Origin of the sequence: Roseicyclus sediminis (assembly GCF_025515305.1) — a bacterium.
GTDB classification, from domain to species: Bacteria; Pseudomonadota; Alphaproteobacteria; order Rhodobacterales; family Rhodobacteraceae; genus Roseibacterium; species Roseibacterium sediminis.
Genome location: NZ_JAOPHT010000004.1, coordinates 224,119 through 279,087, shown reverse-complemented (window position 1 = coordinate 279,087; position 54,969 = coordinate 224,119). Strand labels below are relative to the sequence as shown.

General features: G+C 68.4%; 54 protein-coding genes and 1 tRNA gene (1 of these 55 only partly in view). 31 read left to right on the top strand and 24 right to left on the bottom strand.

What is annotated here, in order from left to right; genetic code table 11:
* The 3 genes from hisA to N8I71_RS08380 all read left to right on the top strand — a co-directional run.
* Positions 1-715, top strand: the 3' portion of a protein-coding gene (gene hisA, locus N8I71_RS08390) for a 1-(5-phosphoribosyl)-5-[(5-phosphoribosylamino)methylideneamino]imidazole-4-carboxamide isomerase (RefSeq protein ID WP_262877506.1). The gene continues 2 nt to the left of window position 1, outside the view; only the last 715 of its 717 coding nucleotides appear in the window; only part of the start codon is in view: it crosses the left edge, with 1 base visible at position 1; its stop codon occupies positions 713-715.
* An 81-nt stretch (positions 716-796) separates the two neighbouring features.
* Positions 797-1,558 (top strand): imidazole glycerol phosphate synthase subunit HisF, encoded by a 762-nt coding sequence (gene hisF / locus N8I71_RS08385; protein ID WP_262877505.1) that lies wholly within the window; start codon positions 797-799, stop codon positions 1,556-1,558.
* Positions 1,555-1,875 (top strand): phosphoribosyl-ATP diphosphatase, encoded by a 321-nt coding sequence (locus tag N8I71_RS08380; protein WP_262877504.1) that lies wholly within the window; start codon positions 1,555-1,557, stop codon positions 1,873-1,875. The genes hisF and N8I71_RS08380 overlap by 4 nt, the downstream gene beginning before the upstream one ends.
* 100 nt (positions 1,876-1,975) lie before the next feature.
* Here the strand turns inward: N8I71_RS08380 and N8I71_RS08375 are convergent, their stop codons facing one another.
* The 4 genes from N8I71_RS08375 to rlmB form a co-directional block, all read right to left on the bottom strand.
* A complete protein-coding gene (locus tag N8I71_RS08375) occupies positions 1,976-2,449 on the bottom strand; it encodes a CoA-binding protein (protein ID WP_262877503.1) in 474 nt (157 codons plus the stop codon).
* A 196-nt stretch (positions 2,450-2,645) separates the two neighbouring features.
* Positions 2,646-3,107 carry a YHS domain-containing (seleno)protein gene (locus tag N8I71_RS08370; protein WP_262877502.1) on the bottom strand — a complete coding sequence of 154 codons (462 nt, stop codon included), beginning with the start codon at positions 3,105-3,107 and terminating at the stop codon, positions 2,646-2,648.
* A 125-nt stretch (positions 3,108-3,232) separates the two neighbouring features.
* Positions 3,233-3,553: a hypothetical protein gene (locus N8I71_RS08365; RefSeq protein WP_262877501.1), complete on the bottom strand. Its 321-nt coding sequence runs from the start codon at positions 3,551-3,553 to the stop codon at positions 3,233-3,235.
* Positions 3,554-3,578: 25 nt separating this feature from the next.
* Complete coding sequence (gene rlmB / locus N8I71_RS08360) at positions 3,579-4,355, bottom strand: 23S rRNA (guanosine(2251)-2'-O)-methyltransferase RlmB (RefSeq protein ID WP_262877500.1); 777 nt, start codon at positions 4,353-4,355, stop codon at positions 3,579-3,581.
* A 133-nt stretch (positions 4,356-4,488) separates the two neighbouring features.
* Here rlmB and N8I71_RS08355 point away from each other — a divergent pair.
* The 4 genes from N8I71_RS08355 (at position 4,489) to N8I71_RS08340 (ending at position 7,977) form a co-directional block, all read left to right on the top strand.
* Positions 4,489-4,572, top strand: a tRNA-Tyr gene (locus N8I71_RS08355).
* Between the two features lie 85 nt (positions 4,573-4,657).
* A complete protein-coding gene (locus tag N8I71_RS08350; RefSeq protein ID WP_262877499.1) occupies positions 4,658-6,196 on the top strand; it encodes a malonate--CoA ligase in 1,539 nt (512 codons plus the stop codon).
* A gap of 49 nt (positions 6,197-6,245) precedes the next feature.
* A complete protein-coding gene (locus N8I71_RS08345; protein WP_262877498.1) occupies positions 6,246-6,893 on the top strand; it encodes a sugar transferase in 648 nt (215 codons plus the stop codon).
* Between the two features lie 67 nt (positions 6,894-6,960).
* Positions 6,961-7,977 (top strand): hypothetical protein, encoded by a 1,017-nt coding sequence (locus N8I71_RS08340; protein WP_262877497.1) that lies wholly within the window; start codon positions 6,961-6,963, stop codon positions 7,975-7,977.
* A 73-nt stretch (positions 7,978-8,050) separates the two neighbouring features.
* On the opposite strand, the gene clpX is transcribed toward N8I71_RS08340, so the two are convergent.
* The gene (clpX, locus tag N8I71_RS08335; protein WP_262877496.1) at positions 8,051-9,316 is read right to left on the bottom strand and encodes an ATP-dependent Clp protease ATP-binding subunit ClpX; all 1,266 of its coding nucleotides are present in this window, start codon (positions 9,314-9,316) and stop codon (positions 8,051-8,053) included.
* A 190-nt stretch (positions 9,317-9,506) separates the two neighbouring features.
* Positions 9,507-10,139 carry an ATP-dependent Clp protease proteolytic subunit gene (locus tag N8I71_RS08330; protein ID WP_262877495.1) on the bottom strand — a complete coding sequence of 211 codons (633 nt, stop codon included), beginning with the start codon at positions 10,137-10,139 and terminating at the stop codon, positions 9,507-9,509.
* A 181-nt stretch (positions 10,140-10,320) separates the two neighbouring features.
* Between N8I71_RS08330 and N8I71_RS08325 the strand changes: the two genes are divergently transcribed.
* Positions 10,321-11,553 carry an FAD-binding domain-containing protein gene (locus N8I71_RS08325; protein WP_262877494.1) on the top strand — a complete coding sequence of 411 codons (1,233 nt, stop codon included), beginning with the start codon at positions 10,321-10,323 and terminating at the stop codon, positions 11,551-11,553.
* 113 nt (positions 11,554-11,666) lie between these two features.
* On the opposite strand, the gene N8I71_RS08320 is transcribed toward N8I71_RS08325, so the two are convergent.
* The 4 genes from N8I71_RS08320 to N8I71_RS08305 are packed head-to-tail and all read right to left on the bottom strand — an operon-like array spanning position 11,667 to position 15,188.
* Entirely contained in the window at positions 11,667-12,464 is a 798-nt protein-coding gene (locus N8I71_RS08320; RefSeq protein WP_262877493.1) for a creatininase family protein, read from the bottom strand.
* A gap of 54 nt (positions 12,465-12,518) precedes the next feature.
* A complete protein-coding gene (locus tag N8I71_RS08315) occupies positions 12,519-12,944 on the bottom strand; it encodes a PaaI family thioesterase (RefSeq protein WP_262877492.1) in 426 nt (141 codons plus the stop codon).
* Positions 12,931-13,950, bottom strand: coding sequence for a phosphotransferase family protein (locus N8I71_RS08310; RefSeq protein WP_262877491.1), 1,020 nt, complete (start codon positions 13,948-13,950; stop codon positions 12,931-12,933). Before N8I71_RS08310 ends, N8I71_RS08315 begins: the two co-directional genes overlap by 14 nt.
* Complete coding sequence (locus N8I71_RS08305) at positions 13,947-15,188, bottom strand: acyl-CoA dehydrogenase family protein (protein ID WP_262877490.1); 1,242 nt, start codon at positions 15,186-15,188, stop codon at positions 13,947-13,949. The genes N8I71_RS08310 and N8I71_RS08305 overlap by 4 nt, the downstream gene beginning before the upstream one ends.
* Positions 15,189-15,305: 117 nt before the next feature.
* On the opposite strand from N8I71_RS08305, the gene N8I71_RS08300 reads away from it, so the two are divergent.
* From N8I71_RS08300 to N8I71_RS08290, 3 genes are read left to right on the top strand one after another with little or no spacing between them, the layout of a single operon-like run.
* Entirely contained in the window at positions 15,306-16,520 is a 1,215-nt protein-coding gene (locus N8I71_RS08300; RefSeq protein WP_262877489.1) for an acyl-CoA dehydrogenase, read from the top strand.
* 16 nt (positions 16,521-16,536) lie between these two features.
* Entirely contained in the window at positions 16,537-17,724 is a 1,188-nt protein-coding gene (locus N8I71_RS08295) for an acyl-CoA dehydrogenase family protein (protein ID WP_262877488.1), read from the top strand.
* 8 nt (positions 17,725-17,732) lie between these two features.
* Positions 17,733-18,794 (top strand): acyl-CoA dehydrogenase family protein, encoded by a 1,062-nt coding sequence (locus tag N8I71_RS08290; protein ID WP_262877487.1) that lies wholly within the window; start codon positions 17,733-17,735, stop codon positions 18,792-18,794.
* Here N8I71_RS08290 and choV read toward each other — a convergent pair.
* From choV to choX, 3 genes are all read right to left on the bottom strand, one after another.
* Entirely contained in the window at positions 18,791-19,897 is a 1,107-nt protein-coding gene (gene choV / locus N8I71_RS08285; RefSeq protein ID WP_262877486.1) for a choline ABC transporter ATP-binding protein, read from the bottom strand. The two genes, N8I71_RS08290 and choV, sit on opposite strands and share 4 nt — an antisense overlap.
* The gene (gene choW / locus N8I71_RS08280; protein WP_406676086.1) at positions 19,894-20,847 is read right to left on the bottom strand and encodes a choline ABC transporter permease subunit; all 954 of its coding nucleotides are present in this window, start codon (positions 20,845-20,847) and stop codon (positions 19,894-19,896) included. The genes choV and choW overlap by 4 nt, the downstream gene beginning before the upstream one ends.
* A gap of 71 nt (positions 20,848-20,918) precedes the next feature.
* Entirely contained in the window at positions 20,919-21,848 is a 930-nt protein-coding gene (choX, locus tag N8I71_RS08275; protein ID WP_262877485.1) for a choline ABC transporter substrate-binding protein, read from the bottom strand.
* Between the two features lie 138 nt (positions 21,849-21,986).
* Here choX and betI point away from each other — a divergent pair, with 138 nt between their 5' ends.
* From betI to betA, 4 genes are all read left to right on the top strand, one after another.
* Positions 21,987-22,559, top strand: coding sequence for a choline-binding transcriptional repressor BetI (gene betI, locus N8I71_RS08270; RefSeq protein ID WP_262877484.1), 573 nt, complete (start codon positions 21,987-21,989; stop codon positions 22,557-22,559).
* 115 nt (positions 22,560-22,674) lie between these two features.
* The gene (gene betC / locus N8I71_RS08265) at positions 22,675-24,183 is read left to right on the top strand and encodes a choline-sulfatase (RefSeq protein WP_262877483.1); all 1,509 of its coding nucleotides are present in this window, start codon (positions 22,675-22,677) and stop codon (positions 24,181-24,183) included.
* Positions 24,184-24,185: 2 nt separating this feature from the next.
* On the top strand, positions 24,186-25,637 hold the full coding sequence (gene betB / locus N8I71_RS08260; RefSeq protein ID WP_262877482.1) for a betaine-aldehyde dehydrogenase: 1,452 nt from the start codon (positions 24,186-24,188) through the stop codon (positions 25,635-25,637).
* A 103-nt stretch (positions 25,638-25,740) separates the two neighbouring features.
* Complete coding sequence (gene betA, locus N8I71_RS08255; protein WP_262877481.1) at positions 25,741-27,420, top strand: choline dehydrogenase; 1,680 nt, start codon at positions 25,741-25,743, stop codon at positions 27,418-27,420.
* Here betA and N8I71_RS08250 read toward each other — a convergent pair.
* The 3 genes from N8I71_RS08250 to N8I71_RS08240 are packed head-to-tail and all read right to left on the bottom strand — an operon-like array spanning position 27,417 to position 30,469.
* Positions 27,417-28,643 (bottom strand): vWA domain-containing protein, encoded by a 1,227-nt coding sequence (locus N8I71_RS08250; protein ID WP_262877480.1) that lies wholly within the window; start codon positions 28,641-28,643, stop codon positions 27,417-27,419. The genes betA and N8I71_RS08250 overlap by 4 nt on opposite strands.
* Before the next feature lie 10 nt (positions 28,644-28,653).
* The gene (locus N8I71_RS08245; protein WP_262877479.1) at positions 28,654-29,757 is read right to left on the bottom strand and encodes an AAA family ATPase; all 1,104 of its coding nucleotides are present in this window, start codon (positions 29,755-29,757) and stop codon (positions 28,654-28,656) included.
* Between the two features lie 4 nt (positions 29,758-29,761).
* A complete protein-coding gene (locus N8I71_RS08240) occupies positions 29,762-30,469 on the bottom strand; it encodes a hypothetical protein (RefSeq protein WP_262877478.1) in 708 nt (235 codons plus the stop codon).
* A gap of 130 nt (positions 30,470-30,599) precedes the next feature.
* Between N8I71_RS08240 and N8I71_RS08235 the strand changes: the two genes are divergently transcribed.
* The 5 genes from N8I71_RS08235 (at position 30,600) to N8I71_RS08215 (ending at position 35,619) form a co-directional block, all read left to right on the top strand.
* Positions 30,600-31,982 carry a phosphohexomutase domain-containing protein gene (locus N8I71_RS08235; protein WP_262877477.1) on the top strand — a complete coding sequence of 461 codons (1,383 nt, stop codon included), beginning with the start codon at positions 30,600-30,602 and terminating at the stop codon, positions 31,980-31,982.
* A gap of 215 nt (positions 31,983-32,197) precedes the next feature.
* On the top strand, positions 32,198-33,613 hold the full coding sequence (hydA, locus tag N8I71_RS08230; RefSeq protein WP_262877476.1) for a dihydropyrimidinase: 1,416 nt from the start codon (positions 32,198-32,200) through the stop codon (positions 33,611-33,613).
* Entirely contained in the window at positions 33,610-34,005 is a 396-nt protein-coding gene (locus tag N8I71_RS08225; RefSeq protein WP_262877475.1) for a VOC family protein, read from the top strand. Before hydA ends, N8I71_RS08225 begins: the two co-directional genes overlap by 4 nt.
* Positions 34,002-34,715 (top strand): aspartate/glutamate racemase family protein, encoded by a 714-nt coding sequence (locus tag N8I71_RS08220; protein WP_262877474.1) that lies wholly within the window; start codon positions 34,002-34,004, stop codon positions 34,713-34,715. Before N8I71_RS08225 ends, N8I71_RS08220 begins: the two co-directional genes overlap by 4 nt.
* Positions 34,705-35,619 (top strand): dihydrodipicolinate synthase family protein, encoded by a 915-nt coding sequence (locus tag N8I71_RS08215; protein WP_262877473.1) that lies wholly within the window; start codon positions 34,705-34,707, stop codon positions 35,617-35,619. Before N8I71_RS08220 ends, N8I71_RS08215 begins: the two co-directional genes overlap by 11 nt.
* A 118-nt stretch (positions 35,620-35,737) precedes the next feature.
* On the opposite strand, the gene N8I71_RS08210 is transcribed toward N8I71_RS08215, so the two are convergent.
* The 6 genes from N8I71_RS08210 to N8I71_RS08185 are packed head-to-tail and all read right to left on the bottom strand — an operon-like array spanning position 35,738 to position 42,173.
* Positions 35,738-36,976, bottom strand: coding sequence for a CoA transferase (locus N8I71_RS08210; RefSeq protein ID WP_406676085.1), 1,239 nt, complete (start codon positions 36,974-36,976; stop codon positions 35,738-35,740).
* Complete coding sequence (locus N8I71_RS08205; RefSeq protein ID WP_262877471.1) at positions 36,976-37,869, bottom strand: FAS1-like dehydratase domain-containing protein; 894 nt, start codon at positions 37,867-37,869, stop codon at positions 36,976-36,978. The genes N8I71_RS08210 and N8I71_RS08205 overlap by 1 nt, the downstream gene beginning before the upstream one ends.
* Positions 37,866-38,762 carry a succinate--CoA ligase subunit alpha gene (sucD, locus tag N8I71_RS08200; RefSeq protein WP_262877470.1) on the bottom strand — a complete coding sequence of 299 codons (897 nt, stop codon included), beginning with the start codon at positions 38,760-38,762 and terminating at the stop codon, positions 37,866-37,868. The genes N8I71_RS08205 and sucD overlap by 4 nt, the downstream gene beginning before the upstream one ends.
* 16 nt (positions 38,763-38,778) lie before the next feature.
* Positions 38,779-39,951: a malate--CoA ligase subunit beta gene (locus N8I71_RS08195; RefSeq protein ID WP_262877469.1), complete on the bottom strand. Its 1,173-nt coding sequence runs from the start codon at positions 39,949-39,951 to the stop codon at positions 38,779-38,781.
* Positions 39,952-40,003: 52 nt separating this feature from the next.
* Complete coding sequence (locus tag N8I71_RS08190; protein ID WP_262877468.1) at positions 40,004-40,945, bottom strand: HpcH/HpaI aldolase/citrate lyase family protein; 942 nt, start codon at positions 40,943-40,945, stop codon at positions 40,004-40,006.
* Between the two features lie 25 nt (positions 40,946-40,970).
* Positions 40,971-42,173, bottom strand: a complete 1,203-nt coding sequence (locus N8I71_RS08185) for a pyridoxal-phosphate-dependent aminotransferase family protein (protein ID WP_262877467.1) — start codon at positions 42,171-42,173, stop codon at positions 40,971-40,973.
* Positions 42,174-42,330: 157 nt separating this feature from the next.
* On the opposite strand from N8I71_RS08185, the gene N8I71_RS08180 reads away from it, so the two are divergent.
* The 4 genes from N8I71_RS08180 (at position 42,331) to N8I71_RS08165 (ending at position 46,684) form a co-directional block, all read left to right on the top strand.
* Positions 42,331-43,737 carry a helix-turn-helix domain-containing protein gene (locus tag N8I71_RS08180; protein WP_262877466.1) on the top strand — a complete coding sequence of 469 codons (1,407 nt, stop codon included), beginning with the start codon at positions 42,331-42,333 and terminating at the stop codon, positions 43,735-43,737.
* 92 nt (positions 43,738-43,829) lie between these two features.
* Positions 43,830-44,648 carry a glycosyltransferase family 2 protein gene (locus N8I71_RS08175; RefSeq protein WP_262877465.1) on the top strand — a complete coding sequence of 273 codons (819 nt, stop codon included), beginning with the start codon at positions 43,830-43,832 and terminating at the stop codon, positions 44,646-44,648.
* Complete coding sequence (locus N8I71_RS08170; RefSeq protein WP_262877464.1) at positions 44,645-45,007, top strand: lipid-A-disaccharide synthase N-terminal domain-containing protein; 363 nt, start codon at positions 44,645-44,647, stop codon at positions 45,005-45,007. Before N8I71_RS08175 ends, N8I71_RS08170 begins: the two co-directional genes overlap by 4 nt.
* Before the next feature lie 15 nt (positions 45,008-45,022).
* Complete coding sequence (locus tag N8I71_RS08165; protein ID WP_262877463.1) at positions 45,023-46,684, top strand: ArnT family glycosyltransferase; 1,662 nt, start codon at positions 45,023-45,025, stop codon at positions 46,682-46,684.
* 3 nt (positions 46,685-46,687) lie between these two features.
* Here N8I71_RS08165 and N8I71_RS08160 read toward each other — a convergent pair whose 3' ends face one another.
* A complete protein-coding gene (locus N8I71_RS08160; RefSeq protein WP_262877462.1) occupies positions 46,688-47,695 on the bottom strand; it encodes a LacI family DNA-binding transcriptional regulator in 1,008 nt (335 codons plus the stop codon).
* A gap of 206 nt (positions 47,696-47,901) precedes the next feature.
* Here N8I71_RS08160 and N8I71_RS08155 point away from each other — a divergent pair, with 206 nt between their 5' ends.
* Genes N8I71_RS08155 through N8I71_RS08140 form a run of 4 tightly spaced genes read left to right on the top strand, consistent with a single transcriptional unit; the run spans position 47,902 to position 50,862 of the window.
* Positions 47,902-48,996 carry a fatty acid desaturase family protein gene (locus N8I71_RS08155; protein ID WP_262877461.1) on the top strand — a complete coding sequence of 365 codons (1,095 nt, stop codon included), beginning with the start codon at positions 47,902-47,904 and terminating at the stop codon, positions 48,994-48,996.
* Between the two features lie 11 nt (positions 48,997-49,007).
* A complete protein-coding gene (locus N8I71_RS08150; RefSeq protein WP_262877460.1) occupies positions 49,008-49,319 on the top strand; it encodes a MocE family 2Fe-2S type ferredoxin in 312 nt (103 codons plus the stop codon).
* Complete coding sequence (locus tag N8I71_RS08145; protein WP_262877459.1) at positions 49,316-50,110, top strand: 3-methyl-2-oxobutanoate hydroxymethyltransferase; 795 nt, start codon at positions 49,316-49,318, stop codon at positions 50,108-50,110. The genes N8I71_RS08150 and N8I71_RS08145 overlap by 4 nt, the downstream gene beginning before the upstream one ends.
* Entirely contained in the window at positions 50,107-50,862 is a 756-nt protein-coding gene (locus N8I71_RS08140; protein ID WP_262877458.1) for an SDR family oxidoreductase, read from the top strand. Before N8I71_RS08145 ends, N8I71_RS08140 begins: the two co-directional genes overlap by 4 nt.
* A 26-nt stretch (positions 50,863-50,888) precedes the next feature.
* Here the strand turns inward: N8I71_RS08140 and N8I71_RS08135 are convergent, their stop codons facing one another.
* On the bottom strand, positions 50,889-51,938 hold the full coding sequence (locus N8I71_RS08135; protein WP_262877457.1) for a LacI family DNA-binding transcriptional regulator: 1,050 nt from the start codon (positions 51,936-51,938) through the stop codon (positions 50,889-50,891).
* A 170-nt stretch (positions 51,939-52,108) separates the two neighbouring features.
* Between N8I71_RS08135 and N8I71_RS08130 the strand changes: the two genes are divergently transcribed.
* Genes N8I71_RS08130 through N8I71_RS08120 form a run of 3 tightly spaced genes read left to right on the top strand, consistent with a single transcriptional unit; the run spans position 52,109 to position 54,925 of the window.
* The gene (locus N8I71_RS08130; protein WP_262877456.1) at positions 52,109-52,834 is read left to right on the top strand and encodes an SDR family NAD(P)-dependent oxidoreductase; all 726 of its coding nucleotides are present in this window, start codon (positions 52,109-52,111) and stop codon (positions 52,832-52,834) included.
* 9 nt (positions 52,835-52,843) lie between these two features.
* Positions 52,844-53,998 (top strand): Gfo/Idh/MocA family protein, encoded by a 1,155-nt coding sequence (locus N8I71_RS08125; protein WP_262877455.1) that lies wholly within the window; start codon positions 52,844-52,846, stop codon positions 53,996-53,998.
* 12 nt (positions 53,999-54,010) lie between these two features.
* A complete protein-coding gene (locus tag N8I71_RS08120) occupies positions 54,011-54,925 on the top strand; it encodes a sugar phosphate isomerase/epimerase family protein (RefSeq protein ID WP_262877454.1) in 915 nt (304 codons plus the stop codon).
* Positions 54,926-54,969: the final 44 nt, after the last annotated feature.

Genomic DNA, 54,969 nt, shown 5'->3' with positions numbered 1-54,969 from the left:
GATCCTCTACCCCGCCATCGACCTCAAGGACGGCCAGGCCGTGCGGCTGCTGCGCGGCGAGATGGACAAGGCCACCGTCTTCAACACCGACCCCGCCGCGCAGGCCCGCGCGTTCGAGGATACGGGATGCCGGTGGCTCCACCTCGTCGATCTCAACGGCGCCTTCGCGGGCCAGCCGGTGAACGGCGCCGCGGTCGAGGCGATCCTCGCGGCGACCTCCGTGCCCGCGCAGCTGGGCGGCGGCATCCGCGACATGGCCACGATCGAGACATGGCTCGGCAAGGGCATCGCCCGCGTGATCCTCGGCACCGTCGCCGTCGAGAACCCCGATCTCGTGCGCGACGCGGCCGCCGCCTTCCCCGGCCAGGTCGCCGTCGGCATCGACGCCCGCAAGGGCCGCGTGGCGACAAAGGGCTGGGCCGAGGAGACCGACGTGATGGTCACCGACCTCGCGCGCCAGTTCGAGGACGCCGGCGTCGCCGCCATCATCTATACCGACATCGACCGCGACGGCGCGATGGGCGGTCCCAACGTCGAGGCCACCGCCGCGCTCGCGCGCGCCACGTCGATTCCGGTCATCGCCTCGGGCGGCGTCTCCTCCCTCGCAGACCTCGTGCGCCTGCGCGACACCGGCGTCATCGCCGGCGCCATCTCGGGTCGCGCGCTCTATGACGGCGCGCTCGACCTGCGCGAGGCGCTTGCAGCCCTCTCCTGACCCCGCCCCTTCATCTTTCCCTAAATACGCAACAGCCACGTCCGCCTTCCCTCGCACCCGCCGATCCGCTAGGCACGCTCCATGCTCAAGACGCGCATCATCCCCTGCCTCGACGTCGCCGACGGGCGCGTGGTCAAGGGCGTGAACTTCGTCGATCTCCGCGACGCGGGCGACCCGGTCGAACAGGCGCAGGCCTATGACGCCGCAGGCGCCGACGAGCTCTGCTTTCTCGACATCCACGCCACGCACGAGAACCGGGGCACGATGTACGACCTCGCCACGCGCACGGCCGAACAGTGCTTCATGCCGCTGACCATCGGCGGCGGGGTTCGCACGGTCGAGGATGTGCGCAACCTCCTGCTCGCCGGGGCCGACAAGGTCAGCTTCAACTCCGCCGCCGTGGCCGACCCCGACGTGGTCGCGCGGGCCGCCGACAGGTTCGGCAGCCAGTGCATCGTCTGCGCCATCGACGCCAAGACGGTCGCACCCGGCAAGTGGGAGATCTTCACCCATGGCGGCCGTCGGCCGACCGGCATCGACGCGGTGGAATTCGCGAGGACGGTGACGGCCAAGGGTGCGGGCGAGATCCTGCTGACCTCGATGGACCGGGACGGGACGAAGCAGGGCTTCAACATCCCCCTGACCCGCACCATCGCCGACGCCGTCGATGTCCCCGTCATCGCCAGCGGCGGCGTCGGCACTCTCGACCATCTCGTCGAGGGTGTGATCGAGGGCCATGCCAGCGCGGTGCTGGCCGCCTCGATCTTCCATTTCGGCGAATACACCATCGCCGAGGCCAAGGCGCACATGGCCGCGGCCGGCATTCCCGTGAGGCTGACATGACCGCGCTCGACCGTCTTGCCCGGACCATCGCCGCCCGGCGCGGCACGGATCCCGCGACCTCCTGGACGGCGAAGCTGCTGGCCAAGGGCCCGGAGAAATGCGCCGAGAAATTCGGGGAAGAGGCCGTGGAGGCCATTGTCGAAGCCGTGAAGGGCGACCGCGAGCGTCTCACCTCCGAGGCGGCGGACGTGCTTTATCACCTCCTCGTCATGCTGGCCGCGCGCGACGTCACGCTCGAAGAGGTCCTGGCCGAGCTCGAGCGGCGCGAGGGGGTCTCGGGCATCGACGAGAAGGCCGCGCGCAAGACCGGGGGCTGAGCGCGAAAGCGACGGCTCGGGGCCAGGGCCCCTCCCCGACGCTTGCCTCCGGCGGGAGTTTTCTTGCCAGGATGAAGCGGGGACGCGGCGCGACAGGCGCTCAGAGCTTGGAGGAGATGATCCCCGTGGCGAAGCCCCCCATGCGCAGCTCGCCGAAAAGCCGCTGGTATTCGATCTTCGGACAGCGGTTCTGGATCACGGTCAGCCCCTCGGCCTCGGCCCGCGCGGCGGCCTCCGCGTGGGTTACGCCGATCTGCATCCAGATGACCTTCGGCCGCGGCGACATCGCCAGCGCTTCCTCGACGATTTCGGGCACCGCCTCGGGACGGCGGAAGATGTCGATGACGTCGACCCCTCCCTCGATCTCCGACAGGTCCGCGCGCACCGTCTCGCCGAAAAGCTCCTTGCCGGCCTGGCCCGGGTTCACCGGGATCACGCGGTAGCCCTTGAGCCTGAGATAGCGCGCCACGTAGTGCGAGGGGCGCACGGGATTGGGGCTTACGCCGACGCAGGCGAAGCTTTTCACCTCGCGCAGGATGCGGCGGAGAAGGTCGTCTGAGGGTGTCTCGGTCATGCCCTCCGGATAGCATGGCAGCACCGGCACGACACAAAAAAAGCGCCCGCGGCAAGTTGCGCGGGCGCAAGTCACGGAACGAGGGACAGTGATGGGCGCGCGGTGTTCCGAACCGCGGCGCCTGGAGGACAAATGGTGTCCCGGGCGCGGATTTGTAGAGGGCGAAACGAAATCGTGATCACGCGCCCCCGAGCGTTCAACCGAGAATCGCGGGCCAGTTGGCCTCGCCGGCCGCGATCACACCCGGCAGTTCGGCCAGCCAGAGTTCGCGCGCGCGCAGGCTCGCGTTGAGGAAGAGCCGCCCCTCATGAAGCGACCATGCCTCGGGGATCGTCGGCGCGAGATAGCCGCGGGAGGCCGCGAAGGCGCAGTAGCCGCCGAAGGCCGGGGCGAAGCGTTCGGGATCGGCGGCGAAGGCGTCGCGATTGGTGGCGGAGGCGAATGTCCAGCGCGCATCCATCCAGTCGAGGGCATGGGCACCGTCGCCGCGCACCGGGCCGTTGCCCTCGAAGTAGGCGACGGGATCGGTCCCGCCGAGGGCGAGGCCACCCTGCTGGAAGATGCGCGGCTCGGCCGCGCGGGCGGAGGTGGCGGTCAGAAGGACGGGAAGCGCGGGCACTGCGGCGGCGAGGCCGACGAGGTTGCGGCGGGTGATCATGGTCGGCGTCTCCGGATGGGCGTTGCCGTGGGCGAGGCTGTGACCTTCACATTGCCCGGCCAGGCCGCCCGCACCATCCCCTCTCCCCGGCATGTGACCGGCGGCGAGCCCCCGTGAGAAATGTTTCAGTCGAAGATGTCCTCGAAGATGTCGAAAGCCTCTTCCAGCGCCTCGCGGAAGAACCCCTTGCGCCGCTTCTTGCGCCGCCGCTCGGGCGGGTCGGAGGCCGGCCCCTCGGACTGCGGCAGGGCGTGGCCATGGGGCGCGGGCCGCCTGGGGCTTCGCTTCACGGTGTCCTCGTCGCGCCCGGCCTTCAGCCACTTCATCTCGTGCAGCGGCGCGCCGCAGGCCCCGCAGGCGAGTTCGTGTCCGTCCCGCGCGGTCAGGCGCAGCGTCTGGCGCCGCCCGCAATAGGAGCATGTGGCGATCTTCATCTGGTGCGGCATTCGCCCTCCGGTCGTCGCTGTCGTTTCAGTCCCGTGTCATGGCATATAGGGACACGGCCGCGGCATTGGAGACGTTGAGCGACCCGAAAACGCCCGAGGCGGGAATGCGTGCCACGACGTCGCAAAGCTCTCGCGTGCGCTCGCGCAGGCCGGGGCCCTCGGCACCGAGGACGACGGCGGCGGGGCGGCCCCTGGCCCCGGCCGCGGCTTCGGCGATGTCGATCTCGCCCTCGCCGTCGAGGCCGACCATCAGGTAGCCCATGTCCTTCAGCCGCTCCATCGCGTTGCCGAGGTTCGGCACCCGCAGGTAGGGTTGCCGCTCGAGCGCGCCGGAGGCGGTCTTGGCCAGCGCCCCGGTTTCCGGCGCCGAATGGCGGGCCGGCGCGATGACGGCGCGGGCGCCGAAGACCTCGGCCGAGCGCAGGATCGCGCCCACGTTATGCGGGTCCGAGACGCGGTCGAGCAGGACGAGGCGCGGCGCGCCCGCGCCCAGCGCCACGTCCTCGAGGCTGCCCCAGTCGAGGGGCCGGACCTCGAGCGCCGCGCCCTGGTGGACGGAGCCCGGGTCGAGCGGCACGGGGAACTTCCGCGGATCGGCGATTTCCGGCTCGATCCCGGCGGCGGCCACGGCCTCGCCCAGGCGGTCGGCGGCATTGCGCGTGACCACGAGGCGCAGCTTCTCGCGCGCGGGGTTCTGGAGCGCGTCGCGCACGGCATGCAGGCCGAAGAGCCACAGCGTCTCGGCCGCCGAGGCGCGGCGCTGACGTTCCTTGTCGATCACCCAGGTGGGTTTCTTCGCCATGGTCCGGCCTCCTGCAATCGCCACCGGGTTACGCCGGGGCGGCCGGAAAGAAAAGCCCGCCCCGGGCGCGCCCGGAAAGCCGGGATTTCCGGTTGACGCCTCAGGGGTCCGCCGCTATCCAGCGCTTCGCGTCGGGCGACGTGCTGCAAGGTGCGGCAGCGGACTGTAACTCCGCCGGGGAGACCCATGCCTGGTTCGATTCCAGGGTCGCCCACCATTCCCCCCTCAGATCACGGGTTGCAGGCCGCGCTGCGGGACGGCATCTGTTGCTCCGCGAAGCGACGTTGCAGGGGGGAAGGACGATGGCGAACCCGCTATATGACCGGTTGTTCGGCGCCCATGCGGGCCGGCAGGATCCGTTCCTCATCCTCGCGGACGGGAGCACGATCTCCTATGCCGCGTTCCTCGCCATGGCCGCGCGGATCGCGCATGTCCTGACGCGCGCGGGCCTGAGCCCCGGCGACCGGCTGGCCGCGCAGGTCGAGAAATCGCCCCAGGCCCTGGCGCTCGTTGCCGCCGCGGCGCAGGCGGGCATCGTGATCCTGCCGCTCAACACCGCCTATACGCCGGGCGAACTGGCCTATTTCGTCGAGAACAGCGGCGCGGCGATGCTGGTCTGCGACCCGGACCGGACCGAGGCGATCGCGCCAATCGCCGCGCAGTGTGGCGCGCGGCTCGAGACACTCGCCGCGGACGGGTCGGGCACCTTGACCGACAAGGCCGGCGACATGGCTGACGACTTCCCGACCGTGGAGCGCGCAACGGACGATCTCGCCGCGTTCCTCTACACCTCGGGCACGACGGGCCGGTCAAAGGGGGCTATGCTGACGCAGGAGAACCTCCTGTCGAACGCCGAGACGCTGGCCGAGTGCTGGCGCTTCACCGAGGAGGACGTCCTTCTTCACGCGCTGCCGATCTTCCACACCCACGGGCTTTTCGTCGCCACCAACGTGACGCTCCTGTCCGGCGGGGCGATGATCTTCCTGCCGAAATTCGACGCCGACGCCGTGATCGGCGCCCTGCCCCGCGCCACCGCGATGATGGGCGTGCCGACATTCTACACGCGCCTGCTCGACGATCCGCGCTTCACGCGCGACCTCGCGTCCCACGTGCGCCTTTTCGTCTCCGGGTCCGCACCGCTTCTGGCCGAGACGCACCTGCGCTTCGAGGAGCGGACCGGCCACCGCATCCTCGAACGCTACGGCATGACCGAGACGAACATGAACACGTCCAACCCCTACGACGGGGAGCGGCGGGCCGGCACGGTCGGCTTTCCCCTGCCCGGCGTGGACCTGAAGATCACCGATCCGGACACCGGCGCGGAGCTGCCGCAAGGGGAAACCGGCATGATCGAGGTGCGCGGCCCCAATGTCTTTAAGGGCTACTGGCAGATGCCCGAGAAGACGGCGGCGGAACTGCGTCAGGACGGGTTCTTCATCACCGGCGATCTCGGGCGCATCGACGAGGACGGCTATGTCCAGATCGTCGGGCGCCAGAAGGACCTCATCATCTCGGGCGGCTACAACATCTACCCCAAGGAGATCGAGCTTCTTCTCGACGAGCAGCCGGGCGTCATGGAAAGCGCCGTGATCGGCGTGCCACATCCCGATTTCGGAGAGACCGTGGTGGCGCTGGTGGTGCCCGAACCCGGCGCCGCCCCCGATACGGAGGCACTGGCCGCGGCGCTCAAGGGCTCGCTTGCGCGGTTCAAGCATCCCCGGGCGATCCGCATCGTCGAAACCTTGCCGCGCAACACGATGGGCAAGGTGCAGAAGAACCTCCTGCGCGAGGAATGGTCGGGCCTTTTCAACTCCGCCAGCGCGGGCGAGAGGATGCCTTAACCTCTGCCCCCTAGTCTCGCCCCCCGAGACTGCCGTGAAGGGGTGTGGGATGACGCTGTCCCCCGATATCGACGATGTCCTGCCCCCGCGCCCGGCGCGGGACGGCGCCGCATGGCCCGATGCCTTGGGCAAGCGCCTGTTCGACATGGGCTTTTCCGCCGCCATCCTCCTGCCCGCCGCGGTGTTCGTCGCGCTGTGCCTCCTCGTCCTGAACCCCGTTCTGAACCCCGGACCCCTGCTCTATCGTCCGCTCCGCATGGGGCGCGACTGCCGTCCGTTCCACGCCTGGAAATTCCGCACGATGCAGACCGGCCTCGCCCTGCGCGGCCCCGACGACCCGGTGGAGACGGAAAGGATCGGCACGCTCGGACGCCTTCTCCGCCGCGCACGGTTCGACGAATTGCCCCAGATCGCGAACGTCTTCCGCGGGGAGATGAGCCTGATCGGCCCCCGGCCCGACGATTTCGCACACGCCCGCGCCTTCGTGTCCGACATCCCGGGATACCGGCAAAGGCACAGCGTCCGCCCCGGCATCTCGGGCCTCGCGCAGGTCGAACTCGGCTATGCCGAGGGGCGCGAGGCGACACGCGCCAAGACCGCGGCGGACCTGCGCTACATCCGGGGGGCGTCGCTCCGGCTCGACCTGTGGATCTTCTGGCGCACGATTTGCACGGTGATCGATCTGCGCGGGGCGTAGCGCGTCCGGTCCGGCCACGCTATAACTCGCCCAAAGCGGGCGAACCCGCGGCAGAGCGCGGGCAGGCATGGCAGGACGCAAGACCAGGAAGAAAACCAAGGTGGCCGCGTTCAACGTGGTCGTCGTGGGCCAGTCGGGCCGCCTGCAATATGAGGCGGCGCTGTTCTGCGCCTCGTTCCGCGCGGCGATGCCGGAATTCCCCGGCCGCCTCTTCGTCGCGGAACCGCAGCCGGGACCGAACTGGCGGGGCGATCCGCGGATGAACGACGCGGGCGTGAGGGACCTGCTGGCCGAGTTCGGCGCCGAGATCCTGCCCTTCAATACCCCGCATTTCGGGGAAAGCTACCCCTACGGCAACAAGATCGAGTGTCTGGCCGCGCTCCCCGAGGGGGAACCTTTCGTCTTCTTCGACACCGACACGCTGATCCTTGGCGACCTCATGGAGGTGCCGTTCGACTTCGACCGCCCGTCCGCCTCGCGCAAGGTGGAGGGGACATGGCCGCAGATAGAGCTCTACGGACCGGGCTATACCGCGATCTGGAAATCGCTCTACGACCGGTTCGCGCTCGATTTCGACAGCTCGATCGACCTCACGCAGCCTGACGAATACTGGCGGCGATATCTCTATTTCAACGCGGGCTTTTTCTACTACCGATGCCCGCGCGTGTTCGGGACACGCTTCACGGAATATGCCGTTTCAATCCGTGACGACCGGCCGGCGGAGCTTGTGTGCCAGTCACTCGATCCCTGGCTCGACCAGGTGGCGCTGCCGCTCGTGATCCAGGGCCTCGGCGGCGGACGCGACGCGCTGCCGGAAGGTTGGCTCGACGGGACCCATTCCTGCCACTACCGGCTTCTGCCGCTTCTCTACGCGCGGGAGGATGACGTCGTGGTGCAGGTACTGGAGACTGTGGCCGCGCCGAACAGGATCAAGAAGGTCCTCAAGGCGCACGAGCCGATGAAGCGGATGATCTACCAGGGCAAGGGCGCGAAGGCCCGCGCCCTCTTCGACCGCGATGCGCTGCCCCGGCGGGAACAGGTGATCCGCAATACGCTGAAACGCGAGAAACTCTGGCTGCGATGAGAGAAGGCCCCGCCTGTCCGGACGGGGCCCTCGTTCCATTCGGGCGATGCATCGGCGAACCCCGCCGGGCGGATCACCCTGCCGTCGCGCTCTCGTCCTTCTTGCGCTCGGCGTAGATCATCAGGGGCTGGCCCTCGGAGGTCACGGATTCCTCGTTCACGACGACTTCCTCGACGCCCTCGGAGCTCGGCAGTTCGAACATCGTGTCGAGGAGGATATCCTCCATGATCGACCGCAGGCCCCGCGCGCCGGTCTTGCGTGCGATGGCGCGCTTGGCGATCGCGCTCAGCGCGTCCTCGGTGAACTTCAGTTTCACGTCCTCGAGTTCGAAGAGGCGCTGATACTGCTTCACAAGCGCGTTCTTCGGCTCGGTCAGGATCTGCACGAGCGCGGGCTCGTCGAGGTCGGTCAGTGTTGCGATGACCGGAAGGCGGCCGACGAATTCCGGGATCAGGCCGAACTTCAGCAGATCCTCCGGCTCAAGCTCCTTGAACATCTCGCCGACGCCGCGGCTGTCGTTGTCCTTGACGTTCGCGCCGAAGCCGATGGCCGAGCCCTTGCCGCGCTGCGCGATGATCTTCTCGAGACCGGCGAAGGCGCCGCCGCAGATGAACAGGATGTTCGTCGTGTCGACCTGCAGGAATTCCTGCTGCGGATGCTTGCGCCCGCCCTGGGGCGGCACGGAGGCGACCGTGCCCTCCATGATCTTCAGAAGCGCCTGCTGCACGCCCTCGCCGCTCACATCGCGGGTGATCGAGGGGTTGTCGGACTTCCGCGTGATCTTGTCGACCTCGTCGATGTAGACGATGCCGCGCTGCGCCCGGTCGACATTGTACTCGGACGCCTGAAGAAGCTTCAGGATGATGTTCTCGACATCCTCGCCGACATAGCCCGCCTCGGTCAGGGTCGTGGCGTCCGCCATGGTGAAGGGCACGTCGAGGATGCGCGCCAGCGTCTGCGCCAGAAGCGTCTTGCCGCAGCCCGTGGGGCCGATCAGCAGGATGTTCGACTTCGCCAGTTCGATGTCGGATTTGCCGGCGTGGTTGAGGCGCTTGTAGTGGTTGTGAACGGCGACCGAGAGCACGCGCTTGGCATGTTCCTGCCCGATCACGTAGTCGTCGAGCACATCGCAGATTTCCTGCGGGGCCGGCACGCCATCGGTGGATTTCAGGCCGGAGGTCTTCGTCTCCTCGCGGATGATGTCCATGCACAGCTCGACGCATTCGTCGCAGATGAACACGGTCGGACCCGCGATCAGCTTGCGCACCTCATGCTGGCTCTTGCCGCAGAAGGAGCAGTAGAGCGTGTTCTTGGAGTCGCTGCCGGATGAACTTGCCATGTCGTCTCCCCTTGCGGGTTCCCTTGCCGGGCGTCGGGGCGAGGCCGCCGGTGACCTCGCGCGCCCCGCTCATGCACTCTAACCAATCAATTACGGGTCAGCCTAAATCAGCCCCCGCCCCACCACAATCGCCAATTTCCCGACATCTCGGGCCTGTGACACATGCCCCGGGGCAGCCCATGCCCGGAGGTTACTTTCCGGCCTCGTCGGTGGCTGCGCGGCTTTCCACGATCTCGTCGATCAGGCCCCAGGCCTTGGCCTGTTCGGGATCCATGAAATTGTCGCGTTCCAGCGCGTCGACCACCGCCTCGAAGGACTGCCCGGTGTGTTTGACATAGATCTGGTTAAGGCGGTCCTTAAGTTTCTGCGTTTCCTGGGCGTGGATCATGATGTCCGTCGCCTGCCCCTGGTAGCCGCCCGAGGGCTGGTGGACCATGATCCGGCTGTTGGGCAGCGAGAAACGCATCCCCTTTTCGCCCGCCGTCAGCAGGAGCGAGCCCATCGAGGCCGCCTGCCCCACAACCAGCGTCGAGACCTTCGGCTTGATGTACTGCATCGTGTCGTAGATCGACAGGCCGCTCGTCACCACGCCGCCGGGCGAGTTGATGTACATCGAGATTTCCTTGGAGGGATTCTCGGCCTCCAGGTGCAGCAGCTGGGCGACGATCAGGCTCGACATGCCGTCGTGGATCGGGCCCGACACGAAGATGATCCGCTCCTTCAGGAGGCGCGAGAAGATGTCGTAGGCCCGTTCGCCGCGGCTTGTCTGCTCGACCACCATCGGGACGAGCGTGTTCATGTAGGTGTCGATTGGATCGTTCATTGTCGCCTGCCTCAGGTGAATGCGCCGCTGTCTCGACCAGAGTCTTAGTTGCGCCCCGGGGGGGCTGCAAGGGCGCGACCGTCCCAAGGACGCGCGGGGCGCGTGCCGAAGGCTGCCGGCGGGACGGCGGAGACGACCCGCGGGACTGGTCGGCCGGTGCCGGGCCGCTAGCTCGCCCGGCATGACGACGACACACGCCCCCACCCGCGCCGAAGCGCTTTCCCGCCTTGCACGGTTCGCGCCGCGGGCCGGGCGCGCCTATGCCGCGGGGCGCAACCACGACCGTCCCGGCGAGGGCCATCCGGCGGTGTCGGGTCTCTCGCCCTACCTGCGCCATCGCCTCATCACCGAAGAGGAAGTTCTGAAAACTGTCCTGGGGCGCCATGGGCCGGCCGCCGCGGAGAAATTCGTGTCCGAGGTCTTTTGGAGGACCTACTGGAAGGGTTGGCTGGAACGGCGCCCTTCGGTCTGGACGGACTACCGCGCCGGCGTCCGGCGGGCGCTCGCAGGGATGGAGGACGAGCCCAGCCTCGCCGCGCGTGTCGCCGCCGCGGAGGCCGGGGAGACCGGGATCGCCTGCTTCGATGCCTGGGCGCACGAGCTTCGCCAGACCGGCTACCTGCACAACCATGCGCGGATGTGGACGGCGTCGATCTGGATCTTCACGCTTCGGCTGCCTTGGGAAATCGGCGCGGACTGGTTCCTGCGGCACCTGCTCGACGGCGATCCGGCCTCCAACACGTTGAGCTGGCGCTGGGTGGCGGGGCTGCAGACGCGCGGCAAGCACTACGTGGCCCGTGCCGAGAACATCGCCCGGTATACCGATGGCCGCTTCGACCGGCGTGGCGAGCTCGACGAGGCGCCACTGCCGCTCGACGGGCCGCCGCACCCGCCCTTGGGTCCGGTGCCCTCGGGCGACACGCCTCGCCCTGGGCTGCGCACGGGGGTTCTGCTCACGGAGGAAGACCTGAGCCCCGGTTTCCTTCTGGCCGCGCCGGGCGGGCTTGCCGATCCGGTGGCGTCTTATGCCACGCTCCTTTCGGTCGCGGATCGCTCGCCACGCGGAGTTTCGGCACAGGTCGACGGGTTCTCGAAGGGGGCGATCGAGGATGCGAGGGACCGCTGGTCCGAGCGGCTGGGCACGCGCGGCCCCGACGCGGAGACCGTCGAGGAGATCGCCGACTGGGCAAGGTCGGTCGGGCTGGAACAACTCGTCACGGCCTATGCGCCGGTAGGCCCGGCGGCCGAAGCGCTCGACCGGCTGAACACCCGGCTGGCCGGTTCAGGGACGCAGCTGGTCCGGGTGATGCGCGTTGCCGACAGAGCGGCCTGGGCCTACGCAACGCACGGGTTCTTCCGTTTCAAGAGCCGGATTCCGGACATGATCGAAGACATGACCCAATCTGGGGATTGATTGCAAATTGGCAATCATTCCTCCAATAAAAGCAGAATTTCGAAGGGGCCGTCAGCGGGTATAAATACCAGAAAATCGAAAGCCCAAGAGGGTCGATCTTATCCACAGGTGGCTCAGATCGACTGCGGAAGCCGATGCCGAACCATGTCCCGCATCAGGGCCACGAAGCCTTCAACCTGCGAGGCGATATCAGCCGCACCCAGGTCTGCCGTGGCCGACGAGGCATCGCCGACGGTGCCCTTTCCATTCAGATCCTGCGACAGCCAGCCGAGATTGGCCTCGGCCATGTGAAACCCGAGTTTCGCCGACCCCTGGCGCAGCGCCGTCTGCGCGCTGGCGAAGTCCTCGGCATGCTCCATCCGCACAAGCTCGGGATAGAGCGCGAGCATCATCGATGTCTCCGAAAGGCCGCCATGGATGTCCACCATCGGCCCCTCGGGATAGGTGTAGACCCGCGCCGCGGCCAGTCGCGTCCAGGACGTCGTGGCGACCGCCATCGCATGGGACTGGCGCAACTCGCGCGCCACGATCTCCATCGGCGCGACGTTTCCGCCGTGGCTCGTGACGATCACCAGTTTCCGCAGGCCGGCCCGCGCCACGCTATGGCCAATGGCCAGCCAGGAGCGGATGGCCGTCTCCCAGTCCAGCGTGAGGGTGCCGGGAAAAGCGATGTGTTCGTTGGACTTGCACACCTGCTGCACCGGCAGGAACGTCACCGGAAGATCATCGGGCATCGCCTCGGCGCAGCGTGCGACCATGGCCTCGGCGATGAGCGCATCGACCCCCACGGGAAGGTGCGGACCATGCTGCTCGATCGCCGCGATCGGAAGCACGGCGATCCACTCGGCCGTCTCTCCTTCGGAAAAGTCGCGCGTCGTCATCTCGCGCCAGTGCCGCCGTGGTCCGCTCATGCCAATGTCCTCCGGAGTTTTGCACCCGCAGAGAACGGCATCGGGGCGCCGGCTTCAAGTACCGGTGACGCCTGTGTCCCGGCGGTAGCGGAACACGCCCGTGGCCGTGGCGATCTGCGCGCCGGTCTCGTCGCGCAGGCTGCCGGAGGCGAAGAACGTCGATCGCCCCCCGCCTGTCCGAACCGCCTCCGCGACAAGGCGCAAGCCACTGACCTGGTTGATGTAATTCACGGTAAGCGAAAGCGTCAGCGCCATGATCCGCTGCTCGGGATCGCCGGTATGGCAGCCACTGTAACCCATCGCGGTGTCGAGAAGCGTGGCGTGGATGCCGCCGTGAACCAGACCCTGTCGATTCGAAAAGTGCGGCCCGACCGGAAGCTCGACCCGCGCCCAGCCTTCTCGCCAGCCCGTCAACGCGAACCCCAGGTGCTTCTGAAGCGCGTAGGCCTCTTCCCGCAAGCGGGGGTCAAGTTCGGACATCGAGCGCCTCCAGTCCCGCCTCGGCATAGAGTGGCACGAACTCTCCCAGGCGCAGGCCCCGCTCGGGGTCCGAGGCATTCCCGTCGAGCGCGCGCTTCTTCACGCCCTGCAGGATCGCCGCCATCCGGAAGAAGCAGAAGGCCACGTAAACGCCGAAATTATCTATGCTTTTCAGTCCCATGAGGTCGCAATAGCGGGCGACGAACTCGGCATCCGTCATCAGGCCCTCGGCCTCACGGTCGACGCCGCGCAGGCCGCGGCCCTGCTCTCCCGGGGGCATCTGCCACTGCATGACGACGCCCGCGAGATCAGCGAAGGGGTGCCCGAGAGTCGACAACTCCCAGTCGAGCACCGCGACGATTTCCGGCCCGTCCGGCGCGAAAAGCAGGTTGTCGATCCGGTAATCCCCGTGGACCAGCGCCACGCGCCCGTCATCCTCGGGACAGGCGGCGTCCAGCGCGGTCATGAGGCGATCCATCGCCGGGATCGCCCCGGTTTCCGTCGCACGGTATTGCCCCGTCCAGCGATCGATCTGGCGGCGGAAGTAGTTGCCGCGGGGCCCGTAGTCGCCAAGACCGGCGGCATCGACATCGAACGTGTGGATCGCCGCAAGAACACGGGCCATCTCGTTGAAGTAAAATGACCTTTCCTGCCTGAGAACCTCCGGAAGGCGGGGGTCGTCGAAGCAGCGTCCCGCGACATGCTCCATCACGTAGAACGGCGATCCGATGACCGTGTCGTCCTCGCAAAGCGCGATCATCCCGGCAACGGGGACGTCGCTCCCGGCCAGCGCCGCCTGAACGCGGTACTCCCGCTCGACCGCATGGGCCGACTTCAGGAGGGTTCCGGGCGGCTTGCGACGCAGGACGAAGGTGTTGTCCTCCGCTTCGAGAAGATATGTCGGATTGGACTGCCCGCCCGAGAATTTCCTTGCGTGCAGAATAGGTTGGGCGCCCGCAACGTGGTCGCGCATCCACGCGGACACGGCCGCGACATCGAGGCTCATGTCGCAGAATTCGTGTACTTGCGCAGCTCGGCCCGCGCCACCTGCCGCCGGTGCACCGCGTCCGGTCCATCGGCGAAACGCAGCGTCCTGAGATCAGCCCAGAGTGCGGCAAGCGGCGTGTCCTGGCTGATGCCGGTCGCGCCATAGATCTGCATCGCCTCGTCCACCACCTTCAGCGCCATGAGCGGAGCCTGAACCTTGATCTTCGAGATCCAGGGCTGCGCGGCACGGACGCCCGCGGTATCCATCATGTACGCCGCCTTGAGGCACAGAAGGCGCGTCATCTCGATCTCGATCCGGGCATTGGCGATGATGTCGTAGTTCGCGCCCAGCTCGGCCAGCGGCTTGCCGAAGGCCGACCGCGACAGCGCCCTTTTGCACATGAGTTCAAGGGCATACTCGGCCCGCCCGATGGCGCGCATGCAATGATGGATACGCCCCGGTCCAAGCCGCCCCTGCGCAACCTCGAAGCCGCGCCCCTCGCCCAGGACCACCGCGTCGGCGGGCACCCGCACATCGGTGAAGCGGATATGCATGTGCCCGTGCGGCGCGTCGTCATGGCCGAAGACCTGCATGGGTCGCAGGATCTCGATCCCTGCGGTGTCTGCCGGCACGAACAGCATCGTGTGCCGCGCGTGTTTCGCGGCGCCCGGATCGGTGCAGGCCATGACGATATAGAGCGAGCAGCGCGGGTCCCCCGCCCCGGTCGCCCAATATTTCTCGCCGTTTAGAACGTAATCCTGACCTTGCCGTTCGCATTTGAGCGAAATCTGAGCGGCGTCGGAGGAGGCGATATCGGGCTCCGTCATCAGGTAGGCCGACCGCGTTTCGCCGGCCATGAGCCCCGGCAGCCAGCGCGCCTTCTGCGCCTCGGTCCCGTAGCGTTCGAGCACTTCCATGTTGCCGGTGTCGGGCGCGTTGCAGTTGAACACCTCGGGCGCGATGGTGACGGCACCCATTTCCTCGGCGAGATAGGCATATTCGACGGTCGTCAGCCCGTAGCCCTTGTCGCTGTCGGTCAGCCAGAAGTTCCAAAGTCCCCGTGCGCGGGCTTTTTCCTTCAGGCTGTTGAGAATATCCAACTGCCTGTCCGTCATGGCGAAGCGGTCGCCCGAGGGATGGCGCCCGACCTCGGCGTGGTATTCGGCGTCGAGCGGCGCGATCTCGTCGCGGACCATGCGTCGCACGGCCTCCACCAGCGGCCGCACGCGGTCCGTCATTCCAAGATCCATCGCCATCCTCCCTCGCCTTTGTCGGAAAGCTAGCCGCCCCCCAAGGGACCCGCAAGCGCAGGCAGGCTTGCAGCGGCCGGGCAATTCATGAGACTTGGGAGGGATTGGAGAGGGAGTTTCATCATGCCTGACGGTCAGACCCGCCACACCGGCCCCTCGCTCGCGCCGTTCGACTGGGCCGACCCGTTTCACCTGACGGACCAGCTCGGCGAGGACGAGCGCATGGTCGCGGAAAGTGCCCGCAGCTTTGCCGAGGATCAGCTTCTGCCGCGCGCGAACGACGCTTATCTCAACGAGAAGGTCGCGCCGGAACTCTTTGGGCTCATGGGGGAAATGGGCCTTCTTGGCACCACGATCCCCGAGGAATACGGCGGCCTGGGCGCGGGCTACGTCACCTATGGCCTCGTCGCGCGCGAGATCGAGCGCGTCGACAGCGGCTACCGCTCGATGATGTCGGTCCAGTCGAGCCTCGTGATGTATCCGATCCACGCCTACGGGTCGGAGGAGCAGCGTCGGAAATACCTGCCGGGGCTGGCCAAGGGTGAGCTCATCGGCTGTTTCGGGCTGACGGAACCCGATGCAGGCAGCGACCCGGCAGGCATGAAAACCGTGGCGAAACAGGTAGATGGCGGATACCGCATCTCGGGCGCGAAGATGTGGATCTCGAATTCGCCCATCGCCGATGTCTTCGTGGTCTGGGCGAAATCCGACGCCCATGGCGGCAAGATCCGGGGCTTCGTCCTCGAGAAGGGGATGAAGGGGCTTTCGGCGCCGAAGATCGGCGGCAAACTCTCGCTCCGCGCCTCGGTCACCGGCGAGATCGTGATGGACGGCGTCGAGGTGGGCGAGGACGCGCTTCTGCCCGGCGTCGAGGGTCTGAAGGGTCCCTTCGGCTGCCTCAACCGCGCGCGCTATGGCATCGCCTGGGGCGTGATGGGCGCGGCCGAGGATTGCTGGCACCGGGCGCGGCAATACGGCCTCGACCGGGTGCAGTTCGGGCGGCCCCTGGCGCAGACGCAGCTGTTCCAGAAGAAACTGGCCGACATGCAGACGGAGATCGCGCTGGGTCTCCAGGCCGCCTTGCGGGCGGGACGGATGCTGGAGGAAGGGACCTGTGCGCCCGAGGTCATCTCGCTGATAAAGCGGAACAATTGCGGCAAGGCGCTGGATATCGCGCGGATGGCGCGCGACATGCATGGCGGCAACGGGATCATGGCGGAATACCACGTGATGCGGCACGCCCAGAACCTCGAGACGGTGAACACCTACGAGGGGACGCATGACGTGCACGCCCTGATCCTCGGCCGCGCGCAAACCGGATTGCAAGCGTTCTTCTGAGCGGAAGGGGACGGCGATGGACCTGAGCTATTCGCCCGAGGAACGCGCCTTCGAGGCGGAGGTGCGGGCGTTTCTCGCCGAGAAGCTTCCGCCCGAAATCGCCGCGACGGTGCAGGCCCGGAAGGAACTGACCAAGGGCGAGCTGGAGCGCTGGCATGCCATCCTGAACGAGAAGGGGTGGCTCGCCGGGCCGTGGCCGAAGGAATTCGGCGGCCAGGGCTGGGGTCCGGTCGAGGCGCATATCTTCGAGGAGGAATGCTGCCGCGCGGGCGCGCCACGGATCGTGCCCTTCGGCGTGCGGATGCTGGCGCCCGTCCTGATGAAGTTCGGCACGGCGGAGCAGCAGGCGGAATTCCTGCCGCGTATCCTCGACGGGCGCGACTGGTGGTGCCAGGGCTATTCCGAACCCGGCGCGGGATCGGACCTCGCCAGCCTCAGGACGAAGGCCGAGCGGGACGGCGACGCCTACGTGGTGAACGGGCAGAAGACCTGGACGACGCTCGGCCAATACGCCAACCGCATCTTCTGCCTCGTGCGCACCAAGGCCGAAGGCAAGCCGCAAGAGGGGATATCCTTCCTGCTGGTCGACCTCGACACGCCCGGCATCGAGATGCGCCCGATCCGCCTGATCGAGGGCGGCTACGAGGTGAACGAGGTCTTCTTCACCGATGTCCGGGTGCCCGTGGCGAACCTTGTCGGCGCGGAGAACGAGGGCTGGACGATCGCCAAGTTCCTGCTTGGCCACGAGCGGACGAACATCGCCGGCGTCGGCTTCTCGCTGCAGGCGCTGGAGCAGGTGAAGGACCTCGCCCACCGCGTCATGCGGAACGGCAAGCCCCTGATCCGGAACACCCTTTTTGCCGCACGGCTGGCGCGGGTGGAGGCGGAACTTGAGGCGATGAAGATCACCAACCTGCGGATGCTGGCACGCGCGGCGGAGGGCGGGCGGCTGACCTCCGAGCCCTCGATGCTGAAGATCACGGGCACCGTGATCCGGCAGGAAATCAACGACCTCGCGCGACGCGCGCTCGGCCCCGCCGCCGCGCCTTTTCCCTCGGAGGAACTGGAAGGCAACCTCGCCATCGCGCCCGAGGGACATGCGCGGGACGCGGCGAGCTACTTCAACAACCGCAAGATCTCGATCTACGGCGGATCGAACGAGATTCAGCGCAACATCCTTGCCAAGGGGTTGATGCAAAAATGAATTTCGAGATGAGCGACGATCGCCGAATGCTGGCCGACACGCTGCGCCGGGCGCTGGCGGAAGGCTACGGGTTCGAACACCGCACGCGGGTCGCCTACGAGCCCCCGTTCCATGACCCCGGCCAATGGGCGGCCCTGTGCGAGCTTGGGCTTCTTTACGCCTTCGCGGGCGAGGATACGGGCGGCATGGGCGGCAGCGGTTTCGACATCGCGGTCGTGTTCGAGGAAATCGGCCGCGCGCTCTGCCCCGAGCCGGTTCTGCCCGCCCTGATGGCGACGAAGCTCATGGAGGCGGCGGGCGCGCCGCTCGACGACATGCTGTCCGGCGCGGTGCGCCACGCCGTCGCCATGGGCGAGACGGATGCGCCCTATGACCTTGCGGGCATCGCGGCACGGGCCACCAAGACGACGGATGGCTGGGCGCTTTCGGGTCGCAAGTCCGTGGTCTACGGCGCGGGGGTGGCCGAAAGGCTGCTTGTCCTCGCGCGGGATGGCGACGGCCTTGCCCTCTTCGACGTCGCCGCCTCCGATGCCCAGATCGTGCCTTACGGCATGATCGACGGCGGCCCGGCAGGCGAGGTCCTGCTCGACGGCACCCCGGCCACGCGCCTCGACCTCGATGCGGAAACGGCGGCGCAGGACGCGCTCGACTGGGCCGCGCTGGCGCTTGCGGCGGAGGCGCTCGGCGCGATGAAGGCCACTTTCGGGCTCCTGACCGACTACCTCGCCACGCGCCGGCAGTTCGGGCAACCGATCGGCGCATTCCAGGCGTTGCAGCACCGTGCGGTCGACCTTTCGATCGAGATCGAGCAGGCGCGCTCCATCGTCATTTCCGGGGCCGCCGCCATGGGCGGACCCGCGCAATCGCACCGCGCCAGCCAGGCAAAGCATCTCGTGGGACGGATTGCCCGGCAGGTGGCGGAAGAGGCGATCCAGATGCATGGCGGCATCGCGATGACCTGGGAATACCCGGTCAGCCACTATGCAAAGCGGCTCGTGATGATCGACCACCAGTTCGGCGATACCGACCACCACCTCGAGCGGCTGATCGAAACGCTGCAGGCGGGCTAGCCGCCCTTCACGATCCCCTCGAAAAAGCCGGTTTCCTCTTCCTCCTCGACGTCGTCGATGGCCTCCTCGTCGGGCGTCTCGTCGAGGCAGAGGCGCGCGACGATGCTGTCGGTGGTGACAGTCCCGATGACGTGCCCCGCCTCCTCCACGACGATGCGACGCGCGCCGCCGGCCAGCACCTCCATCAGGTCGCGCACGGGCGTCTCCGCGCCGTGCCGCGGCCCGAGCGTCTTGGCGTTGCCCACGCCCGCCAGCATCACGTCCCGCGCCGTCAGCACGCCGAGCGGGTTCATGTTGGCCACGAATTCGGCGACGTAGTCGCTGGCCGGGTCCGAGAAGATGTCGCGCGGGGTGCCGCATTGCACGATCCGCCCGCCTTCCATGATGGCGATGCGATTGCCGATCTTGAACGCCTCGTCCAGGTCGTGGCTGACGAAGATGATCGTGCGTTTCAGGTCGCGCTGGAGGTCCAGAAGCTCGTCCTGGAGTTTCGTCCGGATCAGCGGGTCGAGGGCCGAGAAGGGCTCGTCCATCAGCAGGATCGGCGCGTCGGTGGCGAAGGCACGGGCGAGGCCCACACGCTGCTGCATGCCCCCCGACAACTCACCCACCCTCCGGTCGGCCCAGTCAGACAGGCCGACGAGGGCCAGCTGACGCTCGACCCGTTCATTGCGCTCGTCGGCCGCCATTCCTGACAGTTCCAGCCCGAAGCCCACGTTCTCGCGAACGCTGCGCCAGGGCAGAAGCCCGAAGGCCTGGAACACCATCGCGACCCGGGTCTGCCGGATCTCGCGCAGGGTCCTGGCGTCGGCATGGGTGACGTCCACCATCCGCCCTCCGGCGGCCACCTCGACCGAGCCGCGCGCCACGGGGTTCAGGCCGTTGACGGCCCGAAGAAGCGTGGATTTGCCAGACCCCGAAAGCCCCATGAGCACGAGGATCTCGCCCTCCTTCACCTCGAGCGAACAGTCGTGGACGCCCAGAACATGGCTCGTGGCGGACTGGATCTCCTCGCGGCTGGCTCCCGCATCGGCCATCTCGAGCGCCATCTGCGGCGACGGGCCGAACATGATGCAGACATCGTTGAAGCGCACGGCGGTCATTTCGTGGGCACCCTGAGCAGCCGGTCGAGCAGGATCGCCACGACCACGATGATGAGGCCCGCCTCGAAGCCGAGGCCGGTGTTCACCTGGTTGAGCGCCCGCACCACCGGAACGCCGAGGCCGTCGGCCCCCACCAGCGCCGCGATCACCACCATGCTGAGCGACAGCATGATGGTCTGGTTCAGGCCGGCCATGATCTGCGGCGTGGCATAGGGCAGCTCGACCTTCCACAGCTTCTGTCGCGGGGTCGCGCCGAAGGCATCGGCTGCCTCCATCAGCGCCTGGGGCGTCGAGGAGATGCCCAGATGCGTCAGGCGGATCGGCGCGGGCAGGACGAAGATGACGGTGGCGATCAGGCCCGGCACCATGCCGATGCCGAAGAACACGATGGCGGGGATCAGGTAGACGAAGGTCGGAAGCGTCTGCATCAGGTCGAGGACGGGGCGCATCCATGAATAAAGGCGCGGCCGATGCGCCGCCGCGATGCCGATCGGCACGCCGACGCCCATGCAGACCACGCAGGCCGACAGGACCAGCGTCAGGCTTTCGGTCGTCTCGTCCCAGTATCCCTGGTTGATGACGAAGAGGAGGCCCACGACGATCAGCGCGGGCATCTTCCAGTTCCGGTGCATCCACCACGCCACGAGCGCGAAAAGCGCCATGATCAAGAAGGGATGCAGCGCCTCGGGGTAGAGATACGTCACCTCCGAGCGGCGAAGGTCCCAGATCCAGCCGGTGTTTGGCGGCTCCTGCAGCAGCGCGAGGATCGCCTCGATCATGACCTCGAGCGCCGCGGACATGGCGTCGAAAACGCCCGCAAGGTTGTCCTGAAGCCAGTCGAACCCGGCCGAGGCGGCATCGCCCACGCGCAGCTTGCATTCGGACAGAAGGGAAAGCGGCCCCATGCCTTCCGGCAGCCCCTCGTCGCATTCGGTGAGCCAGTTCAGCATCGATCGTCAGCCCCTCAGGCAAACGGGCGGCACGTCATCGCAGCCGCCCGTTCGAGCCACGTGTCAGTGGATCAAAGCCCGAGCGCTTGCGACACGGCCGCCGCGGCGTCGCCGCCATCCACCGTCGTCACGCCGTCGAGCCAGCCCATCACGACATCAGGGTTGGCCGAAAGCCACGCGGTCGCGGCATCTTCCGGATCCTCGCCGTCGTTCAGGATCGCGCCCATGATCTCGTTTTCCATGGCGAGGCTGAACTCGAGGTTGTTGAGGAACGTCCCGAGGTTCGGGCATTCGGCCACGTAACCCGCGCGCGTGTTGGTGTAGACCGTGGCGCCGCCGAGGTCGGGGCCGAACCAGTCGTCGCCACCCGTGAGGTAGGTCAGCTCGAAATTGGCGTTCATCGGGTGGGGCTCCCAGCCGAGGAAGACGATGGGCTCGTTCCGGTCGCTCGCGCGGGCGACCTGCGCCAGCATCCCCTGCTCGGAGCTTTCGACCACGTCGAACTCGGCCGCACCGAGGCCGAAGGCATCCGCCGCGATCATGTCCATGATGAGCCGGTTGCCGTCGTTGCCCGGCTCGATCCCGTAGATGCTGTTGTCGAGGGCATCCGCGGCCGCGGCGATGTCCGAGAAATCGGCGATCCCCATGGCCGCGCCTGCGGCGTTGGTGGCGAGCGTGTATTTCGCGCCTTCGAGGTTGGCACGAACGGTATCGACCGTGCCCGCGTCGCGGTAGGGCGCGATGTCGGCCTCCATCGTCGGCATCCAGTTGCCAAGGAAGATGTCCACGTCGCCCCCGGCCAGCGAGGTGTAGGTCACCGGCACCGACAGCACGAGCGTCTCGGTCTCGTAGCCCAGTGCCTCGAGCACGACAGTCGTCGCGGCCGTCGTCGCGGTGATGTCGGTCCAGCCCACATCCGAGAAAGTCACGGTCTCGCAATCGGCGAAGGCGGCCCCCGCGGCGAGAGCGGAAATGGCGGTAGCGGTCAGAAGGCGGGTCATTCGATATCTCCCTGTCGTTTTTTGCAGTCTTTGTCTGGCGACAGTTTCAACACCCCACCGGCCCCGTGGCAAGCGGTCATGCGGATTGATTGACGAGTCAATCAACAAATGGCAGCAAGGCGGAGCGGAGGATGGCCCATGTCGGGACGCGGAATCGAGACGCTGAGGCGCGAGGAACTGGTCGAGGCGGCGATCTTCGAGATCGGCGCCACGGGCAGCCTCGATGTGACCGTCGGGCAGATCGCGAAGCGCGCGGGCGTCTCGCCCGCCCTCGCCTTTCACTACTTCGGCGGCAAGGACCGGCTGTTCCTGGCGGCGATGCGTGCGATTCTCACGCTTTACGGCGTCGAGACTCGGCGCGAATTGGCCGGTGCGCGCGGCCCTCGGGACCGGCTTTCGGCGCTGGTCCGGGCCAGTTTCGGTGGCCGCAATTTCCAGCCCGAGGTGGTGGCCGCGTGGCTCAACTTCTACGTGGTGGCCCAGACCCAGCCGGAAGCCGCGCGTCTCTTGCGGGTCTACCAGCACCGGCTGGTGTCGAACCTCACCCATGCGCTGCGCCCCTTGACGGAGGAACCCGTCGGGGTGGCGCGCACCGCCGCGGCCCTGATCGACGGGCTCTATATCCGCCATGCGCTGGCCGAGGTTGGGCCGCCCGACGCCACCGCGGCCATCGCAACGGTCGAGGCCTATTTCGACGGGATCCTGCGATGAGCGGCCTGATCGCAGTCCATGCCCGGTCCATCCCGCACCGCACCGGGGTCGGGTCCCCGGGCCATCCTGTCGCGTCCGAATTCCCGCAACGCATGAAGGCGCACCGGTTCTGAACATGGCACAACCCAACATCCTGATCGTGATGGTCGACCAGCTGAACGGGACGCTCTTCCCCGACGGCCCCGCCGACTGGCTCCATGCGCCGACGCTCAAGGCGCTGGCGGCCCGCTCCACGCGTTTCGCCAATGCCTACACGGCTTCGCCCCTCTGCGCGCCCGGGCGGGCGAGCTTCATGTCGGGGCGGCTCCCCTCGCGCACGCGGGTCTACGACAACGCCGCCGAGTTCGCCTCGGACATCCCGACCTTCGCCCACCACCTGCGCCGCGCGGGCTACCGCACCTGCCTGTCGGGCAAGATGCATTTCGTCGGGCCCGACCAGCTCCATGGCTTCGAGGAGCGTCTGACGACCGACATCTACCCCGCCGATTTCGGCTGGACCCCGGATTACCGCAAGCCCGGCGAGCGGATCGACTGGTGGTATCACAACCTCGGCTCGGTTACCGGGGCTGGCGTGGCCGAGATCACCAACCAGATGGAATACGACGACGAGGTCGCCTTTCTGGCCGAGCAGAAGCTTTACGATCTCGCGCGCGGCCACGACGCGCGGCCCTGGTGCCTCACCGTCAGCTTCACGCATCCCCATGACCCCTATGTCGCACGCCGGGAATTCTGGGATCTCTACGGCGATTGCAGGCACCTGCAGCCGGCGGTCGCAGCCCTTCCCTACGAAGGCCACGACCCGCATTCGCAGCGCCTCTTCGACGCCAACGACTGGCGCAATTACGAGATCACCGAGGATCACGTCGCCCGTGCCCGCCGCGCCTATTTCGCCAACATCACCTATCTCGACGGGAAGATAGCGGGGCTGCTGGACGTGCTCGACCGCACCCGGCAGGAGGCGATCGTCGTCTTCGTCTCTGACCACGGCGACATGCTGGGCGAGCGGGGATTGTGGTTCAAGATGAGCTTCTTCGAAGGCTCCTCGCGCGTGCCGCTGATGATCTCGGCGCCGGGCCTCGCGCCGGGGCTGATCGAGACCCCCGTTTCCACGCTCGACGTCTGCCCGACCCTCTGCGCACTCGCCGGCGTGGACCTGGCCGAGGTCATGCCCTGGACCGATGGCGAGAGCCTTCTGCCGCTGGCCCAGGGAGCTCTCCGCGAAAGCCCCGTCGCCATGGAATACGCCGCCGAGGGGACTATCTCGCCGATGATCGCGCTGCGGGCCGGGCGCTGGAAATACACCAACTGCGCCGCCGACCCCGAGCAGCTCTTCGACCTCACGGCCGATCCGCACGAAATGAACAACCTCGCGGAGGATGCGGCCCAAGCGCAGGTCCTCGAAAGGTTCCGCGTGATGGCCGCCGCCCGCTGGGACCTCGAAGCGTTCGACGCCGAGGTGCGCGACAGCCAGGCGCGGCGGCTCGTGGTCTACGAAAGCCTGAGAAACGGCGCGTATTTCCCATGGGATTTCCAGCCGTTGCGGGCGGCATCGGATCGCTACATGCGCAACCACATGGATCTGAACGTGCTGGAAGAAAACCAGCGCTTCCCAAGGGGGGAATAGGGATGAACGTGCAGCCGAAAGCCAGCCATTTCGTGAACGGACGCCCGATGGAGGATGCATCGGGGACAATCATCCCCCTGATCTATCCCGCGACGGGCGAGCGTCTGGGACAGGTCCATGCGGCGACGCCCCCGGTCATCGAGGCGGCCCTCGCCGCCGCCGAAGACGCGCAGCGCGACTGGGCCGCGCGGACCGGCGCCGAGCGCGGGCGCGTGCTGATCCGGGCCGCGCAGATCCTGCGTGAGCGCAACCGCGCGCTCTCGGAACTCGAGACGATGGACACGGGCAAGCCGCTCTCCGAAACGCTGGTGGCCGATGCAGCGAGCGGGGCGGACTGCCTCGAATATTTCGGCGGGATGGCCGGAACGCTGACCGGAGAATCGGTCGAGCTCGGCGGGGACTTCGCCTACACGATCCGCGAACCTCTCGGCGTCTGCGTCGGCATCGGGGCGTGGAACTACCCGATCCAGATCGCCTGCTGGAAAGCGGCCCCGGCGCTGGCCTGCGGCAACGCGATGGTCTTCAAACCGTCGGAAGAGACGCCGCTAAGCGCCTTGAAGCTCGCGGAAATCCTGGTCGAGGCCGGGGCGCCCGCGGGCCTATTCAACGTGGTGCAGGGCGCGGGCGAGGTCGGCGCGGCGCTGGTGGCCGACGCGCGCGTCGCCAAGGTCTCGCTCACCGGGTCGGTGCCGACAGGCCGGCGCGTCTATGCCGCCGCGGCCGAGGGCCTGAAGCACGTCACGATGGAACTGGGCGGCAAGTCGCCCCTCATCATCTTTGACGACGCCGATGTTGAGGACGCCGTCAGCGCGGCGATCAACGCGAACTTCTACTCCACAGGGCAGATCTGTTCGAACGGAACGCGGGTCTTCGTGCAGACGGGCGTGAAGGCGGCCTTCCTCGCCCGCCTGGCCGAGCGCACCGCGCGCGCCGTGATCGGCGATCCGATGGACGAGGCGACGCATCTCGGCCCGATGGTTTCCGAAGGGCAGCGCGGCATCGTCCTGAATTACATAGAGAAAGGCGTCTCGGAAGGCGCAAGGCTCGTGGTCGGGGGCAAGGCGCGCCCCGGGCCGGGCTGGTTCATCGAACCGACCGTCTTCGCCGACGTGACCGATACCATGGCCATCGCCCGCGAGGAGATCTTCGGCCCCGTCATGTCGGTGCTGGACTTCACCGAGGAGGAGGAGGTCATCGCACGGGCGAATGCGACCGAGTTCGGCCTCGCAGCGGGGGTCTTTACCCGCGACCTGGCGCGCGCCCACCGCGTGGTCCGCAGGCTGCGTGCCGGAACCTGCTGGATCAACCAGTACAACCTGACACCGATCGAGATGCCCTTCGGCGGCGTGAAATCCAGCGGCATCGGACGCGAAAATGCCCGTGCGGCGATCGAAGCCTACAGCCAGCCGAAGGCGGTCTACGTGTCGCTGGGCCGCGTGGAGGCGCCTTTCTGATGATCCACAGGCTTCTCCACATGTTGATAACTCATTTTCAAACGCATGGTCAGTGTGTTGCGATCCACGCTTCGCACGAGCGAGCAGTCCGGGGAAACCGCTGATGGAAGCCGATTACGTCATCCTGGGCGCGGGGTCCGCGGGCTGCGCCATCGCCTACCGGCTGGCCGAGGCGGGGCGTTCGGTCATCGTCATCGAGCATGGCGGCACGGATGCGGGACCTTTCATCCGGATGCCGGCCGCGCTGTCCTACCCGATGGGCATGTCGCGCTACGACTGGGGCTATGTGACGGAGCCCGAGCCGCACATGAACAATCGCCGCATGGCCTGTCCGCGCGGCAAGGTTCTGGGCGGGTCGTCCTCGATCAACGGGATGATCTATGTGCGGGGCCACGCCCGCGACTATGACACATGGGCCGAGATGGGCGCGGACGGATGGGCCCATGCCGACGTGCTGCCCTACTTCCGGCGCATGGAGGCCTGGCACGGCGATGCGGGCGATCCGTCCTGGCGCGGGACTGACGGCCCCCTTCACATCACGCGGGGCGAACAGAAAAATCCGCTTTTCCAAGCGTTTATCGAGGCGGGCGCCGCCGCTGGCTATGGGCGGACCGAGGATTACAACGGCGAACGGCAGGAAGGCTTCGGCGCCTTCGAGCGAACGATCTGGCAAGGCCGGCGCTGGTCCGCCGCCGATGCCTATCTCCGGCCCGCGCTCGCGACCGGAAACGCGAAGGTCGTGCGCGGGCTGGCGGAGCGGATCGAGATCGTCGAAGGCCGCGCCACCGGGATCCGGCTGTCTTGCGGCAAGCTCATCCGCGCCAGGGCCGAGGTCATCCTCGCGGCGGGCGCGATCAATTCGCCCAAAATTCTCATGACGAGTGGAATTGGACCGGCCAACCACCTGGTGGAGAACGGGATTCCCGTTGTCGCGGACCGGCCGGGCGTGGGCCAGAACCTCCAGGATCACCTGGAGATCTACGTCCAGTACGCCGCGACGCAGCCCGTCAGCCTCGCGCCCTACTGGTCGCTCTGGGGCAAGGCCCTCGTGGGGGCGCAGTGGCTGTTCACCCGCACGGGGCTCGGTGCCTCGAACCAGTTCGAGGCCTGCGGCTTCATCCGTTCCCGGGCCGGGATCGACTACCCGGACATCCAGTTCCACTTCCTGCCCATCGCGGTGCGCTATGACGGGGCGGTTGCGGCGGGCGGCCACGGTTTCCAGGCCCATGTCGGACCGATGCGGTCGAAAAGCCGGGGCCGGGTGGCGTTGCGCGGCCCGGATCCCGCCGCGCCGCCCTCGATCCTGTTCAACTACATGAGCCACGAAGACGACTGGATCGAGTTCCGCCGCGCGATCCGCCTCACGCGCGAGATCATGGCGCAGACGCCGATGCAGGCCTTCGCCGGCGACGAGCTCTTGCCGGGCGGCGACGCGCAGGACGACGACGCCATCGACGCCGCCATCCGCGAACACGCCGAAAGCGCCTATCACCCCTGCGGCACCTGCAGGATGGGCCGGAGGGAAGACCCGATGGCCGTGGTCGACCCGCAGGCGCGGGTCATCGGGATCGAGGGGCTCAGGCTCGCCGACAGCTCCATCTTCCCGCAGGTGACGAACGGAAACACGAACGCGCCCTCGATCATGGTGGGCGAGAAGGCCGCGGACCACATCCTTGGGCGCGATCCCCTGCCCCGCGACAACCGCCCCCCCTGGATTGCGCCGGACTGGGAAACGGCGCAGCGCGAGAGCGAAGCGGGAAAGACCCGCGTCCGAAGCGCCTAGTCTTCCCCGATCCTGAGAACCCGGCCGAAAGGCGGCGGCTCCACCGGCTGCCGCCCCGGAACGGCCCAGAGGACCGGGCAGGCGGGCGGTGGCCCGAAGGGCGCGTCGAGGTCGGTCAGGATCACCGCGATGGAGGGCGAAAGCCGGCCGGCGGCCGCCAGCGCGGGGACGAAATCCGTTCCCCCGCCGGTCCGCAGGACCAGGTCGCGAAGACCCATCCATGCAGCACTGTCCAGTCGGCGCGTCTCATGCACATCCTCGTCGAAGGCGAGAAGATGCGCCTCGGCCCCGGTGCGACGGACGATGCCCTCGGCCTCGGCGAGAAACAGCGAGAGCGTCAGCGGATCGATGGAGCTGGACGTGTCGAGACAAATGGCGATGCGGGGCCGGTCGGACTGCCGCGACTGGCCCGGGATATAGGCGGGCTCGGGCGTGCCACGCGCCCCCGCCTCCGCCAGCATCGCGGCCCAGCGCCCGGCGGGCCGGCGGTGCGAGGGGCGTGGCCTGTCGATGAGGGCGCGCGCGAGAAGGCCACGCAGGTGCACCTCCCATGGCGTGCCCACGGGCGCCATGTCGGCGAGGATCGCGCCGAGCCGGCCGATCCCGGTGCCCGCCTTCCTCCCGGCCTCCAGGGCGCGCAACAGCTGGTTGCGCCAGTCGGCGGTCTGCTGGCGCTCGCCTTCGTCGTCTGGCTCGCCAAGGCTCAGGTCCTGCGCGAAGCCGCGCGTCACGCCCCAGTCTCGCGCCTTCTCGGCGAGTTTCGGGTCGGAATGGAGAAGCATCGCAAGCCGGTCCGCGTCCCAGTCGGCCAGTGCCGCGACGGCGGATTTCGCCGGGCGGCCGATCTCGGACAGAAGTTCGCTCACCGTCACGGCGGGTCGCGGCAGGGCGTGGCCGGCCAGCAGAAGGGTCTCGTTGATGATTCCGTCGGCGGCAAGCCCGTAGAGCGAGGCGTCGAACCGCTCCCCCAGCCGCTCGGCCAGTGCGGCCTGCCGGGTCGCATGGCGGAGTGCCACGTGCAGGACGTGATGCGCGGCGAGGCCCACTTGCTCGGGCAGGCCGAGCGAAGCGAAGCCGGGACCATACACGACCGTATCGCCCATGGTCCGCGTCGCCCCCTCCCCGTCCCGGTGCCCGCACCACAGCGCGAGCACGGCAAGTGCCGGATCGACTTCGCCCAGATGCGCGAGGGCCCTGGCGGCGCGGGCGGAATGGACCGTCACGCCCCTTGCCTCACAGGCCCGCCGCCGCCCGCCCCCGCGCGTAGTCCGCATAGGCGTCGGAGCGCGCGAAGACCTCCTGCCACCCCTTCTCGAGCGCCCGCCCGATCAGAAGCTCGAAGCCGAAGCTGGCGAGTTCCGACAAAGGCAGCGCGCGGAAGGCCGGCGCGTCGAGGTGGCGGAGGTCGGCGAGAACCTCGATCCCGGCCGGAAGGCTGCGCTCGTCCACCGCGCCCGTCAGCCCGTAGATCAGCGCGGTCAGGCCGTGGAGCGTGGACGGATACATTTCCGTACGGTCGCGCCGGGGGGTCTCCAGCATCTCGGCGACCTGAACCTGCGCCTCGATCTCGTCGGCGATCAGCGCGAATTCCGCCGCCGCCGCCTCGCCAACGGTGCCCGCGATCATCACACCGCGCGCGGCGCGATCCGGGACGGCGGTCATTATCCCGCTCACCCGTGTCCAGCTTCGCGGCGTGCAGGCGATGGCATGGCCGCGCCGGAGCGACTCCTCGGTCGTTTCCAGAAGGTCGGGCCGGGTCCGGAGGAATGCCGCGACCGTCGGGTGGATGCCCGCCCCCGGCGCATAGCTCTTCAACCAGTCCTCGGCATCGGCCTGAACGATCATGTGGATCAGCCGGTCCGACAGCGCGGTGCCCATCTCGTAGGCGATGGCCCCGTCCTCGACGGTGTTGCCCGCCGCCACGATGAAGACGCCGTCGGGCAGGCGGTGGCGGCCCACCCGGCGTTCCTGCAACAGACCATACACCGTCGGCTGGAGCGTCGGCGCGGCGGCGGTCAGTTCGTCGAGAAACAGGATCGCCGGGCGCGCGGGATCGTCTGGCAGGTCCTCCGGCCGGTACCAGACGGTGCGGCCCGTGTCGTGGTCGTAGAAGGGCAGCCCCCGCAGGTCCTGCGGCTCGATCGTCGTGAGGCGGAGGTCGTAAAGCTCCGCGCCCTTTCGCGCGGCGAGCGTCTGGACAAGCTCCGTCTTGCCGACGCCGGGGCGGCCGTGGAGCATCCAGCTTGCCGTAAGGGCGCCCGCCGCCTGCGCCTCCCAGCCCTGTTCCAGAACCTTCAGCGCCTCTCCCGCCGAGATCGCGCGCGCATTGACTGCCATCGCCTCAGGCCCCCGCCGGTTCCGGAGCGCCCTGGCCGTTCTGCTCCATCCAGGCGGCAAGGCGGGCATGGGCGGACACGCCGCGCGTCTCGATCTTCACTTCGCGGATCACCTTGTCCTGCCGCAGGTTCGCGGCATGAAGCATCCGCTCGGTCAGGTCCGCGTCGAACAGCATCTCGTCGAGGATCGCGCGGTCGCCCGCATCGAGGTTCACGACATGCGGCTCGGGGATCGCCGTCTGGACCGAGACCAGCGTCAGCGGCGCCACGCGGGCAAGTTCGGACTGTTCCAGCACCAGCATGATCTCTCCCTCCCGCAGGTCCTTGCGCGCCGCGATCCGCCGCAGCGCGCCCTTCGCACGGAAGGCGAAGGCGTCGACGCGCCGCGCGGCCTCGTCCTCGGACATCAGCCGCTCGCGCGCGCGGGGCGAGAGGCGCAGGACCTTCAGTTCCACCAGCGCGATCACGACCAGCATGGCAAGTGGCGCCTGCGTCACCGGAAGCGCGAGGTCATAGGACATGAAGGGAATGATCATGAAGGGGATCAGCGCCGAGAGGTAGCGGACAAGTTGCATCTCGAGGATGAACCGCGCCCAGAGGCCGATCCCCCCGCGCCTCGGCACGAGTTGAACGCGGCCGAGAAACTTCTTCGGCAGCGACCGGGTCTCCAGTACGCCGGCATTGGCGATCGTGTCGGGCGCGACGATGAGCATGGGCCTTTCGCATCTCCTTCCGGCGCTTAGCCTAGCGCAAACGCTCCGCCAGCCAAGCGAGCGGGTGGCGGGATCGCGCAGGATCGGATAGATCACAGCGAGATTGCCTTTGTCCATTTACGGAGGTCCCATGGACGCCCTCGCCCGCCCGCTCACCTGTTTCAAGGCCTACGACATCCGGGGCCGCCTCGGGGACGAACTCAACACCGACATCGCCTATCGCGTCGGCCGCGCCTTTGCAGAGGTCATGGATGCGTCCCGCGTGGTGATCGGCCGCGACGTGCGCCCCTCCTCGGAAGAGCTGGCGCAAGCACTGGCGAAGGGCCTCGTGGACGCGGGCGTCGAGGTGCTGGACCTCGGGCTTTCGGGCACGGAGGAGACCTACTTCGCGGTCACGCACCTTGGCGCGGACGGCGGCATCTGCGTCACCGCCTCGCACAACCCGATGGACTACAACGGGATGAAGATGGTGCAGAAGGGCTCCGCCCCGATCGGCAACGACGACGGGATGGCCGCGATCAAGGCGCTGGCCGAAAGCGGGAATTTCCGCCCCGAGGTCGCGGGCGGCAAGGTCACGGATGTCTCCGGAACGCGCGCGGCCTACGTGGCGAAGCTGATGGAATTCGTCGATGTCTCGGCCCTGACGCCTCTGAAGGTGCTCGTGAACGCAGGCAACGGCGCGGCTGGTCCGACCTTCGATGCCATCGCCGAAGCGCTCAAGGCCGCCGGCGCGCCGCTGACGTTCGTCCGCGTGGATCACGAGCCCGACGGAAGCTTCCCCAACGGCATCCCGAACCCGCTGCTCGACGAGAACCAGCCGAAGACGGCGGGCCCCGTGGTGGAGCACGGGGCCGATATCGGCGTCGCCTGGGACGGCGATTTCGACCGCTGCTTCTTCTTCGACCACGAGGGCGGGTTCATCCCCGGAGAATACGTCGTGGGACTTCTGGCCGAGGCCTTCCTCGCCAAGGAACCGGGCGAAAAGATCGTCCACGACCCGCGCGTCATCTGGGCCACGCAGGAAATCGTGGCGAAGATGGGCGGCCAGGCGGTTCAGTCGCGCTGCGGCCACAGCCATATCAAGCAGGTCATGCGGGACACCGGCGCCGTCTATGGAGGCGAGATGTCGGCGCATCACTACTTCCGCGATTTCATGGCCTGCGACAGCGGCATGATCCCGTTCCTTCTCGTGTTGGAGCTTCTCTGCCGTCGCGGCGAGAGCCTGAAGGACGTGATGGCCGAACGGCGCGCGGCCTACCCCTCCTCGGGCGAGGTGAACTTCCGGGTCGAAAACACCCAGCCCGTGATCGACCGGATCGAGGCGGAGTATGCCCCGAAGGCCCAGGACCGCGACGACACCGACGGGCTGTCGCTCGACTTCGGGGCCTGGCGTTTCAACCTGCGCGCCTCGAACACCGAGCCGCTGCTCCGGCTGAACATCGAGTCGCGCGGCGATGCCGATCTCGTGCGCGACAAGCTCGCGGAACTCCGGGGCATCATCGAAGGGGCATGAGGACAAGGCGCGGGCCGGGTGTGGAAAGCTGGCCGATTGGTTCGAATAGGGAAACAATCGCACCGAATTCCCGCCATTTGGGCGATTTCTTGACGCCTAATGGAAACAGTAAGCCCGGTCCCGAGCCTGCGATCGCCTCGCTTCACACCCCGCATGCCCTTGCCTCTCCGCTTCGCTGATCCCATGGTTCCCCTGAAATGGGGACAGGAGCGGGCATGACGCTGGACCTCGTGATCCGTGGCGGACTTGTCGCCACCGCGGCGGGTGAGACCGTGACGGATATCGGCATCGCCGGGGGCCGGATCATGGCGCTCGGGCAGGGCCTTGCCGGGGCGGCGACGATCGACGCGCATGGCCTGATCGTGACGCCGGGCGGCGTCGACCCCCACTGCCATATCGAGCAGATGTCGGGCATGGGGCTGATGAACGCCGACACGTTCGAGACAGCGACACGCTCGGCCGCGATGGGCGGCACGACAAGCCTCATCTCCTTCGCGGCGCAGGCGAAGGGTCAGCCGCTCGGCGACGCCGCCGCGGACTACGCCGCGCGGGGCGCGCGCGGGGCCGCCGTGGACTGGGCCTTCCACCTGATCCTCGCGGACCCCGGCGCGCCTGGCTTCGAGGCGGACCTCGCCACTCTCATCGGGCAAGGTCACCGCTCGCTCAAGGTTTTCACGACCTACAATATCGGCCTCGACGACGGGCAGATCCTGCGCGCGCTGACCATCGCCCGCGACCATGGCGCGCTGACCTGCATTCACGCCGAGAACGACGCGATCATCGCCGACGCCCGTGCGCGTCTGCTGGCCGAGGGGCGCACCCGGCCCATCGACCACGCCGCCTCCCGACCCCGCGAGGCCGAGATCGAGGCCGTCGCCCGGATGTGCCGCCTCGCCGAGGCCGCGCAAGCGCCTGTGATGATTTTCCATATCTCGACCGCCGAGGCCGCCGCCGAGGTCCGTGCCGCCCGTGCCCGCGGCGCGCCCGTCTGGGCCGAGACCTGCCCCCATTACCTTTTCCAGACCGAGGAGGTCCTCGACCGCCCGGGCCTCGAAGGTGCGAAATGGATGTGCTCCCCCCCGCAGCGGACTGAAACCGACCAGGACGCGCTCTGGGCCGCGCTCGCGCTCGGCGATCTCCAGGTGATCTCTTCGGATCATGCCCCCTACCGCTACGACGAGACGGGCAAGCTTTCCGCCGGTCCCGACGCTCCCTTCCCCGCCATCGCCAACGGCATGCCGGGGCTGGAGGTGCGCCTGCCGCTCCTGTTCGACGCGATGGTGAGCCGTGGCCGCCTCGGCCTCGCCCGCTTCGTGGAGATGACGGCGACCGCCCCTGCCCGCCTCTACGGGCTGGACACCAAGGGCGCCATCGCGCCGGGCAAGGATGCGGACCTCGTCCTCTGGGACCCTGACCGCACCCACACCTACGGCGCGAACGACCTCCACGACAACGTGGGCTACAACCCCTTCGAGGGCACCAAGATCACAGGCTGGCCCGTGCGCGTGCTCCTGCGCGGCGAGACCATCGTGGCGGATGGCGACTATCTCGGGACGCCCGGCGCCGGCCGATGGCTCCCTCGCGCCGCCATCGGCACAAGGCCCGCAGACCTGACAGGGAGACCCGCATGACCCCGCGCCCCGAAGGCCCCAACGTCCTCGCCATCACCTTCCTCTACTACAAGGACCTTGCCCGCGCCGAGGCCTTCTACCGCGACGTGATGGGCTTTCCGCTCGTGATCGACCAGGGCGGGCTGGCCAAGATCATGAAGATCTGCGACGGCGCGCACGTGGGCCTCGTCGACGAGGCCCATGGCATGCACAAATGGGCCGAGACGCGGCCGGTGCAGCTCTGTATCCGGGTTCCGGACGTCGATGCATGGTACGATTATGCGCAGGCTCAGGGCGTCGCAAATCTCAGCCGCCTCTTCGTCAACGACGCGATCGGCATCCGCGCCTTCGTCTTCGACGATCCCGAGGGCTACCAGCTCGAGATCCAGGAGGCGACGCGGCCAGGCGCATGAGTACCCTTTTCGTCATCAACCCCAACTCCTCGCAGACCGTGACGGACGCCATCGACGCGGCCCTCGCCCCGCTGCGCGGCATGGGCACCGAGATCGCCTGCCTCACGCTCCCCGAGGGTCCGCCCGGCATCGAGAGCCAGGCCCAGGCGGACGCCGTGATCCCCCCGCTTCTGGCACTCGCCGAACGGCTGGAGCCCGAGGCCGCCGGCTTCGTGATCGCCTGCTTCGGCGACCCTGGCCTCCATGCGCTCCGCGACCGCACCGCCAGGCCCGTCCTCGGCATCCAGGAATGCGCGGTGATGACGGCGCTCACCCTCGGCCAGCGCTTCGGCGTCATCGCGATCCTGCCATCCTCGATCCCGCGCCACCTGCGCGCCTTCGGGGCGATGGGCGTGACCGACCGCCTCGCCGGCGACCGCGCGCTCGGCCTCGGCGTGGCGGCACTCGCCGACGACGCCACCACGCTGGCCCGCATGACGGAGGTCGGCGCAGAGCTTCGCGATCGCGACGGCGCAGACGTCCTCGTCTTGGGCTGCGCCGGCATGGCCCGCTACCGCGCCCGCCTCGAAGCCGCCCTCGGCGTGCCCGTGGTGGAGCCCTGTCAGGCCGCGACCGCCATGGCACTCGGGCGCATCGCGCTCGGCCAGACCCACAGACCACGGATCCCCCAACCCAAGGCCCAGCGGCCCGGAGACCACCATGCTCGATGAAACCGCACGCGGCGTCTTCACCATCGCCGTCACTCCCTTCCTGCCCGACGGCGCGCTCGACGTGGCAAGCCTCGACACGATGGTCGATTTCTACGAGGAGAAGGGCGCGACCGGCCTCACGATCCTCGGCATGATGGGCGAGGCGGGGAAGCTCTCGGCCGAGGAATCCGTCACAGTGGTCGAACGCGTCACCGCGCGCGCCTCCGTCCCCGTCATCGTCGGCGTCTCCGCCCCGGGCCTCGCCGCGATCGAGGCGCTGGCGAAAACCGCGATGGACAAGGGGGCCGCCGGCGTCATGGTGGCCCCGCCCGGCGCGCTCCGGACCGACGACCAGATCGCGGGCTACTTCCGCAACGTCTCGGAAGTGCTCGGCCCGATCCCCTGGGTCCTGCAGGATTTCCCGCTGGTCACCGGCGTCCAGATGGCGCCCTCGGTCTGCCTGCGGATCTTCGCCGAAAACCCGACCTGCGTGATGCTGAAACACGAGGACTGGCCGGGGCTCGAGAAGATCTCAACGCTCCGCCGCGCCGAGGCAGGGGGCGCACGCCGCGTCTCGATCCTCTGCGGCAATGGCGGCCAGTTCCTCCTCGAGGAGATGCTGCGCGGCGCCGACGGGGCGATGACCGGCTTCGCCTATCCCGAGATGATGGCCGACGTCGTGCGCCTGATGGCGGCGGGCGACGAGACGCGCGCGCGCGACCTCTTCGACGCCTACCTGCCGCTTGTCCGCTACGAGGGCCAGCCCGGCCTCGGTCTCGCCATCCGCAAGCACACGCTGGCGAAACGCGGCGCCATCGCGCATCCGACCGTGCGCAAGCCCGCGCCCGCGCTCAGCACCGAGACCATCGCCGAGGTCGAGATCCTGGTCGCCCGGCAGGAGGCGCGCCTCGCAGACCTCGGCTGATCCTCCCTTCATCCTGGCCTGAAAACTCCGGGGGAGCCCGGAACGGGCCGGGGGCAGAGCCCCCGAAGGCGCGGCCGAGCGGCTCCCGGACCCGGGGGCCCGAGGCCGCGCCTGCCCCTCACGACGCCATCCGGGCCTCGGCTTTCGGGGCCTGAAGCACGATGCCCGCATCGAAAAGCGACGCGATCTCGCCATCGGGCAGGCCCGCCACCTCGCCAAGGATCTCCTCGGTATGCTCGCCCAGCACCGGCGCGCGCGCCGGCGCCTCGCGCGGGTCGCCGGAAAAGTCCATCGGCGTGCCCGGAACCCGGTAGGCCCCGATCCCCGGCTGCTCGACCCGGCTGAACATCGGGTTCTGCAGCGACAGATCGGGGTCCTCGGCCAGCGCCCGGCCGAAATCGCGGAAAACCGACCAGGTCACGCCCGCCTCGTCGAAGGTCTTTGCGAAGTCCGCCACGCGCCGCCCGGCGAACCAGGGTTTCAGGATCGCCGTGATCGCGTCCCGGTGCCGGAACCGGGCGCCCTCGTCCGAGAGGCTCTCACCGAGCGCAGCCTCGAGCGCGGCCATTTCCGCCTTCGTTCCGGTGACGTTCAACAGCCCGCGCCACTGCCGGTCGGTCAGCCCGATCACCATGACCCGCTCGCCGTCGGCACAGAGGAAATCCTGCCCGTAGGCGCCATAAAGCGCGTTGCCCGCCTTCTCGCGAACCGTGCCGTTGATCTCGACCTCGCCGATGATCCCCAGGTGCCCCAGCATCGCCGCGGCCACGTCCTTGAGCGCGATGTCCACCGCCGAGCCCTGGCCATGGCGGAGCCGCTTGCGCTCGGCCGCCAGCAGCGCGTTCACCACCATGCCCCCCGCGATGCAGTCCCAGGCAGGCAGGACATGGGCCACGGGGTCGGCCGATCCGGCGGGCCCGGTGGCGTCGGGAAAGCCCAGCGACGGGTTCACGGTGTAGTCCACGGCGGGACGCCCCTGCCGGTCGCCGCTGAGCGTCACCATGCACAGGTCGGGCCGGCGCGCGGACAGCGTCTCGTGATCCATCCAGCCGCGCACGCGCAGGTTGGTGATGAAAAGCCCCGCATCCTCGCCCGGTGCGGTGATGATCTCGGTGATGATCTCGCGCCCGCGCGGGCTCTTCATGTCGATCGCGATGGAGCGCTTGCCCTTGTTCAGCCCCGCCCAGAACAGGCTCTTTCCGTCCTTGGTCACCGGCCAGCGGCCCGCGTCGAGGCCGCCCTCCAGCCGGTCGAACCGGATCACGTCCGCCCCCATCTGCGCCAGCGTCATGCCGGCCAGCGGCACCGCCACGAAGGCCGAGCCCTCCACCACGCGCATGCCCGAGAGAATGCCCATCACGTCCACCCCGCTTCCGCCGTCATCCCCAGGTAGCCGGCCGATCCGTCCTTCGCGGGCGCCGCGGTCCCGAGCGTCATCATCCGGGACCCCGGCGCGCGCTTGCCCAAAAGGCGCAGGTCGTGGTCGTGGAACATCGGGTGCACGCCCCGGAACCTGAAGCGTTTCGGCGCCTCGCCCGCATGGCGCGTGGCCGCGTCGATCAGCATGATCGCCTGCATCGGCCCATGCGTGACGAGGGCGGGGTATTTTTCCACCTCGCGCGCGTAGGGCAGGTCGTAGTGGATGCGGTGCGCGTTGTAGGTCGCTGCCGAGAAACGAAAAAGCCGCGCCTCGTTCACGGGCACGGTCTCGTCGAAATCGGGATCCTCGATCTCGGGCGTTCGTTTCGGCGGCGCATAGGTGTCGGGGATGTGCAGGTAGACGATGTCCTGCTCTTCCTCGATGAAGGCGCCGTTCTCACCTTCGATCTCGTGGGCGACGGTGACGAAGACCATCTCGCCCGTGCCGCCCGATTTCGGGGTCACCGCCTTGATGACGGACTTGCGCCGAAGCCGCTCGCCGATCCGCAGGCTTCCGTGAAAGTTGAGCCGCCCGGCCGCCCACATCCGCCGCTTGAAATCGAGCGGCGGCAGGAACCGCCCGAGTTTGGGATGCCCGTCCTCGCCGAGGTCCGCCAGCGGCACGAATTCGGGGAAGGCCGCCCAGTGCCAGAGCCGCGGCAACAGCGCCGAACAGCGCGTGTCGCGGTCGATCAGCCGCTTGTGGCCGACCGCGGCCTTGAGCATGCCGGCCAGTTGCGGGGTCAGTCTTCCCCATGCCTCCTCGGTGCGGCCCACCCATTCCGCCGCCCGCGCGGTGTCGATCATCGGGAACCTCTCAGCCCGGCTCATGCAGCTTGTTTCCTCGACAGGATGCGCGCGACGGTCTCGCCCATCAAGGATGGATTGGGGGCGACGGTGATGCCGGCCTCCTGCAGGATCTCGACCTTCTCCTGCGCGCTTTCGCCGAAGGCCGAGATGATGGCGCCCGCATGGCCCATCTTGCGGCCCTTGGGCGCGGAGAGGCCCGCGACATAGGCCGCCACCGGCTTGGTCATGTGATCGCGCACGAAGGCCGCGGCCTCGGCCTCCTGCGGGCCGCCGATCTCGCCGATCATGATGACGGCGTCGGTCTCGGGGTCGTTCTCGAAAAGCTCGAGAATGTCCCGGAAGGAGGAGCCGTTGATCGGGTCGCCGCCGATGCCGATGGAGGAGGAGACGCCGATGCCCAGCGCCGACATCTGGCTCGCCGCCTCGTAGCCGAGCGTGCCCGAGCGACCGACGATGCCGACGCGGCCGGGCGTGTAGATATGCGGGGGCATGATCCCCATGAACCCCTTGCCGGGTGAGATGATGCCGGCGCAGTTCGGACCGATCAGCCGCATCTTCTTCTCGCGGGGATAGCGGCGGAGGAAGCGTTTCACCTTCATCATGTCCTGCGCGGGAAGGCCGTCGGTGACGCAGACCGCGGTCTTGATGCCGGCATCGGCCGCTTCCATCATCGCGTCGGCGGCGAAGGGCGGCGGCACGAAGAGAAGCGCGGCATCGGCGCCCGTCGCCTCCACCGCCTCGCGCACGGTGTCGAACTGGGGCCGGTTCAGGACGGTCGTCCCGCCCTTGCCCGGCGTCACGCCCGCGACCACGTTCGTGCCCGCCTCGATCATCTCCTGGGTGTGGAACTGGCCGATCCGGCCGGACATGCCCTGCACGAGGACGCGGGTCTCTTCGGTGATGAGAATTGCCATGGCTCTGGATCCTTTCTCAGGCGGCGACGGGCTGCGGACGGGCCTTCACGGCCTCCTCAGCGGCTTCGGCAAGCGTGTCGGCGGAAATCAGCGGCAGGCCGCTGTCCCTGATGATGCGGCGGCCTTCCTCCACGTTGGTGCCCGAAAGGCGGACCACCACGGGGATGGTGAGACCCACTTCCTTGTAGGCCTGCACGACGCCCTTCGCGATCCAGTCGCAACGGTTGATGCCCGCGAAGATGTTAACGAGGATCACGCCGACGTTGGGATCGCTCAGCACCGTGCGGAAGGCCGTCACGACGCGCTCGGGGCTCGCGCCACCGCCGATGTCGAGGAAATTCGCGGGCTCGCCGCCCGCCAGCTTGATCATGTCCATCGTCGCCATGGCGAGGCCGGCACCGTTGATGATGCAGCCGATGTCGCCGTCGAGGCCCACGTAGGCGAGGCCGTTGTCGGCGGCCATCGCCTCGCGCGCATCCTCCTGCGCGGGGTCGCGCAGCGCCGCCACCTGCGGGCGGCGGAACAGCGCGTTGGTGTCGAAGCTCATCTTCGCATCGAGCGCCACGAGGTCGCCCGCGCCGGTCACGGCCAGCGGATTGATCTCCACCATCATCGCGTCCATGTCCCGGTACGCGCGGTAGCAGGCGCGGAGCGTCGTCATCATCTGGCCGATCTGCTTGCCCTTGAGCCCGAGGCGAAAGGCCAGCTCCCGCGCCTGGAAGTCGACAAGACCCGCCGCGGGGTCGATCACCATGCGCACCAGGCTGTCGGGGTCCTCGTGGGCGAGATCCTCGATCTCCATGCCGCCATGGCCGGAAGCGACGATCATGATGCGCTCGGATTTCCGGTCGAGGACGAAGCCGAGATAGATTTCCTGCGCGATGTCCGTGGCTTCCTCGACCCAGAGGCGGTGGACCACCTTGCCGTTCGCACCGGTCTGCTTGGTCACCAGGGTCTTGCCGAGAAGCCCGGCGGCATAGTCGCGGACTTCCGCCTCGGTCTTGCAGACCTTGACGCCGCCGACCTCGCCGCGCCCGCCCGAGTGGATCTGCGCCTTCACGACGCAAGGCAGACCGAGTTCGCGCGCCCGGTAGGCGGCCTGTTCGGGGCTGTAGGCGAGGCCACCCTTCGGCACCGGCACGCCGAAGCCTGCGAGGATGTCCTTGGCCTGGTGTTCGTGGATGTCCATGTCGGGGTCCTCCCTTGGGTTTCGCGGCGCCCTCCTCCGGCGCCGCGTGTTCTCAGGCCTTGGCGGCGATCGCCCTGGCCATGTCGATCACGTTGCGGGCCATCTTCTCGGAGGCCGCGTCGATCATCTTGCCGTCGAGGCTGGCCGCGCCCTTGCCCTGCGCCTCGGCCTTCCTGAGTTCCTCGATGATGCGCTCGGCGCGGGTCACCTCCGCCTCGGGGGGGCTGAAGACCTCGTTGGCGAGCGCGATCTGGCTGGGGTGGATCGCCCACTTGCCCTCGCAGCCGAGGGCGGCGGCGCGGCGCGCGGCGGCCTTGTAACCCTCGGGGTCCGAGAAATCGCCGAAGGGCCCGTCCACGGCACGCAGGCCATAGGCGCGGCAGGCGACGACCATCCGCGTGATCGACGCATGCCACTGGTCGCCCGGGTAGTCGGGGTTCAGGCCGCCGATGTTCACCGTCCGCGCCCGCATGGAGGCGGCGTAGTCCGCGACACCGAAATGCAGGCATTCAAGCCGACCGCCGAACTGGGCGATGGCCTCCACGTTCGCCATGCCGAGCGCCGTCTCGATCAGCGCCTCCAGCCCCACGCGCGTCTCCAGCCCGCAGCCCTGCTCGATCTGGTTGACCATCGCCTCCACCATGTAGAGGTCCGCCGGCACACCGACCTTGGGCACCAGCAGCGTGTGCACCCGGTCGCCGGCCTTCTCCATGATGTCGACGACGTCGCGGTACATGTAGTGGGTGTCGAGCCCGTTGATCCGGACCGAGACCGTCTTGCCCTTGCCCGCCCAGTCGATGTCGTTCAGCGCCTCGATCGCGTTCTTGCGCGCCTGGTCCTTCTCGGGGGGCGCGACGGCATCCTCGAGGTCGAGGAACACCACGTCGGCGTCGCTGTCGGCGGCCTTCTCGACCATGGTCGGGTTCGATGCGGGGACGGCCAGTTCGGAACGATGCAGCCGTTGCCGCCGGAGCGGGTGAAGCGTGTGAGACACGGGATTCTTCCTTGTTTTAAGTCGGTTACTCGGCCGCGAGCCGGAGCTGGGGATTGGCCGAGGCAGCGCCGGTATAGAACCGCTGCGCCGCCGCCACGCCGGCGCCGAAAGGCACCTCCGCGCCCGCCCGCCAGAGCGCCATCTCGGCCATCGAGAGCGCTGTCAGCGCCATTCCCTCGTTGAAGTCGCCCAGATGCCCGATACGGAAGACGCGTCCGTTCAGCCGCGCGAGGCCCGACCCGAAGCTCGTGTTCATCTCCTCGTAGGCGATGCGCAGCACGTCCCGGGCATCGACCCCCTCGGGCGTGCGGATGGCCGAGACCGTGTCGGAATAGAGCGAGGGGTGTTCCGCCACGAGGTCGAGGCCCCAGGCATGGATGCCGCGGCGGATGCCCTCGGCCAGCCGCGCATGGCGGGCGATCACCTCGTCCAGGCCCTCGCGGAAGAGCCGGTCGAGCGAGGCGCGCAGGCCGCGCAGAAGCGGCGTCGGCGGCGTGTAGGGGAAGTAGCCGCCCGCGTTCATGTTCGCCATGTCGGAGAACTCGAAATAGGCGCGGCGCATGGTGGCGCTCTTCGACGCCTCCATCGCCTTTTCGCTGACCCCGAGAATGCCGAGACCCGCGGGGCACATCAGGCCCTTCTGGCTACCGGTCACGGCGAGGTCGACGCCCCATTCGTCCATGCGGAAGTCGATCGAGGCGATGGAGCTGACGCCGTCGACGAAGAGCAGCGCGTCGTGGAAGCAGCTGTCGAGCGCGCGGCGCACGGCGGCAATGTCCGATGTGACGCCGGTCGCCGTCTCGTTATGGGTCACGAAGACCGCCTTGATCTCGTCGTGCGTGTCGGCGCCGAGACGGCGCTCGAACTCCGCCACGGGCACGCCCGCGCCCCAGGCGACGTCGATGATCTCGACGTTCAGCCCCAGACGCTCGGCCATCTGCGCCCAGAGGGTCGAGAACTGGCCGAAGCGGGCGATCAGGACCTTGTCGCCGGGGTTCAGCGTATTGGTGATCGCGGCCTCCCAGGCGCCGGTGCCGGAGCCGGGAAAGATGAAGACCTGCCCCGTCTCGGTGCGGAAGACCCGCTTGAGGTCGGCAAACAGGCCCAGCGTCAGGTCGCCGAAATCGGGGGCGCGCATGTCCTCCTGCCCGACGTTCATGGCGCGGCGCACCTCGTCTGGCACGTTGGTGGGCCCGGGAATGAACAGGTGGGTCTGGCCGGTTTTCATCGAAGCACTCCTCCTCGCCGCAGCGGCGCCTTCTGGCTTGGAGTGACCATGCGCACGAGATGCGGGAATCGCGAAACGCTTCCGGGTCCTGCTGTAAACGCGAGAATTTACATGCTATAGATTCTGTAAATTTGTGAAATATACGGGATGCTGTGGTATGCTGAAAACCTTCATCGGACCCCGCCTGCGCCGCCTTCGGCTGGAGCAGGGGCAAACCCAGGCCGACATGGGCCGCGCCCTCGGCATCTCTACGTCCTACGTGAACCTTCTGGAAAAGAACGAGCGCAGCGTCTCGGTGCCCGTGCTCCTGAAGCTCTTCGAGGTCTACGGCGTCGACTGGCGCGATATCGCGGAGGATGACGATACCTCGGTTCTCGCCGACCTGCGCGCCGTGCTGCAGGACACGCTCTTCGACGGCGACCGGCCGGACCTGCCGCAGCTGCGCGCCGCCCAGATCCACAGTCCGGATCTCGTCTCCGCCTTCCTGAAACTGCACGGCGCATGGCTCGCCGCGTCGGACCAGCTGATGACGATGGCGGCGGGCGGCGATGCCAACGGCGCGCTTCTGACCACCTCCCCCGAGGCGGCCGTTCACAACTACTTCCGCCGTCACCACAACCATTTCGAGGCGCTGGAAGGGGCCGCCGAACGGTTCTGGGATGGCCGCAACGTCGCGCCCGACGACGTCTATGCCGAGGTCAAGACGCTGCTCCGGGACCGGCTGGGCCTGAGGGTTCGCCTCGTGCGGATCGACGAGATGCCCGACACGCTGCGCCAATACGACGAGGACCGGCGCGAGGTCCTTCTGTCCGAGGCGCTCGACCACCCCAACCGGGTCTTCCAGCTGGTTCATGTCGCCGGGCTGATCGAGAACCGGGCGCTGTTCGACGGCCTTCTCGCCCAGTCCAACATCCCCGACGCCCATGGGCTCGCGCGGTGCCGGGTGGAGCTGGCGAACTATTTCGCGGCCGCCGTCCTCATGCCCTACGGGCCCTACCTCGCCGAGGCGCTGGCCACGAAATACGACTTCGACCACCTCGCAACCCGCTTCGGCGTCAGCTTCGAACAGGCCTGCCACCGCGCCACCACCCTGCAGCGCTCGGGCGCGCAGGGGGTGCCGTTCTTCTTCCTCAGGATCGACAAGGCCGGCAACGTGACCAAGCGGTTCAACGCCACCGACTTCCACCTGGCCGAGTACGGCGGCGCCTGTCCGCGCCTGGACGTGCACACCTCGTTTCGAACACCCGGCCGGATCGTGCCGCAATTCGTCGAGATGCCGGACACGAGCCAGTTCTTCGTCTTCGCCCGCACGGTGGACCGCCCCAGCGTCACCCGCCACGCACAGGACGTGCGCCTCGCCGTGGCCATGGGCTGCGCGGTCGAGCACGTCGGCCAGATCGGCTATGCCGAGGACCTTCGCGCGGGTCAGTCGCACCCCGTACCCATCGGCATCAACTGCCGCATCTGCCCGCGGGTGAACTGCGATCAGCGCGCGCACAACGCCATGGTGTTGACCGAACCGCTGGACGAACGGCGCCGCGGCACGACGCGCTACGCAAGCTGAAGCCGACGACGCGAGGTCACGGGGAAACGGCTTTCCTCCCCGCGGCATTCGGCATAAACCCCCGCCAACCGGCCCGGACTGCGACCCTTGGTATGACCAGCGCACAGAGCGAACACGGCAAAGACGCCGCGGACCGCGAGACGGCACCGCGGTTCGCCATCGTGATCCCGATGCTGGACGAGGGCGAGACGGCGGCCGAACTTCTCGAGGCCTGCCGCATCGCCGCCACCCCGATCGGGCCTTTCGAGTTCTGCGTCACCGATGACGGCTCACGCGATGGCACGGGCGCCGCGCTCCGGGCCTTCGCCGAGGCGCATCCGGGCCTGCCGGTGACCATCGTCACCCATGCGCGGCCCGCAGGCCAGTCGCACTCGGTCCACGACGCCGTGCGCGCGGCCCGCGCACCGCTGATCTGCACGCTGGACGGCGACGGGCAGAACCCGCCCGAGGAAATCCCAACGGTGCTCGCCCCGTTGCTGGCCGCCGGTGCGCCCGAGCGTCTCGGCCTCGTGGCGGGCCAGCGCAAGCGCCGCAACGACCCCCTGCCCAAGCGCCTGGCCTCGCGCGCTGCGAACACGCTGCGCGGATGGCTCCTGAAGGACGGGACGCGCGACACCGGCTGCGGGCTCAAGGCATTCCGCCGCGATGCCTTCCTGGCCCTGCCCGCCTTCGATCACATGCACCGGTTCCTGCCCGCACTCTTTCAGCGCGACGGCTGGCAGGTGGCGCATGTCGATGTTTCGCACCGGCCGCGGGTTGCAGGGCGCTCGAAATACACCAATTTCGGCAGGGCGGTCGTCGGCTTCAGCGACCTTCTCGGCGTCGCCTGGCTGATCCGGCGCCGCCGCAGGCTCGGCCCGCAGGACACGACGATTGACGCCCCGAACGGCGGCGCGGAAAGGCAGTCATGACCGAAAGCATCTTCGCCTTCCTCTCCATCGACAGCTGGGTGGAGTTCTGGTGGGTCGTCCTCGGCCTCACGGCGCAAATCGCCTTTTCGATGCGCTTCATCGTGCAGTGGATCGCATCGGAGCGCGCCGGGCGGTCCTACGTACCGGTGGCCTTCTGGTATCTCTCGATCGTGGGGGGCGCGATGCTCCTGTCCTACGCGATCTACCGGCAGGACGTGGTCTTCATCCTCGGCCAGTCGATGGGCCTCATCGTCTATACCCGCAACCTCGTGCTGATCCGCAAGGTCCGCCGCGCCGACCGCCTGGCCGAAGCGGCCGAGGCCGACGCGGTGCACCGGCCGGGCCCGGCCGCGCAATAGCGCCGCGGTGACCGGATGCCCGACGCGGCGAGCCCGAACCTGCTGACACGGCTCGCACCGCTTTGGGTGCTGCTGCTGGCACTCCTGAGCTTCTCGGTGGGCCTCGCGGAGCTGCCGGTGCAGGACCGCGACGAGGCACGCTATGCGCAGGCCAGCCGCCAGATGGCAGAGACCGGCGACTGGGTCGACATCCGCTTCCAGGAAGGCGCGCGGCATGTGAAGCCCGTGGGCGTCTACTGGATGCAGGCCGCGGTGCTGGAGCTGACGGGCCTGACCGGCACCAACGAGATCTGGCCGCATCGCCTGCCCTCCTACCTCATGGGCGCGCTGGCCGCGCTGGCGCTGATCTGGGCGGGCACGCCGCTTGTCGGGCGGCGGGCGGCGGTGCTGTCGGGCGTGATGCTGGCGACCGTCTACATGCTCTCGGCCGAGGCGCGGACGGCCAAGACCGACGCGACGCTTCTGCTGACCGTGGTGCTGGCGATGGGGGCCATGGCGCGGGCCTGGCTGGGGCCGGTTCGGGGCATCGGCGTACCGGCGGTGTTCTGGACGGCCATCGCCGCGGGGCTGCTGGTGAAGGGCCCGATCATCCTTTTGCCGGTCCTGACCGCAGCGCTCTGGGTCTCCGCGAGCGGCCGGAGCCTCGCCTGGCTGAAGCGACTGCGCCCCCTGCCGGGTCTCGCCTGGATGCTGCTTCTCGCACTTCCGTGGTTCATCGCCATCATGATCCGGACCGAGGGCGCCTTCCTGACCGCGTCCGTCGGCGGCGACATGGCCGAGAAGATCGCGGCCACGGGCGAGCATTCCGGCATGCCGCCCGGCCTCTACCTCCTGTTCGTCTGGGGCACGTTCTGGCCCTGGACGCTGCTCCTGCCGCTGGCCGTCGTCACCGGCTGGCGGATGAAGCGGACGGCGGAGGGCGCGTTCCTCCTGGGCTGGATCGTGCCCACCTGGATAGTGTTCGAGGCGATCTGGACCAAGCTCATCCACTACACGCTGCCTGTCTATCCCGCGCTCATGCTGCTGGCCGCCGTACCGCTGGTCTCGCTCATCGACGGCGAAACCCGGTTCCGCGGCTGGGCCGCGCATGCAGGCGCCGCGGGGCTGGCCGTGGGAACCACGCTGCTTGCCGTCATCGCGATCGGCGCGCCGATCGCCTATGGCGACGGCCTGTCGCCCGTGGCCACGCTCGGCGGCATCGCGCTGGTCGGGCTGGCGCTGGCCGGCGCGGTGCTCTTCTACCGCGGGCAGGCGGGGCGCGGCACGGCGGCGCTCGCCGCGGCCGGCATCGTCATGGCCTGGACCCTGACCGCGGTCAGCCTGCCGGCCGCCCGCGACTTCTGGGTCACGCCGCGGATGGGCGAGGCGATGGCGCGGCTTTCGTGCCTCGACAGCCCGCCCGCCGTGGCCGGGCATTCCGCACCCAGCGTCGTCTTCGAGTTCGGCACGGACACGCGGCTGACGGACGCCGGGGCGGCGCTTGCCTGGCTTGCCGAGGGAGAGGGACGGGCCGCGTGGATCGATCCCGCGCTTCTGCCCGAGGGGGTCGAGGCCCCGCCGGGGGTGCCGGACCTGACCGAGATCCGGGGCAACGACTATACCAACGGACGGCCCGTCCACCTGCGCCTGTTCGTGTCCCCGGGCGTCGCCGCCCCCGACGCGCCCTGCGAAGGCTGAGGCTCAGCCGGGCAGGTTCTCGCGCAGGATGAGCTGCAATCGCGGCGGGTTCGGCACGTGCACCGCGCCCCGCAATTCGGCGCTCAGCCGCGACAGCGCCTCGTGCGCCTCGGCCCGCGCATCCTGGTCGATCACCGCGTCGAGCGTCCCGTCGAGCAGAAGCGCGGTCTTCTCCGCCGTGGCGTCGTGGGCGACGAAGACCACCTCGCGCGCGCGGCCGGTGGCCTGCAGGCCCCGTGCGATCCCCATGGTCCCGCCGCCCGCGTTGTAGATCGCGGCAAGGTCGGGATGACGGTGCAGAAGGGCAAGCGTCTCGGCCTCGGCGCGGTCACGATCCTCCCGGCTTTCGCGCAACTCGACGATCTCCAGCCCCGGAAACTCCTCGGCGAGGATCTGGCGAAAGCCCATCTCGCGCTCCTGGTGGCCGCGATAGGCGAGCGTGCCCGCGAACAACGCCACCTTGCCCCGCGCGCCGGGGCCGAGGAACCGACCGATCATCAGGCCCGCCAGGCGGCCCGACTGCCCGTTGTCGATCCCGACGTAGCCAAGCCGCGGCGCATCCGGAATGTCCGAGGCGAGCGTCATCACACGCACGCCCGCCAGATCCAGCCTGCGCAGCGCCTCGCGCACGCCGGGGTGGTTCACGGCCACGACCGCGATCCCCTCGACGCGGCCCTGAAGGGCCATGAGACGCTCGGCCATCTCGCCGCCATCGAGGCTTGCCGTCCGCTCGATCCTGAGCGCCACACCGTCGCGCCGCGCCGCCTCCTCGGACAGATGCGCGGCGAGATCGGCAATGAAGGCATTGGTTCCCGCCGGGAGCAGCGCCGCAAGGCGCACCGGGCGGATCGGCGCCACGTCCGCATCCGGCAGGTAGCCGATCTGCCGCGCCGCGCCGAGGACGCGCGCGCGCATCCTCATCGAGACGCCGGGCCGGTCGTGCAGAACCCGGTCCACCGTCGCCGTAGAAACCCCGGCCTCCCGGGCCACATCCGCGAGCGTGGGGGACATGCGCGCTCCTCCTTGAGGTATTTTGATGTTTTCCGCGATGGCAGACCGCGTCAAGGGTTGATCGTTGCCAAGAAAAACATGGCCGAATCCATGCCATTTGGTGGCAATACATCATTTCACCTCAACAAAGCCGATTGACTTCAATGTCCGACTCGCGCCGTCATGGTCCGGCTGGTTCGCGGGTGACGGGAGGCACGAGCGACACGATGGCACTGGCGGAAATCACACGAACGCCCCGCGACTACAGCCTGACGGGCCCCGAGGCGCGCCACGCGGTCGAGGCGGGGCTTGCCTCGGCCGAGTGGTATCATTCCGACGTGCCGCGCAAGGTCATGAAGGACCTGATGCGCCGCACCGATGGCCCCGCGATCCGCGACACGGCAATCTGGATCGGCCTCCTGATCCTGTGCGCGGGTGGCGGGATCGCCACCTGGGGCACATGGTGGACCGTGCCGTTCTGGGCGGTCTACGGCGTCCTCTACGGCTCGGCCTGCGACTCGCGCTGGCACGAATGCGGGCACGGCACCGCGTTCCGCACGATCTGGATGAACGACGCTGTCTACGCACTGGCAAGCTTCATGGTCATGCGAAACCCCGTCAGCTGGCGCTGGAGCCATGCGCGCCATCACACCGACACCATCATCGTCGGCCGCGACCCCGAGATCGCGGTGATGCGCCCGCCGGACCTCGCCCGGAAGGCGCTGGCCTTCATCGGGATCCCCGACGTGTTCCAGCACTTCGCAATCCTCGCCCGCAACGCCATGGGCCGGTTCGGCCCGGCCGAGCGGGACTACATTCCCGAGGCGGAGCTGCCCAAGGCCGTGGCCTGGGCGCGGGCCTTCGTGGCGATCCATGTCCTGGCGGTCGCCCTTGCGCTCGCCACATGGTCGCTTCTGCCGCTGATGCTGATCGGGGGGCCGCGCATCTACGGGACTTGGCACATGGTGTTGACCGGCCTTCTGCAGCACGGAGGGCTTGCCGAGGACGTGCTCGACCATCGGCTCAACTCTCGAACGGTGCTCATGAACCCGGTCAGCCGCTGGATCTACTGGAACATGAACTACCACGTGGAGCATCACATGTTCCCCATGGTCCCCTACCACGCGCTGCCGAAGCTTCACGCGCTGATCCGCGACGATCTGCCGGCGGCGAACACCTCCATCCTCGACGGCTACCGCGAGATGATCGGCGCGATGCTGCGCCAGAGGCGGGAGCCCGGTTACTACCTGAGGAAGGAGCTGCCGCCCTCGGCGCGGCCCTACCGCGCGGAGTTCCACGCGCTCGACAACGAACGGCATTGAGGGAGACGCACATGGGCGACTGGGTGGATGTCTGCGCGCTCGACGAGATCGAGGAGGAGGACGTGATCCGCTTCGACCATGGCGGGCGGACCTTCGCGATCTACCGCGACATGGAGGATGGCGTCTGGTGCACCGACGGGCTGTGCACGCACGAGCAGGTGCACCTGGCCGACGGTCTCGTGATGGACGACACGATCGAATGCCCCAAGCATAACGGGCGCTTCAACTACAAGACGGGCGCGGCACTGCGCAGTCCCGTCTGCGTGGCGCTGGCCACCTACCCGGCCCGCGTCGAGGGCGGGCGCGTCAAGGTGCAGGTATGACGCCGCGCCCCACCGTCGCCGATCTCCGCGCGCTGAAGGGCAAGCGGCAGCTCACGATGCTGCGCTACTTCACGCTCGACGAGGCCGCGGCGGCGGAGGCGGCGGGGATCGACATCGCCAGCGTCCCGCCGGAGCTTGTCGGCCATCCGCATTACCGCGAGGTCGCGCCGTCGGTCTTCTCGATGACCGGCAAGGCGCATCCCGAGGCGGGCACGTCCGACGACTACCTCCGCTTCTGCGGGCAGATGCTGGAGGCCGGGGCGGACGCGCTTTACTGCTCGGGCTCGCTGCGGACGGTCGAGATGCTGGCCCGCGAATGGGTGCCGGTCGTGGGGCATGCGGGCCTCGTCCCCTCGCGCGCGACCTTCACGGGGGGCTTCCGGGCCGTGGGCCGGGACGCGGGCAGCGCGATCAGGCTTTTCGAGGAATGCCGCGCCTACCAGGAAGCGGGCGCCATCGCGGTCGAGATCGAGGTCGTCCCGGCGCGCGTGGCCAGCGAGATCTCGAAGCGGCTCGACATCCTGCTGTGGTCCATGGGCGCGGGCGCCGGCTGCGACGCGCAGTATCTCTTCGCCGAGGACATCCTGGGCGAGGGCAAGACCCGCGTGCCGCGCCACGCCAAGGTCTACCGCGACTTCGCCGGCGAATACGCGCGGTTGCAGGCCGAGCGCGTGGCGGCCTTCTTGGAGTTCCGGGCCGATGTCGAAAGCGGGGCCTTCCCCGAGGAGACGCATCTCGTCGGGATAGCCGAGGAGGAATTCGCGCGCTTCATGGAAGGGATCGGCGGATGAGGGCGGGCCTCGACGGGATGGTGGTCATCGTCACGGGCGCTGCCCGCGGCATCGGCGCGGCCATCGCGCGGCAGGCGGCGGAGGCCGGGGCGGAGGCGCTGGTGCTGGTGGACCGCGACCCGGTGACCTTCGACCTGCCCTGCCCGGTCGAAACGGTGACGACCGACCTCGCCCTGCCCGACGCGCCGAAGGACGTCGTCGCCGCGGCACTCGCCCGCTTCGGCCGGATCGACGGGCTTGTGAACGCCGCGGGGCTGACGACGCGGGCGGGCTACGGGGACGCGACGGTGGAACTCTGGAACCGGATGTTCTCGGTCAACACGCGCGCGCCCTTCTTCCTGATGGACGGGGCCATCGCGGACATGAAGCGCCGCGGACAGCCCGGATCGATCGTCAACATCCTGTCGATGAACGCCCATTGCGGGCAGCCCGACCTCGCCGTCTATTCCGCGACCAAGGGCGCGCTCCTGACGCTTACGAAGAACGCCGCGCATGCGCACATGGCCGACCGGATCCGGGTGAACGGGATCAACCTCGGCTGGGCCGATACCGAGACGGAGCGGCACCTGCACGCGGTGACGCTCGGCCGGGGCGAGGGATGGCTCGATGCGCGGGCGGCGGAAACGCCCCTCGGCCGCCTGATCAGCCCCGAGGATTGCGCGCGGCAGGCGGTGTGGATGCTTAGCCCGGCCTCGGCGCCGATGACGGGCATCTGCCTCGACCTCGAACAGACCGTGACCGGGGCGCCGTGATGACTTCCGGGCTATGGGATTCCGGATCAGGGCGGGGGCGCGGTGCTGTCGCGGACGACGAGTTCCACGTCGACCATGCCGTGGAGCGGCGGCGCCACCGCGGCGCCGGGACCGAGCCGCGGCAGAAGCGCCTTGGCCGCCTCCCGGCCGAGCCGGTGGCGGTCCTGCCGGATCGTGGTGAGCGAGGGCACGTAGTATTCCGACATGTCGATGTCGTCGAAGCCGACCACCGAGATGTCCCCCGGCACCGACAGCCCCCGCGCCTGCAGCCCGGCGATCAGTCCGAAGGCGACCATGTCGGCGGCGCAGAAGACGGCCGTGGGCCGTTCCGCCATCCCGAGGATCAGCTCGGCCGCGCGGTGGCCGGACTCGAGCGAGAAGTCGCCGCGGATGATCCATTCCTCCCGCGCCGGCAGGCCCAGACGGGCGCGTTCCTCCAGCATGCCCAGACGCCGGGCGGCGGTCAGCACGTTTCCCTCGGGCCCGGTGACATGGGCGATCTTGCGGTGGCCCAGCGCATGCAGGTGCCGGATGGCGAGGCGCGCGCCCTCTGCATTGTCGGTGCGGATGACCGGGAAATCCGCGCCTTCCACCCATTCGCAGAGAAAGACGATGCGCCCGCCCACCCCGGCCTCGACGCAGGCCCTGAGCGCGACCGGATCGAGCCCGCCGTCGAGCGAGATCACGCCGTCGATACGCCCGTCGAGGAAGTAGCCCGGAAGCTCCCCCTCGCGCAGGGGGCGGCTTTCGGTGTCGGCGATGAGAACGGCATAATCGCTGTCCGCGAAGCCATCGGAGATGCCGGCGAGGATGCGGGAATAGAACGGCTTGCCGAGGTTCGGCACGAGAACGAGGACCGCGCCCGCGCGCTGCATCCGCAGGTTCCGCGCGGCCTGGTTCACGCGGTAGCCAGTGGTCCGGATCGCGTCCATGACCGCGGCGCGGGTGCGCTCGGACAGGAGGTCGGGATTGCTGAGCGCACGACTGACCGTGGCCGTGGAGACGCCCGCGGCGCGGGCCACGTCCTGGATCGTGGCCGATTTCTGGGCCGCGCGGATCTCTCTTGTATCGCTCACAAACGGGTTGACTCGAATCCGATCATGCCTCGAAGATGTAATCGATTTCATCGGACCGGGAAACATCTATCCGGTCATGAAAACGATTACAGACGCGGAATACCGCGCGAAGGGAGGTCTGACTTGGTGATGCGTCGCAGGATGCGCCATCCGTTCCGGAGGCACGGCTGATGCCGGGGGCGTCCTTCGATTTCGGGGGCCTGACGGCGGTCGTCGTCGGCGCGAGCCGTGGCGGGATCGGCGCCGCCATCGCGCGCGCCTTTCAAGACGCAGGCGCCGAGGTTCACATCACCGGGGCCGAGCCCTCGCCCGACCCGGTCGATGCGGACCGCTTTGCCTACACGCAGCTCGACGTGACCGACACCGAGGCCGTCCGCGCGTTCGCCGCTACCCTGCCCCGCGTGGACATCCTCGTGAACTGCGCCGCGATCACGCGCCGTGGCGAGGAGATGGCGCCCGACTTCTTCTCCCACGTCCTCGACGTGAACCTCACCGGCAGCTTCCGCTGCGCCGAGGCGATGCACCCGGCGCTCAAGGCCGCCAAGGGGGCGATCGTGAACATCGCCTCCATGTATGCGCGCTTCGGCAGCCCCCGGAACCCGGCCTACGGATCGTCCAAGGCGGGGGTGGAGCAGCTGACGAAGTCGCTCGCCATCGCCTGGGCGCAGGACGGGATAAGGGTCAACGCGGTGGCGCCCGGCTTCATCGTGACCGAGCAATCGGCCCGCGCGCGGCAGGACCCCGCCTTCGTCGCCGGGGTGGAGGCACGGACCCCCATGGGGCGCTGGGGCCAGCCCGGCGACATCGTCGGCGCGGTCCTGTTCCTCGCCTCACCGGCCGCGGCCTTCATGACGGGCACCTGCCTGCCGGTGGACGGGGGATACTCGGTTGTCTGAGGAGGGGAGATGACGGATTTCGCAGGGATCGGCGCCGCGGTCATCGGCACGGGCTTCATCGGCACGGTGCATGTGCAGGCGCTGAGGCGGCTTGGCGTGCAGGTCAGGGGCGTGCTCGGCTCCTCGCCCGGACGGGGCGCGGCGCGGGCGGCCGACATCGGCGTGGCCCATGCCTACGCGTCGCTCGACGAACTGCTGGCGGATGACGCCGTGGACGTGGTCCACGTCACCTCGCCCAACCACGCGCACTACGAGCAGGTGAAGGCGATCCTCGCGGCCGGCAAGAACGTGATCTGCGAGAAGCCGCTCGCCATGACATCCGAGCAATCGGCCGAGATGGTGGAGATCGCGAAGGCCAGCGGAAAGGTCGCCGCCGTCTGCTACAACATCCGCTTCTATCCGCTGAACCAGCAGGCCCATGGCATGGTCCGGGCCGGGGAGCTCGGCGACATCCGCTTCGTCACCGGGCATTACCACCAGGACTGGCTGGCCAAGCCCACCGACTGGAACTGGCGGCTGCAATCCGAGATGGGCGGCGCGCTACGCTCGGTCGGCGATATCGGAACGCACTGGGTGGACCTGACGGGCTTCATCACCGGGCTGAAGGCCGAGGCGGTGATGGCGGAGCTCACCACCTTCCTGCCCGAACGCGAGAGGCCGACCGGCCCGGTCGAGACCTTTTCCAGCGCCGCCGGAGCCACGGAAACCGTGAAGATCGACACCGACGACGCCGCGATGATCGTGATCCGCTACGAGGGCGGCGCACGGGGCGTGATGAGCACGAGCCAGATCAACATCGGCCGCAAGAACTCGCTGCAATGGGACGTGGCAGGCTCGAAGGCGAGCGCAGCCTGGGACAGCGAGACGCCCGATCACCTGTTCATCGGGCACCGCGACGGGCCGAACGAGGTCCTGATGCGGGACTTCACGCTGATGAACGCCACGGGCACGGCGGCGGCAAGCCTGCCGCCCGGCCATGTCGAAGGCTTCGCCGACAGCTTCTTCGCCTTCTTCCGCGCGGTTTACGCTGACGTCGCGGCGGGCGGGCGGCAGGCGGGCTCGACCTGGGCCACGTTCGAGGACGGACACTACGAGATGGTCTTCTGCGACGCGGTCCTGCGCTCTGGCCGGGAAGGCCGCTGGGTGAGACTGGACGAGATCTGAGGGAGAGACGCGATGCACCTGGGCCTTCTGACAGCCCCCTTCGAGGACACGCCACTGCTGGAGGTCGCCGACTGGGCGGGCGCCAACGGCTTCTCCGCCTTCGAGGTGGCCTGCTGGCCCGCGAGCGGCGGCGAGAAGCGGCGCTATGCCGGCACGTCCCACATCGACGTGGACGGCCTGACGAAGGCGCAGGGCGAGGAGATCATCGGCGGACTGGCCGAGCGCGGCATCACGATCTCGGGCCTCGGCTACTATCCCAACCCGCTCCATGCCGATGCGGACCACCGCGAGGAGGTGATCGGCCACCTCAGGAAGGTCATCACCGGCGCCTCCACCATGGGGATCAAGGTGGTCAACACCTTCATCGGCGGGGACCGGACGCTCAACGTCGACGAGAACTGGACGCGCGCGCAGGAGATCTTCGCGCCGATCGTGAAGCACGCGGCCGACAGCGGCGTGACGCTGTGCTTCGAGAACTGCCCGATGATCTTCAGCTACGACGAATGGCCGGGCGGGCACAACATCGCCTACAGCCCCCGCATCTGGCGGCGCATCTTCGAGGAATGGGGCGACGCGGTGGCGATGAACTTCGACCCCTCGCACCTGGTCCTGCAGATGATCGACATGAACCGGTTCATCAAGGAATTCGGCCCCCGTTTCGGGCATGTCCACGCCAAGGACCTGATGATCGACCGCGACGGGCTTTACGAACGCGGCATCCTGTCGGCCGGCATGGGCTGGCAGATCCCGCGGCTTTGCGGCCTTGGCGACGTGGACTGGTCCGATTTCTTCTCGGGCCTCTACCGCGCGGGCTACGATGGGCCGGTCATCATCGAGCACGAGGATCGGCTCTTCGAGGGGACCGACGAGAAGATCAAGCGCGGCTTCTGCCTCGCCCGCGACGTGCTGAGCCCGTTCATCAAGTGAACGAGCCAGACATGAACCAACAGGGGCGCCAAGACCCCGAACAC

Coding starts and splice junctions, on each gene's coding strand:
- hisF (WP_262877505.1), top strand. CDS start 797: ATGCTCAAGACGCGCATCATCCCCTGCCTCGACGTCGCCGACGGGCGC.
- N8I71_RS08380 (WP_262877504.1), top strand. CDS start 1,555: ATGACCGCGCTCGACCGTCTTGCCCGGACCATCGCCGCCCGGCGCGGC.
- N8I71_RS08375 (WP_262877503.1), bottom strand. CDS start 2,449: ATGACCGAGACACCCTCAGACGACCTTCTCCGCCGCATCCTGCGCGAG.
- N8I71_RS08370 (WP_262877502.1), bottom strand. CDS start 3,107: ATGATCACCCGCCGCAACCTCGTCGGCCTCGCCGCCGCAGTGCCCGCG.
- N8I71_RS08365 (WP_262877501.1), bottom strand. CDS start 3,553: ATGCCGCACCAGATGAAGATCGCCACATGCTCCTATTGCGGGCGGCGC.
- rlmB (WP_262877500.1), bottom strand. CDS start 4,355: ATGGCGAAGAAACCCACCTGGGTGATCGACAAGGAACGTCAGCGCCGC.
- N8I71_RS08350 (WP_262877499.1), top strand. CDS start 4,658: ATGGCGAACCCGCTATATGACCGGTTGTTCGGCGCCCATGCGGGCCGG.
- N8I71_RS08345 (WP_262877498.1), top strand. CDS start 6,246: ATGACGCTGTCCCCCGATATCGACGATGTCCTGCCCCCGCGCCCGGCG.
- N8I71_RS08340 (WP_262877497.1), top strand. CDS start 6,961: ATGGCAGGACGCAAGACCAGGAAGAAAACCAAGGTGGCCGCGTTCAAC.
- clpX (WP_262877496.1), bottom strand. CDS start 9,316: ATGGCAAGTTCATCCGGCAGCGACTCCAAGAACACGCTCTACTGCTCC.
- N8I71_RS08330 (WP_262877495.1), bottom strand. CDS start 10,139: ATGAACGATCCAATCGACACCTACATGAACACGCTCGTCCCGATGGTG.
- N8I71_RS08325 (WP_262877494.1), top strand. CDS start 10,321: ATGACGACGACACACGCCCCCACCCGCGCCGAAGCGCTTTCCCGCCTT.
- N8I71_RS08320 (WP_262877493.1), bottom strand. CDS start 12,464: ATGAGCGGACCACGGCGGCACTGGCGCGAGATGACGACGCGCGACTTT.
- N8I71_RS08315 (WP_262877492.1), bottom strand. CDS start 12,944: ATGTCCGAACTTGACCCCCGCTTGCGGGAAGAGGCCTACGCGCTTCAG.
- N8I71_RS08310 (WP_262877491.1), bottom strand. CDS start 13,950: ATGAGCCTCGATGTCGCGGCCGTGTCCGCGTGGATGCGCGACCACGTT.
- N8I71_RS08305 (WP_262877490.1), bottom strand. CDS start 15,188: ATGGCGATGGATCTTGGAATGACGGACCGCGTGCGGCCGCTGGTGGAG.
- N8I71_RS08300 (WP_262877489.1), top strand. CDS start 15,306: ATGCCTGACGGTCAGACCCGCCACACCGGCCCCTCGCTCGCGCCGTTC.
- N8I71_RS08295 (WP_262877488.1), top strand. CDS start 16,537: ATGGACCTGAGCTATTCGCCCGAGGAACGCGCCTTCGAGGCGGAGGTG.
- N8I71_RS08290 (WP_262877487.1), top strand. CDS start 17,733: ATGAGCGACGATCGCCGAATGCTGGCCGACACGCTGCGCCGGGCGCTG.
- choV (WP_262877486.1), bottom strand. CDS start 19,897: ATGACCGCCGTGCGCTTCAACGATGTCTGCATCATGTTCGGCCCGTCG.
- choW (WP_406676086.1), bottom strand. CDS start 20,847: ATGCTGAACTGGCTCACCGAATGCGACGAGGGGCTGCCGGAAGGCATG.
- choX (WP_262877485.1), bottom strand. CDS start 21,848: ATGACCCGCCTTCTGACCGCTACCGCCATTTCCGCTCTCGCCGCGGGG.
- betI (WP_262877484.1), top strand. CDS start 21,987: ATGTCGGGACGCGGAATCGAGACGCTGAGGCGCGAGGAACTGGTCGAG.
- betC (WP_262877483.1), top strand. CDS start 22,675: ATGGCACAACCCAACATCCTGATCGTGATGGTCGACCAGCTGAACGGG.
- betB (WP_262877482.1), top strand. CDS start 24,186: ATGAACGTGCAGCCGAAAGCCAGCCATTTCGTGAACGGACGCCCGATG.
- betA (WP_262877481.1), top strand. CDS start 25,741: ATGGAAGCCGATTACGTCATCCTGGGCGCGGGGTCCGCGGGCTGCGCC.
- N8I71_RS08245 (WP_262877479.1), bottom strand. CDS start 29,757: ATGGCAGTCAATGCGCGCGCGATCTCGGCGGGAGAGGCGCTGAAGGTT.
- N8I71_RS08240 (WP_262877478.1), bottom strand. CDS start 30,469: ATGCTCATCGTCGCGCCCGACACGATCGCCAATGCCGGCGTACTGGAG.
- N8I71_RS08235 (WP_262877477.1), top strand. CDS start 30,600: ATGGACGCCCTCGCCCGCCCGCTCACCTGTTTCAAGGCCTACGACATC.
- hydA (WP_262877476.1), top strand. CDS start 32,198: ATGACGCTGGACCTCGTGATCCGTGGCGGACTTGTCGCCACCGCGGCG.
- N8I71_RS08225 (WP_262877475.1), top strand. CDS start 33,610: ATGACCCCGCGCCCCGAAGGCCCCAACGTCCTCGCCATCACCTTCCTC.
- N8I71_RS08220 (WP_262877474.1), top strand. CDS start 34,002: ATGAGTACCCTTTTCGTCATCAACCCCAACTCCTCGCAGACCGTGACG.
- N8I71_RS08215 (WP_262877473.1), top strand. CDS start 34,705: ATGCTCGATGAAACCGCACGCGGCGTCTTCACCATCGCCGTCACTCCC.
- N8I71_RS08210 (WP_406676085.1), bottom strand. CDS start 36,976: ATGGGCATTCTCTCGGGCATGCGCGTGGTGGAGGGCTCGGCCTTCGTG.
- N8I71_RS08205 (WP_262877471.1), bottom strand. CDS start 37,869: ATGAGCCGGGCTGAGAGGTTCCCGATGATCGACACCGCGCGGGCGGCG.
- sucD (WP_262877470.1), bottom strand. CDS start 38,762: ATGGCAATTCTCATCACCGAAGAGACCCGCGTCCTCGTGCAGGGCATG.
- N8I71_RS08195 (WP_262877469.1), bottom strand. CDS start 39,951: ATGGACATCCACGAACACCAGGCCAAGGACATCCTCGCAGGCTTCGGC.
- N8I71_RS08185 (WP_262877467.1), bottom strand. CDS start 42,173: ATGAAAACCGGCCAGACCCACCTGTTCATTCCCGGGCCCACCAACGTG.
- N8I71_RS08180 (WP_262877466.1), top strand. CDS start 42,331: ATGCTGAAAACCTTCATCGGACCCCGCCTGCGCCGCCTTCGGCTGGAG.
- N8I71_RS08175 (WP_262877465.1), top strand. CDS start 43,830: ATGACCAGCGCACAGAGCGAACACGGCAAAGACGCCGCGGACCGCGAG.
- N8I71_RS08170 (WP_262877464.1), top strand. CDS start 44,645: ATGACCGAAAGCATCTTCGCCTTCCTCTCCATCGACAGCTGGGTGGAG.
- N8I71_RS08165 (WP_262877463.1), top strand. CDS start 45,023: ATGCCCGACGCGGCGAGCCCGAACCTGCTGACACGGCTCGCACCGCTT.
- N8I71_RS08160 (WP_262877462.1), bottom strand. CDS start 47,695: ATGTCCCCCACGCTCGCGGATGTGGCCCGGGAGGCCGGGGTTTCTACG.
- N8I71_RS08155 (WP_262877461.1), top strand. CDS start 47,902: ATGGCACTGGCGGAAATCACACGAACGCCCCGCGACTACAGCCTGACG.
- N8I71_RS08150 (WP_262877460.1), top strand. CDS start 49,008: ATGGGCGACTGGGTGGATGTCTGCGCGCTCGACGAGATCGAGGAGGAG.
- N8I71_RS08145 (WP_262877459.1), top strand. CDS start 49,316: ATGACGCCGCGCCCCACCGTCGCCGATCTCCGCGCGCTGAAGGGCAAG.
- N8I71_RS08140 (WP_262877458.1), top strand. CDS start 50,107: ATGAGGGCGGGCCTCGACGGGATGGTGGTCATCGTCACGGGCGCTGCC.
- N8I71_RS08130 (WP_262877456.1), top strand. CDS start 52,109: ATGCCGGGGGCGTCCTTCGATTTCGGGGGCCTGACGGCGGTCGTCGTC.
- N8I71_RS08125 (WP_262877455.1), top strand. CDS start 52,844: ATGACGGATTTCGCAGGGATCGGCGCCGCGGTCATCGGCACGGGCTTC.
- N8I71_RS08120 (WP_262877454.1), top strand. CDS start 54,011: ATGCACCTGGGCCTTCTGACAGCCCCCTTCGAGGACACGCCACTGCTG.